This is a genomic window from Myroides sp. N17-2, from assembly GCF_002286775.1.
GTDB lineage: Bacteria > Bacteroidota > Bacteroidia > Flavobacteriales > Flavobacteriaceae > Flavobacterium.
The window spans coordinates 1-57671 of sequence record NZ_NSGJ01000022.1; the positions used below are offsets into that span (position 1 = coordinate 1).

At 34.9% G+C, this 57671-nt stretch carries 59 protein-coding genes and 1 tRNA gene; 25 read left to right on the forward strand and 35 right to left on the reverse strand.

What is annotated here, in order from left to right:
- Nucleotides 1-181: 181 nt before the first annotated feature.
- The 6 genes from pheT to CF599_RS10190 all read right to left on the reverse strand — a co-directional run bounded on the left by pheT (nucleotide 182) and on the right by CF599_RS10190 (nucleotide 7215).
- Nucleotides 182-2617: a phenylalanine--tRNA ligase subunit beta gene (gene pheT / locus CF599_RS10165; protein ID WP_121965925.1), complete on the reverse strand. Its 2436-nt coding sequence runs from the start codon at nucleotides 2615-2617 to the stop codon at nucleotides 182-184.
- A 101-nt stretch (nucleotides 2618-2718) separates the two neighbouring features.
- A complete protein-coding gene (locus tag CF599_RS10170; protein WP_121965926.1) occupies nucleotides 2719-3132 on the reverse strand; it encodes a thiol-disulfide oxidoreductase DCC family protein in 414 nt (137 codons plus the stop codon).
- A complete protein-coding gene (locus tag CF599_RS10175) occupies nucleotides 3132-5306 on the reverse strand; it encodes a DNA mismatch repair protein MutS (protein ID WP_121965927.1) in 2175 nt (724 codons plus the stop codon). Before CF599_RS10175 ends, CF599_RS10170 begins: the two co-directional genes overlap by 1 nt.
- Nucleotides 5307-5454: 148 nt before the next feature.
- Complete coding sequence (locus tag CF599_RS10180) at nucleotides 5455-5934, reverse strand: hypothetical protein (protein WP_121965928.1); 480 nt, start codon at nucleotides 5932-5934, stop codon at nucleotides 5455-5457.
- 214 nt (nucleotides 5935-6148) lie between these two features.
- Nucleotides 6149-6571 carry an ankyrin repeat domain-containing protein gene (locus CF599_RS10185; protein ID WP_121965929.1) on the reverse strand — a complete coding sequence of 141 codons (423 nt, stop codon included), beginning with the start codon at nucleotides 6569-6571 and terminating at the stop codon, nucleotides 6149-6151.
- Nucleotides 6568-7215: a hypothetical protein gene (locus CF599_RS10190; RefSeq protein ID WP_121965930.1), complete on the reverse strand. Its 648-nt coding sequence runs from the start codon at nucleotides 7213-7215 to the stop codon at nucleotides 6568-6570. The genes CF599_RS10185 and CF599_RS10190 overlap by 4 nt, the downstream gene beginning before the upstream one ends.
- A gap of 303 nt (nucleotides 7216-7518) precedes the next feature.
- On the opposite strand from CF599_RS10190, the gene CF599_RS10195 reads away from it, so the two are divergent.
- From CF599_RS10195 to CF599_RS10215, 5 genes are all read left to right on the forward strand, one after another.
- Nucleotides 7519-8133, forward strand: coding sequence for a DUF6088 family protein (locus tag CF599_RS10195; RefSeq protein WP_121965931.1), 615 nt, complete (start codon nucleotides 7519-7521; stop codon nucleotides 8131-8133).
- On the forward strand, nucleotides 8117-9121 hold the full coding sequence (locus CF599_RS10200; RefSeq protein ID WP_254050278.1) for a nucleotidyl transferase AbiEii/AbiGii toxin family protein: 1005 nt from the start codon (nucleotides 8117-8119) through the stop codon (nucleotides 9119-9121). The genes CF599_RS10195 and CF599_RS10200 overlap by 17 nt, the downstream gene beginning before the upstream one ends.
- Nucleotides 9122-9509: 388 nt before the next feature.
- Complete coding sequence (locus CF599_RS10205; RefSeq protein ID WP_121965932.1) at nucleotides 9510-10061, forward strand: Crp/Fnr family transcriptional regulator; 552 nt, start codon at nucleotides 9510-9512, stop codon at nucleotides 10059-10061.
- A gap of 69 nt (nucleotides 10062-10130) precedes the next feature.
- Nucleotides 10131-10529: a DUF3995 domain-containing protein gene (locus tag CF599_RS10210; RefSeq protein ID WP_121965933.1), complete on the forward strand. Its 399-nt coding sequence runs from the start codon at nucleotides 10131-10133 to the stop codon at nucleotides 10527-10529.
- Between the two features lie 126 nt (nucleotides 10530-10655).
- Entirely contained in the window at nucleotides 10656-11921 is a 1266-nt protein-coding gene (locus CF599_RS10215) for an acetyl-CoA hydrolase/transferase family protein (protein WP_121965934.1), read from the forward strand.
- 146 nt (nucleotides 11922-12067) lie between these two features.
- Here the strand turns inward: CF599_RS10215 and CF599_RS10220 are convergent, their stop codons facing one another.
- Nucleotides 12068-13516 (reverse strand): TonB-dependent receptor, encoded by a 1449-nt coding sequence (locus CF599_RS10220; RefSeq protein ID WP_121965935.1) that lies wholly within the window; start codon nucleotides 13514-13516, stop codon nucleotides 12068-12070.
- A gap of 82 nt (nucleotides 13517-13598) precedes the next feature.
- Here CF599_RS10220 and CF599_RS10225 point away from each other — a divergent pair, with 82 nt between their 5' ends.
- The 3 genes from CF599_RS10225 (at nucleotide 13599) to CF599_RS10235 (ending at nucleotide 15496) form a co-directional block, all read left to right on the forward strand.
- On the forward strand, nucleotides 13599-14363 hold the full coding sequence (locus CF599_RS10225; RefSeq protein ID WP_121965936.1) for an MBL fold metallo-hydrolase: 765 nt from the start codon (nucleotides 13599-13601) through the stop codon (nucleotides 14361-14363).
- Nucleotides 14364-14378: 15 nt separating this feature from the next.
- Nucleotides 14379-14876, forward strand: a complete 498-nt coding sequence (locus CF599_RS10230; protein ID WP_121965937.1) for a hydrolase — start codon at nucleotides 14379-14381, stop codon at nucleotides 14874-14876.
- A 77-nt stretch (nucleotides 14877-14953) separates the two neighbouring features.
- Nucleotides 14954-15496: a hypothetical protein gene (locus tag CF599_RS10235; protein ID WP_121965938.1), complete on the forward strand. Its 543-nt coding sequence runs from the start codon at nucleotides 14954-14956 to the stop codon at nucleotides 15494-15496.
- 71 nt (nucleotides 15497-15567) lie between these two features.
- On the opposite strand, the gene CF599_RS10240 is transcribed toward CF599_RS10235, so the two are convergent.
- The 10 genes from CF599_RS10240 to CF599_RS10285 all read right to left on the reverse strand — a co-directional run bounded on the left by CF599_RS10240 (nucleotide 15568) and on the right by CF599_RS10285 (nucleotide 26240).
- Complete coding sequence (locus CF599_RS10240) at nucleotides 15568-16221, reverse strand: alpha/beta hydrolase (RefSeq protein ID WP_121965939.1); 654 nt, start codon at nucleotides 16219-16221, stop codon at nucleotides 15568-15570.
- 3 nt (nucleotides 16222-16224) lie between these two features.
- Nucleotides 16225-16569: a hypothetical protein gene (locus CF599_RS10245; protein ID WP_121965940.1), complete on the reverse strand. Its 345-nt coding sequence runs from the start codon at nucleotides 16567-16569 to the stop codon at nucleotides 16225-16227.
- A gap of 18 nt (nucleotides 16570-16587) precedes the next feature.
- On the reverse strand, nucleotides 16588-17838 hold the full coding sequence (locus CF599_RS10250; protein WP_121965941.1) for a dihydroorotase family protein: 1251 nt from the start codon (nucleotides 17836-17838) through the stop codon (nucleotides 16588-16590).
- Nucleotides 17839-17951: 113 nt separating this feature from the next.
- Nucleotides 17952-18707, reverse strand: a complete 756-nt coding sequence (locus CF599_RS10255) for a carboxypeptidase-like regulatory domain-containing protein (RefSeq protein WP_121965942.1) — start codon at nucleotides 18705-18707, stop codon at nucleotides 17952-17954.
- A 70-nt stretch (nucleotides 18708-18777) separates the two neighbouring features.
- Nucleotides 18778-20700, reverse strand: a complete 1923-nt coding sequence (locus CF599_RS10260; RefSeq protein ID WP_121965943.1) for a DEAD/DEAH box helicase — start codon at nucleotides 20698-20700, stop codon at nucleotides 18778-18780.
- A 443-nt stretch (nucleotides 20701-21143) separates the two neighbouring features.
- Nucleotides 21144-21719, reverse strand: coding sequence for a non-canonical purine NTP diphosphatase (locus CF599_RS10265; RefSeq protein WP_121965944.1), 576 nt, complete (start codon nucleotides 21717-21719; stop codon nucleotides 21144-21146).
- A 12-nt stretch (nucleotides 21720-21731) separates the two neighbouring features.
- Nucleotides 21732-23834 (reverse strand): ATP-dependent DNA helicase RecG, encoded by a 2103-nt coding sequence (gene recG / locus CF599_RS10270; RefSeq protein ID WP_121965945.1) that lies wholly within the window; start codon nucleotides 23832-23834, stop codon nucleotides 21732-21734.
- 177 nt (nucleotides 23835-24011) lie between these two features.
- The gene (locus CF599_RS10275) at nucleotides 24012-24413 is read right to left on the reverse strand and encodes a DUF4377 domain-containing protein (protein ID WP_121965946.1); all 402 of its coding nucleotides are present in this window, start codon (nucleotides 24411-24413) and stop codon (nucleotides 24012-24014) included.
- Nucleotides 24414-25086: 673 nt separating this feature from the next.
- Nucleotides 25087-25734 carry a nucleotidyl transferase AbiEii/AbiGii toxin family protein gene (locus CF599_RS10280; protein WP_121965947.1) on the reverse strand — a complete coding sequence of 216 codons (648 nt, stop codon included), beginning with the start codon at nucleotides 25732-25734 and terminating at the stop codon, nucleotides 25087-25089.
- 2 nt (nucleotides 25735-25736) lie between these two features.
- Entirely contained in the window at nucleotides 25737-26240 is a 504-nt protein-coding gene (locus CF599_RS10285; RefSeq protein WP_121965948.1) for a helix-turn-helix domain-containing protein, read from the reverse strand.
- Nucleotides 26241-26402: 162 nt separating this feature from the next.
- Between CF599_RS10285 and CF599_RS10290 the strand changes: the two genes are divergently transcribed.
- From CF599_RS10290 to CF599_RS10305, 4 genes are all read left to right on the forward strand, one after another.
- Entirely contained in the window at nucleotides 26403-26981 is a 579-nt protein-coding gene (locus tag CF599_RS10290; protein ID WP_121965949.1) for a Crp/Fnr family transcriptional regulator, read from the forward strand.
- A 44-nt stretch (nucleotides 26982-27025) separates the two neighbouring features.
- Entirely contained in the window at nucleotides 27026-27475 is a 450-nt protein-coding gene (locus tag CF599_RS10295) for a cupin domain-containing protein (protein ID WP_121965950.1), read from the forward strand.
- A 2-nt stretch (nucleotides 27476-27477) separates the two neighbouring features.
- On the forward strand, nucleotides 27478-27870 hold the full coding sequence (locus tag CF599_RS10300; protein WP_121965951.1) for a tautomerase family protein: 393 nt from the start codon (nucleotides 27478-27480) through the stop codon (nucleotides 27868-27870).
- Between the two features lie 272 nt (nucleotides 27871-28142).
- Nucleotides 28143-28643, forward strand: coding sequence for a hypothetical protein (locus tag CF599_RS10305; protein WP_121965952.1), 501 nt, complete (start codon nucleotides 28143-28145; stop codon nucleotides 28641-28643).
- A gap of 97 nt (nucleotides 28644-28740) precedes the next feature.
- Here CF599_RS10305 and CF599_RS10310 read toward each other — a convergent pair.
- The 5 genes from CF599_RS10310 to CF599_RS10330 all read right to left on the reverse strand — a co-directional run bounded on the left by CF599_RS10310 (nucleotide 28741) and on the right by CF599_RS10330 (nucleotide 32531).
- Nucleotides 28741-28815, reverse strand: a tRNA-Val gene (locus tag CF599_RS10310).
- 55 nt (nucleotides 28816-28870) lie between these two features.
- Entirely contained in the window at nucleotides 28871-29251 is a 381-nt protein-coding gene (locus CF599_RS10315; protein WP_121965953.1) for a DUF4258 domain-containing protein, read from the reverse strand.
- A 97-nt stretch (nucleotides 29252-29348) separates the two neighbouring features.
- The gene (locus CF599_RS10320; RefSeq protein ID WP_121965954.1) at nucleotides 29349-30545 is read right to left on the reverse strand and encodes an alanine dehydrogenase; all 1197 of its coding nucleotides are present in this window, start codon (nucleotides 30543-30545) and stop codon (nucleotides 29349-29351) included.
- Between the two features lie 7 nt (nucleotides 30546-30552).
- Nucleotides 30553-30972, reverse strand: a complete 420-nt coding sequence (gene tsaE, locus CF599_RS10325; protein ID WP_121965955.1) for a tRNA (adenosine(37)-N6)-threonylcarbamoyltransferase complex ATPase subunit type 1 TsaE — start codon at nucleotides 30970-30972, stop codon at nucleotides 30553-30555.
- A gap of 2 nt (nucleotides 30973-30974) precedes the next feature.
- Nucleotides 30975-32531 carry a PglZ domain-containing protein gene (locus tag CF599_RS10330; RefSeq protein ID WP_121965956.1) on the reverse strand — a complete coding sequence of 519 codons (1557 nt, stop codon included), beginning with the start codon at nucleotides 32529-32531 and terminating at the stop codon, nucleotides 30975-30977.
- Between the two features lie 144 nt (nucleotides 32532-32675).
- Here CF599_RS10330 and CF599_RS10335 point away from each other — a divergent pair, with 144 nt between their 5' ends.
- From CF599_RS10335 to CF599_RS10350, 4 genes are all read left to right on the forward strand, one after another.
- Nucleotides 32676-33668, forward strand: coding sequence for a glycosyltransferase family 2 protein (locus tag CF599_RS10335; RefSeq protein ID WP_121965957.1), 993 nt, complete (start codon nucleotides 32676-32678; stop codon nucleotides 33666-33668).
- Between the two features lie 9 nt (nucleotides 33669-33677).
- Nucleotides 33678-34265, forward strand: coding sequence for a dephospho-CoA kinase (coaE, locus tag CF599_RS10340; RefSeq protein WP_121965958.1), 588 nt, complete (start codon nucleotides 33678-33680; stop codon nucleotides 34263-34265).
- A gap of 144 nt (nucleotides 34266-34409) precedes the next feature.
- A complete protein-coding gene (locus CF599_RS10345; RefSeq protein ID WP_121966000.1) occupies nucleotides 34410-35918 on the forward strand; it encodes a sensor histidine kinase KdpD in 1509 nt (502 codons plus the stop codon).
- Between the two features lie 5 nt (nucleotides 35919-35923).
- Nucleotides 35924-36646: a response regulator transcription factor gene (locus CF599_RS10350; RefSeq protein ID WP_121965959.1), complete on the forward strand. Its 723-nt coding sequence runs from the start codon at nucleotides 35924-35926 to the stop codon at nucleotides 36644-36646.
- A 60-nt stretch (nucleotides 36647-36706) separates the two neighbouring features.
- On the opposite strand, the gene CF599_RS10355 is transcribed toward CF599_RS10350, so the two are convergent.
- From CF599_RS10355 to CF599_RS10395, 9 genes are all read right to left on the reverse strand, one after another.
- Complete coding sequence (locus CF599_RS10355) at nucleotides 36707-37645, reverse strand: LysR family transcriptional regulator (protein ID WP_121965960.1); 939 nt, start codon at nucleotides 37643-37645, stop codon at nucleotides 36707-36709.
- Between the two features lie 48 nt (nucleotides 37646-37693).
- Nucleotides 37694-38296, reverse strand: coding sequence for a hypothetical protein (locus tag CF599_RS10360; RefSeq protein ID WP_121965961.1), 603 nt, complete (start codon nucleotides 38294-38296; stop codon nucleotides 37694-37696).
- Nucleotides 38297-38308: 12 nt separating this feature from the next.
- Entirely contained in the window at nucleotides 38309-38803 is a 495-nt protein-coding gene (locus tag CF599_RS10365) for an RNA polymerase sigma factor (RefSeq protein WP_121965962.1), read from the reverse strand.
- Nucleotides 38804-38888: 85 nt separating this feature from the next.
- Entirely contained in the window at nucleotides 38889-40016 is a 1128-nt protein-coding gene (locus CF599_RS10370) for a TlpA disulfide reductase family protein (protein WP_121965963.1), read from the reverse strand.
- Nucleotides 40017-40149: 133 nt separating this feature from the next.
- Nucleotides 40150-41271: a TlpA disulfide reductase family protein gene (locus CF599_RS10375; RefSeq protein WP_121965964.1), complete on the reverse strand. Its 1122-nt coding sequence runs from the start codon at nucleotides 41269-41271 to the stop codon at nucleotides 40150-40152.
- A gap of 134 nt (nucleotides 41272-41405) precedes the next feature.
- Complete coding sequence (locus CF599_RS10380; RefSeq protein WP_121965965.1) at nucleotides 41406-41789, reverse strand: DUF423 domain-containing protein; 384 nt, start codon at nucleotides 41787-41789, stop codon at nucleotides 41406-41408.
- Between the two features lie 4 nt (nucleotides 41790-41793).
- Nucleotides 41794-42738, reverse strand: coding sequence for a transglutaminase domain-containing protein (locus CF599_RS10385; RefSeq protein WP_121965966.1), 945 nt, complete (start codon nucleotides 42736-42738; stop codon nucleotides 41794-41796).
- A 23-nt stretch (nucleotides 42739-42761) separates the two neighbouring features.
- Nucleotides 42762-43607: a substrate-binding domain-containing protein gene (locus tag CF599_RS10390; RefSeq protein ID WP_121965967.1), complete on the reverse strand. Its 846-nt coding sequence runs from the start codon at nucleotides 43605-43607 to the stop codon at nucleotides 42762-42764.
- Between the two features lie 118 nt (nucleotides 43608-43725).
- Complete coding sequence (locus CF599_RS10395; protein ID WP_121965968.1) at nucleotides 43726-45231, reverse strand: succinate CoA transferase; 1506 nt, start codon at nucleotides 45229-45231, stop codon at nucleotides 43726-43728.
- A gap of 851 nt (nucleotides 45232-46082) precedes the next feature.
- Here CF599_RS10395 and CF599_RS10400 point away from each other — a divergent pair.
- Nucleotides 46083-47165, forward strand: a complete 1083-nt coding sequence (locus CF599_RS10400; RefSeq protein ID WP_121965969.1) for an alpha/beta fold hydrolase — start codon at nucleotides 46083-46085, stop codon at nucleotides 47163-47165.
- A gap of 70 nt (nucleotides 47166-47235) precedes the next feature.
- Here the strand turns inward: CF599_RS10400 and CF599_RS10405 are convergent, their stop codons facing one another.
- The 3 genes from CF599_RS10405 to CF599_RS10415 form a co-directional block, all read right to left on the reverse strand.
- A complete protein-coding gene (locus CF599_RS10405) occupies nucleotides 47236-48105 on the reverse strand; it encodes a nucleoside phosphorylase (protein ID WP_121965970.1) in 870 nt (289 codons plus the stop codon).
- A gap of 16 nt (nucleotides 48106-48121) precedes the next feature.
- Entirely contained in the window at nucleotides 48122-48469 is a 348-nt protein-coding gene (locus CF599_RS10410) for a translation initiation factor (protein ID WP_121965971.1), read from the reverse strand.
- Between the two features lie 230 nt (nucleotides 48470-48699).
- Nucleotides 48700-49647 carry an isopenicillin N synthase family oxygenase gene (locus tag CF599_RS10415; RefSeq protein ID WP_121965972.1) on the reverse strand — a complete coding sequence of 316 codons (948 nt, stop codon included), beginning with the start codon at nucleotides 49645-49647 and terminating at the stop codon, nucleotides 48700-48702.
- A gap of 244 nt (nucleotides 49648-49891) precedes the next feature.
- On the opposite strand from CF599_RS10415, the gene CF599_RS10420 reads away from it, so the two are divergent.
- The 3 genes from CF599_RS10420 (at nucleotide 49892) to CF599_RS10430 (ending at nucleotide 51709) form a co-directional block, all read left to right on the forward strand.
- The gene (locus tag CF599_RS10420; RefSeq protein ID WP_121965973.1) at nucleotides 49892-50128 is read left to right on the forward strand and encodes a hypothetical protein; all 237 of its coding nucleotides are present in this window, start codon (nucleotides 49892-49894) and stop codon (nucleotides 50126-50128) included.
- Nucleotides 50129-50164: 36 nt separating this feature from the next.
- Nucleotides 50165-50653, forward strand: coding sequence for a Cys-tRNA(Pro) deacylase (gene ybaK, locus CF599_RS10425; RefSeq protein WP_121965974.1), 489 nt, complete (start codon nucleotides 50165-50167; stop codon nucleotides 50651-50653).
- 270 nt (nucleotides 50654-50923) lie between these two features.
- Nucleotides 50924-51709 carry a hypothetical protein gene (locus CF599_RS10430; protein WP_121965975.1) on the forward strand — a complete coding sequence of 262 codons (786 nt, stop codon included), beginning with the start codon at nucleotides 50924-50926 and terminating at the stop codon, nucleotides 51707-51709.
- Nucleotides 51710-51742: 33 nt separating this feature from the next.
- On the opposite strand, the gene CF599_RS10435 is transcribed toward CF599_RS10430, so the two are convergent.
- Nucleotides 51743-52723 (reverse strand): PhoH family protein, encoded by a 981-nt coding sequence (locus tag CF599_RS10435; RefSeq protein ID WP_121966001.1) that lies wholly within the window; start codon nucleotides 52721-52723, stop codon nucleotides 51743-51745.
- Nucleotides 52724-52818: 95 nt separating this feature from the next.
- On the opposite strand from CF599_RS10435, the gene CF599_RS10440 reads away from it, so the two are divergent.
- The 5 genes from CF599_RS10440 (at nucleotide 52819) to dnaN (ending at nucleotide 57577) form a co-directional block, all read left to right on the forward strand.
- Nucleotides 52819-53658 (forward strand): S-adenosyl-l-methionine hydroxide adenosyltransferase family protein, encoded by an 840-nt coding sequence (locus tag CF599_RS10440; RefSeq protein ID WP_121965976.1) that lies wholly within the window; start codon nucleotides 52819-52821, stop codon nucleotides 53656-53658.
- A gap of 10 nt (nucleotides 53659-53668) precedes the next feature.
- Nucleotides 53669-53965, forward strand: coding sequence for a putative quinol monooxygenase (locus CF599_RS10445; protein WP_121965977.1), 297 nt, complete (start codon nucleotides 53669-53671; stop codon nucleotides 53963-53965).
- 10 nt (nucleotides 53966-53975) lie between these two features.
- Nucleotides 53976-54692: a gliding motility-associated ABC transporter permease subunit GldF gene (gene gldF / locus CF599_RS10450; protein ID WP_121965978.1), complete on the forward strand. Its 717-nt coding sequence runs from the start codon at nucleotides 53976-53978 to the stop codon at nucleotides 54690-54692.
- Nucleotides 54692-56377 carry a gliding motility-associated ABC transporter substrate-binding protein GldG gene (gldG, locus tag CF599_RS10455; RefSeq protein WP_121965979.1) on the forward strand — a complete coding sequence of 562 codons (1686 nt, stop codon included), beginning with the start codon at nucleotides 54692-54694 and terminating at the stop codon, nucleotides 56375-56377. The genes gldF and gldG overlap by 1 nt, the downstream gene beginning before the upstream one ends.
- 81 nt (nucleotides 56378-56458) lie before the next feature.
- On the forward strand, nucleotides 56459-57577 hold the full coding sequence (dnaN, locus tag CF599_RS10460; RefSeq protein WP_121965980.1) for a DNA polymerase III subunit beta: 1119 nt from the start codon (nucleotides 56459-56461) through the stop codon (nucleotides 57575-57577).
- Nucleotides 57578-57671 lie beyond the last annotated feature (94 nt).

Genomic DNA, 57671 nt, shown 5'->3' on the forward strand with positions numbered 1-57671 from the left:
ACAATTGTAAAGATGGTTAAAGCGAAACCAACTACCTTAAAGATGATTAACGGAAACTAAACAGATAACTCAAATCTTTTATAAGTTTTTGTTAATCAATACTGTAGTCTTGTATGTATTTAAAAACGCCCTACTAAAACCTAGCAAGGCGTTTTTAAATATATACTATAAACGATTAGTATTATCTTAATTGAGCGCTTAGAACATTCTCTAATTGATACTGTATTTTGCTCATAATTTTGTCAACTTGACTATCAGTAAGTGTCTTCGTATTATCTTCCATTAAGATAGAGATAGCATAAGATTTCTTACCGTCTTCGATTTTATCACCTTGGTAAACGTCAAATAGCGTAACGTCTTTAATGATCGCTTTGTCTACTTGTTTTACTAAGTTATAGATCTCTTCGAAAGTAACTGATTCATTGATTAATAAAGCATAATCACGTTTCACAGAAGGGAACTTGTTAATCTCAGCTATTTTGATTTTAGCAGAAACTGTTTTAAGAACATTATCCCAGTTAAACTCAGCATAACATACCTCTTGTTTGATGTCGAAGTGCTTAGTTACTGATTTCTTAAGAATACCGAACTCTACGATTAACTCTTTTCCTACATAGTAAGCGATACCTTCAGAGAATAAATCAGACTCTACAGGTTGGCTAGTGATTTTAGCAAAACCTAGACGAGTGATAATTCCGTTGATATATCCTTTAAAGTCAAAGAAGCTAATAGGTTTCTGTACAGAATTCCAACTTGCTTTAGTGATGTTACCAGTTGCTAATACAGCGAAGCGTTTATACTCTTCGTAGTTATTAAGCATTTTGTGGTAAGTCTTACCGAATTCAAAGAATTTTAAATCACCACGCTTTCTATTGATATTGTAAGCGATAGACTCTAAACCTCCAAATAATAATGACTGTCTCATCACTGATAGGTCAAAACTTAGTGGGTTTAAGATATCTACTTGGTAACTTGCTTTTATGTTCTCGCTTAGTTCACTGTAAGCAGGCGTAGTTAATGAGTTATTCATAATCTCATTAAATCCTTGTGCTACTAATTGATTAGCGATGATGTTTTGTACTTTGTGATCTTCTGTTCTAGAGCTATTAGCGATAGTAGCATTTAGTTTAGAAGAGAAAGTAATGTTATTAAATCCGTATACTCTTAGGATCTCTTCGATAACGTCGATCTCTCTAGTTACATCAGCACGGTAAGCAGGTACCGTAATACCGATACCGATATCAGACATACTGTGTACTTTAATGTCTAGTGAAACTAATATTTTCTTGATTGTCTCTTTTGAGATTTCTTCTCCTAATAATCTAGTGATATTATCGAAATTTAAGAATACAGAATGTTCTTCTACTTTCTTAGGGTATAAGTCGATGATATCAGAAGTGATCTCTCCACCAGCTACTTTTTGGATAAGTAGGGCAGCGTGTTTAAGCGCATATTCAGTGATAGCAGGGTCTACACCTCTCTCAAAACGGAAAGAAGAGTCTGTATTTAATCCATGTCTTTTAGCAGCTTTTCTAACTGTTACAGGGTTAAAGTAAGCACTTTCTAGGAATATAGTAGTTGTATTCTCAGATACAGCAGATTTAAGTCCACCGAATACCCCAGCGATACACATCGGTCCATTCTCATCACAGATCATTAAATCATCTTCATTAAGAATGCGCTCTACTCCGTCAAGAGTAACGAATTTAGTACCTGCATCTACAGTCTTAACGTGTACTTTACCACCTTTAATCTTCGCAGCATCAAAAGCGTGTAGAGGTTGTCCTAAATCGTGTAACACGTAGTTAGTAACGTCTACGATATTGTTCTTAGGAGCAATACCGATTGCTTTTAATCTATCTTGTAACCAGTCAGGAGAAGCTTTAACTTCTACTCCAGAGATAGTCACACCACAGTAGCGAGGCGCTTTTTTATAGTCATCAACGACAACATCAATCTTAAGTGTTCTTCTTTCAACTTTAAATTTGCTGACAGAAGGAGTGATTAATTCTTTGTGTTGAGTTTCTTCTTTTGAGTTTTGTAATAGACTAGCTCTAAGATCACGAGCTACACCCCAGTGACTCATTGCATCTGAGCGGTTAGGGGTAAGACCGATTTCAAAAACCTCGTCTGTTGTGATATTGAATAGAGTAGCGGCAGGCGTACCCGGTTCCCACTTGTCCTCTAAGACTAATATACCACTACCATCTGTACCTATACCAAGTTCTACTTCAGAACAAATCATACCAAAGCTTTCTTCTCCGCGAATCTTGCCTTTTTTGATTTGGAATGCATTTCCTTCTGCGTCGAACAATTCTGTACCAATAGTAGCAACCGGTACTTTTTGCCCCGCAGCAACGTTAGGCGCACCACATACGATCTGTACTGGCTCACCTGTTCCTAAATCAACTTTTGTTACGTTTAATTTGTCTGCATTTGGATGTTTTGTACAAGATAATACGTGTCCAACAACAACTCCTCTTAGACCACCTTTAAGACTCTCGTATTGAGTGATTCCTTCTACCTCAAGACCTAAGTCTGTTAAGATTTCTGAAGTTTCTTCTGATGTTATGTCTAATTTAATGAATTGTTTTAACCAATTGTATGAAATATGCATTCGAGAATATTTTTTTATAAGTACGCAAATATAAGCATTGCCTAAGTTTAATAGAAATTATTTATGATTAAAAAATCACAAATTAGCGTTAAGTGACCAAATCAAAGAAATTTCTGTTTAATATCCTCACTAGGAATCATACAGCTCTCCTTTTTTCCGTACCATTTGTATCTGTTTTTAGCGATGTAATCATATAAGGGATCAGTCAATCCTTTTGGTAAAAAAGAAAAAACACCTATTAATGAATACATTCCTCCAAGTGTAGATGCGATTTGAAAAGCCGCCTTTGACTTTATGTAATACGCTATCCCAGGTTCGTATAATACGATACTGTCTATCTTCGCTCTATCTATTCCGATATAGTTTAGAATCTCCTTGCCCTTGTCAGAGTCAAGAGAGACAAATCTAAACTGATCGTCTTTATCAGCAGTAATGATCTTATTAACGGCAGTATCACATAGGTTGCAAACTCCGTCAAATAAGACTATCTTTTTATCACGTGGTATGTCTAACATTATTTTTTGCGTTGCACCATTTCTAATTGATCTATACTCACTTTAGAAGTAAAGATACCATAGTTAACAGTGGCTTTGTTTTTTTCGATCACATCTATTGTTCCCACAGAACGACCATCTATCATTCTAACTCTATCACCTACTTTAAGCGGGAAGTTAGTCTTGTTCTGAGTATCTTGTAGTTGTTTCTTCGCTTTTTCTTCTTTTTTCTCTTTGCGGATAACCTCTACTTTTTGTTCTACCTCTTTGATCAATTCTTTTTGGACTACCTCTTTCTCTTTCTTTTCTTTAACCGTAATAGGCTTGCGTTTAGAGTTTTCGATTTCCACTACTTTAAGGACTTCTCCGAACAGGGTTTTCTTGCTCTTGTTATTAAAGTATTTCTCAGATAGATCATCTAGACGTTGACCTAAAGCTACTAGGCGTTGATTAGAGTCAAATAACTCTTGGTAACGCTCCAGTTTTTCTTGGATCTTAGCATTGATGCTCTCCATCTTCTTACCTTCATCTCTAGCCTTTGTTTCCTCTTCTTTAAGATTCTGAGATGTGCGTTCTAGCTTGTGTCTTTCTTTCTGTAGATTAGCGATAGTCTTATCAAAGCGAACTTTATCACCCTCTACCTTCTTCTTAGCTCTGTTGATTAAGCTAAATGGAATACCATTCTTCTGTGCTACCTCAAAAGTGAACGAACTACCTGCCTGACCTACGTTTAGTTTATACATTGGCTCTAGAGACTTCTCGTCAAAAAGCATATTTGCATTGATGGCATTAGGCAACTCATTCGCTAGTATCTTCAGATTAGTATAGTGCGTAGTAATGATTCCATAAGCCTCTCTGTCATACAGTTCCTCTAAGAATACCTCTGCTAATGCACCTCCTAGTTCAGGATCAGATCCTGTACCGAACTCATCTATTAAGAACAGTGTATTCGCATTACATTTCTTTAAGAAATAATTCATATTCTTAAGTCTGTAACTATATGTACTCAAGTGGTTTTCGATAGACTGATTATCACCGATATCTGTCAGTATTCTGTCAAATAAGAAAGTCTTGCTTCGTTCGTGTACCGGAATTAGCAGTCCTGATTGTAACATCAGTTGTAATAATCCAATAGTCTTTAGGGTAATACTCTTACCACCAGCGTTAGGACCAGAGATAACAATGATACGGCTGTCCTGCTCTAAGCTTATCGTCTGTGGATAAACGGGCTTATTCTTAGCGCGGTTATTCAACAATAGGATAGGGTGGAAGGCTTCTCTAAAGTACATCTCACGTTCCTTGCTAATCTCAGGAAGTAGTCCATTAATCTTATTAGCATACTTCGCTTTACCAGCTGTAACGTCTATATAAGTAAGGAAACTCTGATATTCTGATAGCAAGTCTCTAAATGGACGAATCACATCAGTCAGATGCTTTAAGATACGCACAATCTCTTCGCGCTCCTCATACTCTAGATTGTTTAATTCTCTCGAATATCTGAGCGTTGCTTCAGGTTCGATATAGACAATGCTTCCTGTCTTAGAAGTACCTAATACACTCCCTTTAACCTTGCGTCTGTGCATAGCGATAACGGCTAGTACACGTCTGTTCTCTACCACAGTCTCTCTAATATCATCTAGATATCCAGAGCTGTTATATTGACTAAGTGCACTTCCGAAACTCTGATTAATCTTCCCTCTAACTAGATTGATATTCTTGCGAATATTCATTAAATCTACGGAAGCATTATCCTTAATCTCTCCGTATTTATCCAGTACATTATCGATCTCTTTAAGAATCGACTTCTCTAGTGGCGTTTGTTCCGCCTCAAAGTATAAGTTAGGATAGTACTCCTCGAACTTCTTAAGAAATGCGATAAGTGTAATCGTAGTCTCTGCAAGGGTAGCAATCTTCTTAAAGCTACTCACTTCTAAGAAACTGTTCTCGATACCTAAGAACTTTAATTCGTAATCTATACTATCAAAATAGTGATTCGGGATGATGTTATTATTCGTGTAAGAAGAAACGTATTCAGAAGTCTGTCTCAATGCTCTCATAGTCCCCGCTTCAGTTTTGAAGGGGCATATCTCCATAGCAGCTTCTTTACCAGCCTCTGTCGTACAAAGTGCTGATATTGTTTCTAATACTGTGTTGAACTCTAAGTCTTGTAATGTTTTTGTATTTATTGATGTCATTTTAATAAAATGAGAATAAGTACAAAAATAACATTATTTGGCTGAATTACCTGTATTTAATTCAGTTGAGCTGTTTTTTTATGTGAATGGCGGGGGTGGTGTGAGAAATAGGTAGTATATTCTAACATACTTTGTTTTACGAGCAACATTAATCAGTATAAGGTGGCGTTAAAAAAGGATTGTCATCTATAAACTCATAGTTAATGAGGTCTTCTGTAGATAATTTTAATAGTGATACAAGATAACTAGGCAAACGATCTCCATATCTATCATCATATGCTAGTGTTGTATCTACTTTAATGTCATCAATCTCGATAGTTTTTAGATAACTATTATCGTATATGATGCTAACGGATTGCAATTCGCCTTGTTCATCAAACTCTTTAGAAATACCTAACTGATGATTATCCCTATATTCACATATCTGTTCTATGATGTCTGTTTCCTCATAGAATGTATATTCAGTTCCATTCTGTAGCCCATCTTTAACTGAAAAAATCCAATAAGGTTTATCTCCAATAGTGTCATAAACTATACCATTAAACTTCTCATCTTTATAATAAAAGGTACCCCAAGAACCATCATTACAATGATTGATTCTTTCTAAATCTGCAAAATGTACTTTCATATACTTGCTAGTTAAGTACGACATAAAATGATTATTATTTCTCTAACTCTTGACGAACGCGCATTAGAGCTTTTCCTAATAGATTAAGCCCTTTCCAGCGTTCAGGATAAAAATGGATGACTTGTTACATAAAAAAAAAATAATAGTCTTCTTCTCTTTTCATTTTATCTATTTGTTTTCTTAGTATTTCTTGATAGGAATCAAGTGCTTCTATTTATCTTGTAGTTTTCAACTTTTCAAATAAGCTCTGTGCAGGTAGATGATATCTTTTTGCAAAGTCATAAGCAGACTCACCATCTCTATCTTTCACATTTATATCTGCTCCATAAGCTAATAACAATTCAATAACTTCTGTCGAATCCTCTAGTGCATTAGTATTGTTTTTACAAACTTCTACTGCTACATCTATAGCTAAGTTCAATGGTAGTGTATATACTAGCTTAGAATCAGGGTTAGGGGTAGCATCGTGATCTAACAAATACCTAATCATTTCTATATTATTGTTTCCTATCGCAACTAAAAGAGGAGTCCTCATCCTGTCATCAATAGAATTAATATCTTCTCCCATACCTAATAACTCATTTATCTTATCATAATCTGAATTAAAAACGGCTTTAAACATTTCTCTATTACTCATTCTTCTATTTTCTTATTCAATCTATAATTATCAGATTCAAGTTTGAAAAGATGTTTCATCTTATACTCCATAATCTCATTGTTTTGATATGCTTGATCTAATTCATTATCTCTTTCTCTCCAAAAAGCTAAGGGCTTCTCGAAGTTTAGGTTTTCATTCTTACTTAAGGAATCAATGATGTAGTCATATAATGAAAAAACACTAGAGAAGATCACATCCACATCATTTAATCTCTTCTTAGTTTTAGAATAAGCTATAAAATGATTACCCTGCGTATCTCTTAATTGTCCTAAAAAGCCTATTAGTGAACTATCATCTGTCATAAATGAGTAAAAGCCTGCTAATATCTCATTCTTATGATTAGTAATCCATCCTCTACAGAAATCATCATAAGCAAACTTCTTTTGATTATAATAATTATTATAAGGCACTATGTAATAATTTATTAGATCCACTCCATTAGTGTAATTATACAATTCTCCTAACCAACCTGTCATATAGATATTTAGCTCATCAACCCAAAACAGTCGTTTTAAAAATCTATCATATGCTTTAGCTTTATTATCAACATTAACGTAAGTATGTACTAATTCGTTTTCTTCTGAGAAGTGTGTTACCTTGTCTATAAAGTCGCTTGTATTCATTGCTCTATATATGATGTCTTATTTGATTTATATCCTTAAAGGTATCAATTATTTAAATAATTAAAGCAATAATATTATTGTTTATCCCTTAGTCCATTCTATTCCAATGTAACTAAATATTATTTCTACCATACATTGATGGTGGTTCTGTTAATTCTAATTCAGGAAGTACTAAGAGTCAGTACCCTAATATTGTCTATGCTCTCTGAATTTCCAGAGAAGTCTCTTTATTTTATGTGATTTAAACTTTAGTTATGTCACAAATTTTGATTAAATTTGTGACATAACTAAAGTTTTTGATAAATGTTACCTATTAGTAATCAGATAGAAAGGAAGATTGTGAAGTCTAAGCGTGGAGATATTTTTTTCGCTGATGATTTTGTGAAATATGGTACGGCAGATAATATTCGTCAAGTACTTTCACGTTTGGAAAAAGAGAGATTAATAGAGCGAATAGCACAAGGTATTTATACAAAACCTAAGCAAGATTCTTTAATAGGAACGATTTATCCTACTACAGAAGAAATAGTAAAGGAGATAGCTAGAAGAGATAAAGTACGTATAGCACCAACAGGTGTATTAGCCTTATATTTATTAGGGTTAACAACTCAAATACCGCTAAAAATAGTTTATTTAACGGATGGGTCTCAAAGAGAAATTAAGATAGGTAAGAGGACAATTAAATTTAAAAGAACTGTGCCTAAAAATCTTATGGTAAAGGATGAATTATTGCATTTAGTAATACAAGCTTTTAAAGAGAAAGGACAAAAAGAAGTTACAGATTCTTTTTTAAATACAATAAAACTATCGATTAGTAAAATAGATGAAGATGTCATAAATGCTCAGTTGAAATATGCTCCTGTTTGGATTCAAAAGCAAATTACTAAACTTTATTATTTGAATGAATATGTGGATTAGTTTAGGAAAAGAACAAAGAGTTCAGGTGCTGAATCAGGTTGCAGCTGCTTATGGATTGCCTGCATTTGTGGTTGAGAAAGATTGGTGGGTTTGTATTCTTTTAAAGGCGATATTTCAATCTAAATATAGTGAATCTATTATTTTTAAAGGAGGTACTTCTTTAAGTAAAGCTTATCATCTGATAGAACGCTTTTCTGAAGATATAGATTTAATTATTGATCGACGGTTATTAGGCTTCGATGATCTATCCTCTAATACTCAAATTAAAAAACTAAGAAAGACTTCAGGAGGATTTATTATTAATGAATTTAGAGAAGAATTAATTAATCAGTTAACCCAATTAGGAGTTTCTTCCAATGTTTATGAAATTAAATATAACGGTAAAGTTGATGACACAAGTGATCCAAATACTTTAGAAGTTTATTATCAATCAGATGTTCCAGCTACGAATGAATATATTCAGCAACGAGTTTTACTAGAAATGGGAGCGAGGTCATTAACAGAACCAGCGGAGCCAAAGTCTATAATTTCTTTTATTGATGAGAAGTTTTCAGAATTAGCTTTTGCAGTGCCTGCCTTTAATGTACAAGTAGTAATTCCCACTCGGACATTTATTGAGAAAGTGTTGTTATTGCACGAAGAGTTTTCAAAGCCCATAGAGAAAATAAGAACAGAGAGGTTGACTAGACATTTTTATGATTTGAATAAAATTATGGACTCAGAGTTTGGTGTGCAAGCTATATCAGATGATGAGTTGTTTATTCGTATTGTTGAGCATCGTAAAAAAATAACTCCTTTAAGAGGAATCGATTATTCTAATCATATAAAAGGTGAATTGAACATCTTACCTCCACTAGAGGTGTTAGTAGAATGGGAGACGGATTATAAAACGATGCAAGAGTATATGATTATTGGTGAAAGTTTAGATTGGAATGATTTACTTAATGTCTTAAAGGATATTGAAAATAAATTTAATAGAATTATTTAGATAAAATCACCATTTTTTGTTCTTTAAATCAATTCCAAAGAAAAGCTTTATCCACTTTTGTGAATTATATATTTCAGTCAAAATGATTGTTATTTCAAACAAATAGGTGGTATTTGTCTGAAATAGCAATCATTTACTCCTAATAGAGAGAGTAGTAACATATGCTCCAAGAACTTGTATCTGTCAGAAAAATAATATTATAACTGATTTTATTTTACGCAGTATTTACCCCAAATATCTCGTGCTTCACTTCCCTTCCAGTCAGATTCCACTCTCGTTCCCAAAACAGGCCTTCGTTTGGAACAAACAGGCAATCTTGGGAAGAACTTGGGAACAAATGAATTGTTACTAAAGGAATGTTTTATCTTCGTCAAAATTAAAGGAAGTTATGCAAAGCAATGAATTCGTATCACGATTATTACAGGATTTGGAACCTAAGGTGTTGCATAGAGTAATGAAGAAAGGGGAGGAGATACTGAGCCTTGGTGAGGTATGTGATTATGTAGGGTTAGTGCGTACAGGTAGTTTGCGTATGTATTATATAGATGCAGAGGGTAGAGATGTGTCTTTCTCATTCTATCTTAGTGATGATGTGTTTACGAATTATGAGGGGCTTCTTACTAATACGCCTTCTCAGTTAATCATTGTGGCGGTGGAGGAGACGGAGGTGGAGTTGATTAGAAAGGTTGATTTGTTTGAGTATTACGAACGTTCTTTAGAAGGGCAACGATTAGGTAGATTAATGGCAGACCAAATCTTCTTAGAAGCGAAAAAACGTATTGATTTTCTCTTGTTTCTAACACCTGAACAACGCTACCTACAGTTGGCAAATACTTCTCCACAGGTATTTAATCATATTCCACAGAAGCATATTGCTAGTTATATCGGGGTGAAACCTCAGTCTCTATCTCGTATTCGCAAGAGGTTAATTGAGAAGTAATGTTAACTTAAGTGAATGTTTTTCTCTTTTTAGTAAGGTAATTTTACTTCATTAAAATACATTAGCATTATGAGTTTAGAGGTAATTATTAAGATAGTGAATGTTCTTATTTTTTCATTTCTATCAGGGATACATATTTATTGGGCATTCGGAGGGATGGGGTTAAAAGCAGGAACGCTACCAACTAAAGATGGAGAGCTTAAACTTCATCCTAGACCTATAGGTACACTTGTAGTGGCAAGTGGATTAGGAATATTTGCATTCTTTAGTGGCATTGCTGTTGTAGGGTATCATTGGGTATATTTAGTGATGGGAGGTTTGTTTGCCTTGCGAGCGATAGGAGACTTTAGATATGCAGGTTTGTTTAAAAAAGTGAAAGACAGTGTATTTGCTAAAAATGATACGGGAATCTTCATTCCTCTTTGTATTTATTTGGCACTTAGTAATGCATTTTTATATTTCTGCTAAAAATCGCGATAACGCAGTGTTTACTGATATAAATCAGTTGAATACTGTTGGAAAATTACGTAATTTGGAACTGTTATTAATAGAAAAGGCACCCTAGGTGTTTAGTCATTTCCAAATACTTTAAATATGAGATATGTATCAGCTGCAGAAGCTGCAAAAGTGGTAAAATCGGGAGACCGTATTTATGTACATGCAGCAGCTGCCACTCCTAATATATTAACTAAAGCGATTAGCGATAGAGCAGAAGAACTGCGCAACGTAGAGTTCTGTCACATCCATACTGAGGGAGCTGCTCCTTATGCAGACCCTGCTTTAGCGGGTAGTTTTCACGTTAACTCTTTCTTTATTGGTAAGAATGTTCGCCATACTATAGCGGCGGGTAACGGGTCGTATACACCTGTATTCTTAAGTGAAGTGCCTAATCTATTTAGAAAAGGAGCGGTTAAAGTAAATGTGGTTCTTATTCAAGTATCACCTCCTGATGAGCATGGATTCTGTTCTTTGGGAACTTCTGTAGAAGCGACTGTAGCTGCTATGGAGTGCGCTCAGATAACTATTGCACAGATTAATAACTTTATGCCTCGTACTTTTGGGGATAGTGTATTACATATTTCTAAAATAGATATGGCGGTAGAACATCACTGTCCTATTTATGCTCAGAAGCAAGTAGAGATATCAGCTACAGAAGCGAAGATAGGAGATTATGTAGCTAATCTAATAGAGGATGAGAGTACATTACAGATGGGAATAGGTTCTATACCAAATGCAGTGCTATCAAGACTTCAAAATCATAAAAACTTAGGATTGCACACGGAGATGTTCTCTGATGGGGTGATTGATTTGATAGAGAGTGGAGTGATTAACTGCTCTAAGAAAACTATAGCAAAGGGGAGAGCGTTAGCAACATTCTTAATCGGATCTGAGCGTCTGTATAAGTTCGTGGATAACAACCCGTTTATTGTAATGAAAGAGTCAAGTTATGTAAACGATACTTCTATTATCCGTCAGAATCCTAAGGTAGTTGCCATTAACTCAGCGTTAGAAGTAGACTTGACAGGGCAGATATGTGCAGATTCACTAGGAGTACACATGTATTCAGGTGTGGGTGGACAAATGGACTTCGTACGTGGGGCTTCATTAAGTAAAGGAGGTAAGGCGATTATCGCGTTATCATCTACTAGTAATAAAGGACATAACCGTATCGTTCCATTCTTAAAACAAGGAGCAGGAGTAGTGACTACACGTGCTCACGCGCAGTATATCGTCACAGAGTATGGGGTAGCAGACTTATATGGTAAAACGCTAAAACAACGTACTGAAGCATTGGTAGGTATTGCACATCCTGATTTTAGAGAAGAAATACTAAAAACATATCACGACAGTATTAAGTAGTTATTTATAGGAGAGTGTCTTTTGTGGGAGACTCTTTGTTTATCTAGTTTGATCAGATTAATAACTACTTAATTTGTGAGAATAAATAGGAATGAAAAAGCCATTGATCACTCAATGGCTTTTTTACTTTATATTGTAAAAGACTTTTACTTGTTTTTATATCCGAATAACTGTTTCTCTTTAATGATTTTAGAGATACCTGCAGGAAGTTGTTCTTCCCATCCTTCTTTATTTTGTTGAAGAAGTTTAAGTACATCTCTTGAGAATATAGATAAGTGTTCTTCTTTATAATCTTCGATATCGATGATTTGGTTGTTCTTTTTAAAGAATTTATAAAGTTCTTTAATGTGTAAATCTACTTTTAGATTTGTTGAGTCTACGATTTGTCCTTCTGTACCAAACATTGGGTATAGATAAATCTTCATCGTATTTCTAAATAATTTACCTAGACCTTCTAAGATACCACCTGTTAGATTAGTGTAGTATTTCTCTTCGAATATGTTAAGTAAGCTACTTACTCCCATTGCTAAGGCTATTTTCTGATCAGTGTACTTAGAGAAGTATTCTGTCAGTTTATAGTACTCTTGGTAGTTAGAGATCATCACTGTCTGTCCTAGAGAGCATAATAAATCTGCTCTTTCTAAGAAGTCTGCTTCGTCCAGTTCTCCCTCTGCTAATAAGTTAGATAGCGTAATCTCAAATACTACAGTAGTATTCTCCTTAGCTAAGTTATTATTGGTCATAAACTTCTCTAATGACTTCTGGTACATATCCATATTAACGATAGTAACAGGTCTGAAGCTACCTCTTAATGCAAGGATATTCTGCTTGTATAATTCGTTAGCAGCTAATTCACAACGTCCATTAGGATTGAACATTACTGCGTCTGTCATTCCGTTTTTAACCAACTGTAAACTCATTAATCTGTTGTCTACTTTATCAAAGATAGGCCCAGAGAAGTTGATACTGTCGATTTCTATTTGATCTTTATCTAAGTGATCATATAAGCTATATATCAGTTTTTTAGGATCGTTATGTTGGTAGAATGCACCATAGATAAGGTTAACCCCTAATATACCTAGTGTCTCCTGTTGCAACTTAGAATCCGTTTCTTTAAACTGTATATGTAGTACTATTTTATTATAAGGTTGACCTGATTCAGCTTGGAACATAATTCCTACCCATCCGTGTCCTTTATTCTTTTTGGCATAATCAATAGTAGCCACTGTATTAGCGTAACTAAAGAATGTCTTGTTAGGATTCTCAGCGCGGATTAGACGTTCTTCTATCTTTTTTGTCTCATAATCAAGCATCTTGATCAGACGACTTTCTGTTACATAACGCCCATCTTCTTCTACAGAATAAATCGCATCACTAAATACTTTGTCATAAGCAGACATCGCTTTAGCAACAGTTCTAGAAGAACCACCAGCTCTAAAAAAATGACGTACTGTTTCTTGACCAGCACCTATCTCAGCGAAGGTTCCGTAAATGTCGTTATTAAGATTGATTTTAAGGGCTTTATCTGATATTGCAGGTTGGTGTTCTATGAATCTGTCACCATCTAATTTTAAGTCTTCCGCAAAGTTTTTCATTAGTTACTATTTTAAACAAACGTAACAAATATCGTGCAACAAAAAAAGATAAACCGTACTTTTGTGGAAAAATTAAGTCATTTTGGAAGTTTATTTTTTAGGCACAGGTACTTCTCAGGGAATTCCTATTATAGGTATAGATCATCCAGTCGCTCATAGTGAAGATCAACGCGACAAGAGACTGAGAACATCGATCTTGGTTAAGTGGGACGACAGCACATTCATAGTTGATTGTGGTCCTGATTTTCGTCAGCAGATGTTAGCAGTAGGTTGTACTAAGTTGGATGCGGTATTATACACCCATGAGCATGCAGATCACATCGCAGGATTAGATGAGATACGTCCCTTGACATTTTTGCATGGTCCGATGCCATTATATGCTTCAGATCGAGTGATGGCAGCGTTGGAGAAGAGGTTTGATTACATCTTCACTAAGGAGGATAGATATCCTGGAGCGCCAAGTGTAGTGGAGCATATTGTCACTTCTGACACGAATATCGTCATTAATGATAAAACGATCGTTCCATTGGATATTATGCATGGGCCACTGCCTATATTTGGATATCGCTTTGGAGATTTGGTTTACATTACTGATGCCAAATATATTTCGGACAAAGAGATAGAAAAGATAAAAGGTTGTAAGGTTTTAATCGTAAATGCGCTGAGAATTAAAGAACATCCTACTCATTTTAGCTTAGATGAAGCACTTGCTTTTATCGAGCAAATAAAACCAGAGAAAACCTATCTAACGCATATAGCACAAGACTTAGGTTTTCATAAAGAGGTGCAGGAAATACTGCCAAAAGATGTATATTTGGCGTTTGACAATTTAAAAATCACTATTTAATTTATACTCATAATTATGAAACATAAAGCTTTCTTTTACTTATTCCTTTTTTCATCAGTACTATTGGTATTGTTTTATGCCAATAATAATAATATGTATAAGATGGAAGAGAAGAAGATAGATATAGCTCATAAGCGTATTGACATTGTTCGAGATTCATTAAAACAGGTTACTAAGGAGTTTAACGAGTCTAATTACTTCTCTATCGAATATAATAATGATGCTCAAGAATATTTTAACTATAAAAATATTGACAAATCATTAGCGTTAATTAAAGAAGAAGTATTAGCTTTAAATCACCAAGAGAATGGTAATCCTTTAGTTCCTTATGGAGTAATGAATGGAGACAAATGTGTGATTAATAAAGTAAAAATACTTAATCACAGATGGATAATTGCTGATTTTTATGCAGGTTCATTACATGGGGAAGTATTGATAAAATATTTTTATAAAGAGGGAACTCCTACTGATTTTAAAACAATAGATACCGTGTTGTATACAACAACGGAATAATATATAACCTTGCTTACACATTCCCTTGGGGAAACAATAGAATGCAGAAGTAGGGCGTAACTTTAAAATAGTTAAATATGAAAATATCAACAAGTTTGTTTGTTTTGTTGCTTTTGGTGTTTACTTCTTGTGATTTTATCTTGAAAGATAGAAAGGGGAGTACCGATAAAGAAATGGTGGTGACAGATGGAAGTAAAGAGATAGTAGCATTAGAAGATGATGATGAAAGTAATGGATGTGCTTACTCTGCAGGATATAGATGGAGTGAATTAGAAGATGACTGTATTCGTATCTTTGAGAAAGGATTTAGATTAAATCCAGTAGGTGTAGTGGGGGATGATGTAGAAGAGAACGAGATGGAAGATAATGATGTTAGTTGCTTCGTTATTTTCTCTAAAGATAAAAAGAAAGCAGAGATCTATTTGCCTAACCAAAAGAAAGGGGTAGTACTAGAACAATCTAAAGACAAAAGTGCTTATATCAACGATGGATGGGAATTATCTAAAGAAGGTATGGTGCTAAAGAAAAAAGGAGAAGTGGCATTCACTGCTGCTAAAACCATTGAACTAAAGGTAATCAACAGTGATCAACCGATAGAAGAAGAGGGTACTAATGAATAGAAATCAAACAGATAATAAAAAACGGCTAGTAGATATCTACTAGCCGTTTTTTTATGCTAAAAAGGTTAAGATTACTCTTCTAAAAGAAAATCTTTAAAGTCTTTAAAGTTTAAAGGATGTACTCCGTGTCCTACAGGGTATTCTTTATACGTATGAGTGATATTAAGACTGTTTAATACAACAGGTGTTCTTCTAGCCCAATCAATAGGAATAACCTGATCTACCGTCCCGTGAGAAGCAAAGAATTTAAGCTTACTTAAGTTGTTCTCTTTGTAATTCTCAGCAATGATGTTTTCATTAAAGTAACCGCTCAGTGCTACTACTTTATTTACCTTCTCGGGATAAGATAGCGCGATTGCGTAACTAAGGATCGCTCCTTGACTAAATCCTACTAAGTTAACGTTATTAGCATCTATAGGGTATTTAGCGATAAGTTCATCTATAAATCGAACAATCAAATCTCTAGATTCGATAGCTTGGTTATCATCAGAGAATTTGTTTGCATCAGCGTCAAAAGTGATAGCATACCATGCATATCCGTAAGGAGGTACAGTGAATGGAGCACGCGCTGAGATCACATAGTAATCTTCAGGTAACTCAGGAGCAAAAGAGAACAAGTCCTCCTCATTACTACCATATCCATGTAATAAAATGATAACAGGGTTACTGTCTTTTATAACTTTAGGTTCTTGAACCAAATATGAAATAGAAAGTGATGTATCCATAATTTATGCAGATAATTTGTCAAACCATTTTTGAAAATACACACCTACCTTAGGTAAGGGTTTAATTTCTTTGCTTACAGCTCCTATAAAGCTATAAGCCCAAATAATGATGAAGCAGAAGTAAAAAGGTCCTGAAACAGCCCATGAATTAAAGTTCCCAACTGTATAGGCTAAGGCATAAAAGAATAACCATATCCCAAAAGATTGTTTGATGTAAAAACCTGAGAATCTATTCTTAGGGTCTAGGTTCATAAATATAGCGACAAGGCAACCTATTATTGTTAGGTGTGCTATTACAGCCATTGTTCTACCTGTTTCTATTTCCTTTTCGTTAAAAGTCTTCAGCATTATGTTTGATTAATTAATTTATTTTAATGTTTTTCTGTCTCCGTTTATTACTCCGTATACTTCACCATTCATCGCGTGGTTTAAGAAAGCAGAGTTTTTAGATTTAGACAGGATATTTTCTTTGGTAAAGATATACTCTTTTTTAGGATTGAATAGTGTTAAGTTCACTTTGTTACCTACTGCTATAGGTTGTTCTTCTATCTTGAAGATTGTTCTAGCAGCTGTAAGTTTAGCGATTACTACTTCGATAGGAAGCACTGTGTTTAAAGCGGCAAATGCTGATTCTAAACCAATAGTTCCGTTAGAAGCACTGTTAAATTCTAGTTTCTTGTGCTCTATATCTAGAGGATTGTGTTCAGATGTGATACAGTCGATCGTTCCATCTAATACACCGTTGATTAACGCTTGTCTATTCGCTTCATCTCTAAGTGGAGGTAATACTTTAAATCGGGTATCAAAGTCGTTAAGCTTCTCGTCAGTCATCGTTAATAAATGAACGGCTGTGCTACACGTTACATTTAATCCTTTTAGTTTAGCTTCTTTGATTAACTCTACTGACTTAGCGGTAGAGATAGTAGGGAAGTGTATTTTACCTCCTGTATATTCTAGTAAGAATAAGTTACGAGCTATTTGTACTTCTTCTGCAAGAGTAGGGATGCCTTTTAAGCCTAGTTTTGTGCTTTCTACGCCTTCATTAGCGACACCTTTACCTTTGATGCTATTATCTTGAGAAAATGCGATTACAAGTCCATCAAAGTCTTGTACATACTGAAGTGCAATCTTAAGGACATTGGCATTTTGGATTGACTTTTTATAATCTCCAAAAGCGATAGCTCCTGCATTTTTCATATCGAATAACTCAGCTAAGTCGTTACCCTCAGATTTCATCGTTAAGGCCCCGATAGGGAATAACTCTGTTGTCTGACCGAATGCTTTTTGTTTAATAAAGCTCACGATACTTTGAGAGTCAACGATAGGGTGGGTGTTCGGTTCTACAGCTACTTGAGTAAATCCACTTTTAGCAGCCACTTCTAATCCGTGTGCGATGTTTTCTCTTTCTTCGAAACCTGGCTCACCTAGACAAACTGAACTGTCAAACCAACCTTGAGAGATGTGCAGGTTGTCATACTTTACTTGTTCAAATTCGTTATTGTCGATTTGATTAGCAATATTAGTAATTACCCCATTCTCTATTTGAATGTCAACAGTTTGGTTGTGAAATGGGCTAGCAGGATCAATTACTTTTGCAGTTTTTAAAATGATATTCATTTTCTGTGAAGTAGTTTATATTAGTGATGTGTTGTTATTGGTACAAAAATAGGTTTTATTTCTATTTTATCATATTTACAATTAGTGAAAATAGAGCAAAAAAAATACATCCATTAATTGGATGTATTTCGTTTTTTTGTTGCTAGTACTTTAGAGTTGTCATAGCAGTCGTTTAATGCTTGGTAAATCTGGAAGTCTGTAGCTGTATAGATAAATCTATCACTATAGTTACAGTTCTGTAAAGACTTAACGATGTCTTCTCTAGTTATCTCTAGAAGACCACAAACAATCTCTCTGTCATATCTAGTTTGCATTAAAGCGATCATATTTTGATCTTCTTTAATAGCTTCTAACTTCTTAAGTTTTTTGTCTTTTCCTTTGAATAGGTTATAGACCACATCTACAGGACTAAAGAAAGTACCCATAGCTGTACCATAGTAAGGAGTTTGATTTCTTCTGTAAAAGTCAAATTGCATTTTATCATTTAGTTCGATAAGCTTAGTATCTACCTCTAGATACCCAGTTAATTCAAACTTCTTGATGACGATCTCGTCTAATACAATTGTCTGTTCAGTGAAGTATATTTTAAGATTTTCGTTATTTAACCAGTCATTGGTTACCTTTAATTTGATAGGTATGTAGCCTGGATAAGATAGGTGTATCGAGTCATTAAGATTGGCTTCTATACTAAAAGAGCCATCTCGCTTGCTGATTGTACCTTTAACTTTAGTAGTATTGATAACGTTAACGTCATCTACGGGTAAAAATGATTTGTCATTTAAAATAGTTCCCTTTACTGTGTTGCTTTTTTGCGCTAGAGCAGTAAAAGACGAAAGTATTATAAATAATAAAACTGTAAAATTTCTCATAGTTTTTAAGATTGCCTAAAAATAAAAGATATTTTACAGTTTTATGTACTATTTGGTAAAAATTAACAATTTAGTCTCTTCTAGTTCTTCTAGATGAGTCACCATCGCTACTTCTTCTTGATCCACGTTCGTTACGAGGAGCTCTGTCAGATGATCTATCAGAAGAAGATCTATCAGATGAAGAAGATCTTCTCTCTCCACCTCTAAATCCTCCACCTTCAGATGATGATCTTCTGTCGTTACTACGACCTCCAGATCTATCAGATGATGAAGATCTTCTTTCTCCACCTCTAAATCCACCTTCAGATCTTCTTTCTCCACCTCTGAATCCTCCACCACTTCTACCACCTCCGCGGTTGTTGTGATCACGACGTCCACCACTACGGCCACCGTCATTATTAGAGATTTCAACATTCACACGACGTCCTTTGTACTCAAGACCGTTTAAGATCTCCATAACTTTGTCAGCGTGTTCAGCTTCAGTGTTGAAGAATGAGAACCCGTCCTTAACGTCAACTTTGAATAAGTCATCACGACCTAACTCTAAAGTATCACGTAAGAAATCTTTTAATGTCATCCAGTCTAAATCATCTTTAGCACCTAAGTTAACGAAGAAACGAACTGCACCATCAGTAGGTATTTCTTTCGAATTGTTTCTTCCGGCAGCTACGCTAGCCATTGTGTTAGAAGCTTTTTGGTAGTATTCTAAGAATCTGTTGAACTCTACAGAAACTACTTTTTTAATGATTTCTTCTTTGTCAAAGTCTTGTAATAATTCAGTGATAGCTGGTAAATAAGCTTCAATTTCATTATTAATTTCAACTTCTTTGATTTTGTTAGCTAAGTGGAATAATTGAATTTCACAGATCTCAATTCCAGATGGAACAGGCTTCTCTTCAAATTTGTTTTTGATGATACGCTCGATTTGTTGAATTTTTCTTAATTCACTCTTAGTAACGATAACCATAGATGTTCCAGATTTACCAGCACGTCCAGTACGTCCACTACGGTGAGTGTAAGTCTCGATTTCGTCAGGTAATTGGTAGTTTACTACGTGAGTAATATCATCTACGTCGATTCCACGTGCAGCAACGTCAGTTGCAACAAGCATTTGAATTTGTTTACCACGGAATGATTTCATTACAGCATCACGTTGAGCTTGTGATAAGTCACCGTGTAATGCAGCTGCGTTGTATCCATCCTCGATAAGTTTTTCAGCCACTGACTGAGTATCTCTTTTTGTTCTACAGAACACTACAGAGAAAATATCTGGATTTGCATCTGCTAAACGTTTAAGCGCTGGGTAGCGATCTCTAGCAGATACTAAATAGTATTCATGGCTTACATTTACGTTACCTTGGTTTTTGTGACCAACAGTAATCTCTTCTGGAGTTTTCATGAATTCTCTTGCGATACGCGCAACTTCTTGCGGCATTGTAGCAGAGAATAACCATGTGCTTTTTTCTTTTGGAGTATCAGATAAAATAGATGTGATATCCTCATAGAATCCCATGTTAAGCATTTCATCAGCCTCATCTAATATACAATATTGGATGTTTTTGATGTTAACCATACCGCGGTTAATCATGTCTTGCATTCTACCCGGTGTAGCTACAATGATTTGAGCTCCACGTTTTACGTCTTTAGCCTGTTCTGTTATGCTAGCACCCCCGTAAACAGCTACTGAGTGAAGTCCTTTTACATACTTCGAGTACTGTTTAATTTCGTTTGCGATTTGCAAACATAACTCTCTAGTCGGCGATAAGATAAGACCTTGTGTGTTCTTATTAGAAACGTCTATCTTTTGAATCAAAGGAAAACCAAAAGCTGCGGTTTTCCCAGTCCCCGTTTGGGCTAACGCAACAATGTCGGTATCTTTCTCTAATAGTAATGGAATAGCTTTCTGCTGGATCTCTGATGGATTTTCAAACCCCATATCCTTGATCGCAGATAAAAGAGATTCATTTAATCCTAATTGTTCGAAATTGTTCATATAAATATTAAAATAGCCGCAAATATACTACTATTCAGCTTACGATTGTAGTTATTGCATGTTTATTATTCAAAAATAATTTAAACCGTAATTTTAATCATTTTCCTTGAAGTATGTGTAATTGAGTTCTACCCTTGTAAATAGTAGTTTTGTAACTTGTATTGCTGATTATTAGGTAGTTCTTCTTCATTTTTAAGTAATGAAGTGACTTGTGAATACTATTTTTATTTAACACTATAAAAATATACCATATCCAACTAGTTCAGTCTTTTTAGAGAAAATATTCTCCTTTTTTTGTCATCTTGTGACTTTAAAACAGCGAAAAGCGTGCCGAAAAGGAAATGTCAGGTAAAATAATGTGTTTTTTTATAAAAAAAGAGCTGATTTGTAAAGTGAAGAGCAGTATTGAAGTTGATTACTGCTCTTATATATAGTTAGAGTTGTTATCCTTCTAATAAAAAGTCAACTAACTGACGTACTGCTTTTCCTCTATGGCTGATTGCATTCTTTGCGTCCATATCGATCTCTGCAAAAGACTTGTCCATACCGTCAGCAACAAAGATAGGGTCATAACCAAATCCTCCTGTACCTTGGCGTTCTTTTAAAATCTGTCCATCAATGATACCTGTGAAGAAGTGTGTCTCTGTATGTAGATTCAGACAAATCACAGTTTTGAAGTTTGCCTTTCTATTTTCTTCCTCTTTTAAAGTGTCTAGTAACTTGTCGATATTAGCATCATCACTTTTTTCTTCGCCTGCATATCTCGCAGAGTATACTCCAGGGGCTCCATCTAAAGCATCCACTTCTAAGCCTGAGTCATCAGCGAAACAGTCGTATCCATAGTGTCTCTTGATAAAGTCAGCTTTTAACTTTGCGTTTCCCTCTATTGTGTCAGCTGTCTCCGGAATGTCTATATTACATCCGATATCTTCTAGACTCAATATCTCTATGGTATCAGGTAGCTGATTTTTGATTTCTTTAATCTTGTTTTTATTATTTGATGCAAAGACTAATTTCATACGTGTTGTGTGTTAGCTTATATAGTTCCAAATAGTTGTTGAGCTATTCAGAAGGTTTAATTTGTTTTTGATTCTTTGGTTTTCAGGATCTTCTAGTGTAGGGTCTTCTTTTAATAGCTGTACAGCATTGTGCCTCGCATAGACCATAATATCTTGATCCTTGACGATATCTGCTATTTTTAGAGGAAGCGTACCACTCTGTTGTTTTCCCATAATGTCACCAGGACCGCGAAGCTTTAGATCGACTTCCGAAATCTCAAATCCATCATTAGTACGACACATGGTCTCCATTCTAATCTTAGAGTCATTACTTAGTTTGTCTCCTGTCATCAGGATACAGTAGCTCTGCTCTGCACCACGACCGACACGTCCTCTAAGCTGATGTAGCTGTGACAGCCCGAAGCGCTCTGCACTTTCGATAATCATCACAGAAGCATTCGGTACATTTACCCCAACCTCAATTACCGTAGTCGCGACCATAATATTAGTCTCGCCCTTGATGAATCGCTCCATCTCTCTGTCTTTCTCAGCGGGAGTCATCTGTCCGTGTACGATACTAACACTGTACTCAGGTAATGGGAAATCTCTAGAAATCCCCTCATAACCCTCCATTAGGTTTTTATAATCTAAGGTTTCGCTTTCGTCGATCAGAGGGTAGACGATATATACTTGTCTCCCTTTAGCTATTTCGGTCTTCAGGAAGTGCCATACGGCTAATCGCTTTCCTTCAAAATAGTGGTTGGTCTGTATCGGCTTACGCCCTGGAGGAAGCTCGTCGATCACAGAGATGTCCAAATCTCCGTATAAACTCATCGCAAGGGTACGCGGTATAGGCGTAGCAGTCATTACTAACACGTGCGGAGGTAGGGCATTCTTAAGCCAAAGCTTAGATCGCTGTTCTACTCCGAATCGGTGTTGCTCATCGATGATAGCCAATCCAAGGTTTTTAAAGATTACTTTATCTTCAAATAAGGCGTGTGTACCTATTAATATATGTAGTTCTCCCGACGCCAACTCTTCGTGCAGCACACGGCGGTCGGCAGTCTTGGTAGATCCTGTTAGTAGTTTGATATTTAAGCCTAGCGGTTTAGCTAGTTCTTGAATTCCAACAAAATGTTGGGTAGCTAAGATCTCAGTAGGAGCAACGATACAGGCTTGGAAGCCATTATCAAGAGCCAAAAGACACGTCATAAACGCAACAATCGTCTTACCTGATCCCACATCTCCCTGTAGTAGTCTGTTCATCTGAGCAGGAGCTCCCACATCGTTTCTGATCTCTTTTATTACTCTTTTTTGAGCACCCGTAAGCGGGAAGGGTAGGTGTTCCTTATAAAATGTATTGAAGTAATCACCAACATTTTCGAAAGGGTATCCTTTGATTTTATCTTTGCGAGCGATGTTCTTAATCAGCAATTGTAGCTGTACGTAGAACAATTCCTCAAACTTTAGTCTGAACTGTGCTTTGCCTAACATATCCGCACTCTTAGGAAAGTGGATATTGATTAGAGCTTCCTGCATAGAGATTAAGTTGAGTTTTCGCTTGAAGTCGTCTGATAAGGTATCTATAAATAAGGAGTGCGTCTCATTAATGAGTTGCATCATCATCTTGATAATCGCCTTATTTGATATCCTAGCACCAAATTTCTCAGTAGAAGGGTAGACCGCTTGCATAGATGTAGCGATGTTCTTCTGGTGATCTTCTAGTAAGTCTAGCTCGGGATGGGGCATCGAGAACGTATTGCTAAAACTATTTATCTTCCCGAAGGCAACATAAGGCGTGTTTAATTTTAGATTTTCTTGTATCCACTTATATCCCTGAAACCACACTAGCTCTACCTGTCCTGTGCCATCAGAGAAAGTAGCGACTAGGCGCTTGCCTCGTTTCTGTTCTACGGTCTTGATATGGATAATCTTCCCGATTATCTGCACCTCGCTGTTATTATTATAAAGTTCATTGATCTTATAATATTGCGTTCTGTCGATATATCGGTTAGGGTATAGGTGTAGTAGGTCTCTATAGGTGAATATACCTAGCTCACGCTTAAATATGTCAGCACGCTGTGGGCCAACTCCTTTAAGGTATTCGATAGGTGTATCAAGTAGATTCTTAGACATATTGTTTAAATAAATACGTGGCTAAGATACGAATTAGATGTCCTTTGGGCAATTAGGAAGTGTAAAATCAGGGTGATTTGCTATAGATTATAGCTTAAGTATGCTAAATCAGTATAGCTAGATTCAAAGTTGCTTCGCAATAAGGGTAAAAAAAGCGAGCCGAAGCTCGCTTAATTACTATTTTTTAGTTTTTGAAATCTCTTTTACTAAGATGTACTTGATAGACGATGCATCAGCAGGTACATTCTCAAGTTTCTCACGTTTGATCTCAACTACATATTCGTAACCTTCTTCGTAAGTAAATCCTTCGATACCAGTGTACATATTAGTCCACTCGTCAGAACCTTCTTCTTTAACTTGCATACATTTCATAGGTGCTACTCCTGTGCAGTCTACTAATTTAGAAGCGATAGTTAATGTTTGGTTTCCTAGAACTTCCTCAGGTGTTGCCTCAGTTGATTCTGTAGGAGTTGTTGTTTGTTCAGTTGTTTCTGCCACTGGAGTTTCAGTTTCTCCATCTTTCTTACAAGATGTAAATGCGAACCCTACTACTGCAGCTAATAATAAAATCTTTTTCATGATAATTGTGTTTTATTTAAACAAATATACGTAAAATATTGATTTAATGGTTGATAAATGTGAATTTAATTAGTATTTGGCGAATCCTGATTTTGGGTTTATGATTTCAAAGAGCGTAGGGGTAATGTTTTTTAGTTTAGTGTGTTAGGTTTTTTTAGATACTTGATCGTTGTTGTGCTAGTTGGTTTGTTAATAGGATTGATTAGTTTATACGATTGTAATTCACTGCAAATGTAGGGGGGATAAAAATGTTATTCTGAACAAAGGGAAATAAACGCCACTTTTTGCCTAAAAATGCCCAAAAAGACCTTTTTTTACCACTTTTAATTTATTTAATATGTTGATTATTAGTGTTTTGAGTGGTGTGAATTATGCTTTTGTTCGGAACGCCTGCGGAAGAGTTCAGTATTTCTTCGGAAAGAGCCCCCTTTTTCCGAAGAACTCCCGAAGCGTTCTACAACTCTTCCCGAACAAACCCTATCTTAAGGTGTTCTCAGGTCAGTGATAGCAAGGGATTAGAGAGGATCTATAAAAATTCAAATAAAACGGAAGGTTGTTATACTTGATATTAATTTTTAAAGTAGATAATCATCGTAAATGATGTTGTGCAAAGATAATAAATTTTGAGTTATCTTTATGAAGGTTAATAGGTTGTTTAAAAATAGTTGATAGATCAGAATTTATATGCTTTTACTGCATCAATAATATCTTCTTTAATAAATTCCCAATACTTTCCTCTTAGACAAATTGGATCAAAATCATCATCGGCAAGCTCGAAATTAGTTAGATTTTCCAAGATAATTTTTTCATTATGAGTATATGGATAACGCTGGAGATGTAGAGAAATCATAGTTGAAAGGTCATATAATGGAAGTAATTCATGTAAATCCCAAAAATCTTTTTTGCGACCTATACGTTGTACTACATCAATTTTCATTGCAATAATTTCTTCAATAGTTGCCATTATTATTTTATCTTTTATCAAAGGAGATTGTATAAAACTGTCAGTATAATATACATCTATTTTGACAACATTATCTTTATTCATACCTACACTGTATGATTTTCCTATAGCTGGATCAATATTTGAAAAATGCTGATGGTATGGAAATGTTTTTTCAATAAAGTTATCAATAGCTTTAAAATCAATAGATCCATAAGCTGCATCACTGAAAAGATCAATATCTACAGATAAGCGATGTCCCAATTGGAGACTTAATGCTGTACCACCAACCAAACGAAAAGATTCAAATACAGAAGATTCCATCAGAGTAGCTAGTGTACTTTTTAGTAGATGATTGACAGTGTTATAATACATCATAATTAGGACTCAGTTTGATGTAAATCGTTTATTGTATATGGCTTTCTTAGATTTGATTCTTGGAGAGCTTGCTCTATTTTATCAGTGCCATAAAAGCGAATAATTTCGTTTTTATCTTTTTCGTTTCCGCGTTCAAAAACACGTTGAATTACAGCTCTATATTGTCGGTTCCAATTTATATGTTGGATATCTGTGTCCCAAAATAATGCTTTACTCAGAATATTCAGATTAGGAGTATCTTGGCTTTCTTTTTCTTTGATTCTTTGAATATCATAATATGCCTGTAGTAGCACTAGCGTGCCTTCTTCTAACCCAAGCTCCCTCTCGATCTTCAATGCTAATGCAGTGCCAATACTTCTTTTTCCTTTGGTAATGGCATTAAGTGTTTGAGGGTGCTCTTCTAAAGATAAGGCAAAGGGGCGTTGCTTGATAGAACGTTTTTTTAATTCTCTATCAAGTACAATTCCAGGATGGATACCTTTATATTTTTCAAACTGCTTAATCATAATACAAATGTAAGCTTTTTTGTTTATATTTTTAGTGTTAAATCATTGTTGTTTAGTAAGTTGTTTTTTATGGATATAAAGTAGATATAGAAGTAAAGGTGATTTATAAAAATAAATTATTTATGGTTATCTTTATGAAACTTAAAAGTGAAGAGTTAGATTATGAGAACATTATACGATATCATTGTAGGGGAGTTAGGGATGACTGAGGATGATTATGATTATTTGGTAGAGCAGTGTGAGGTGTTGATGTTAGAGGATAAGTCAGTTGTTTTAGAGGAGGGGGGAGTATGTGAATTTATTGATTTTGTGGAGGAAGGAGTTTTGAGAATTTATCGTGAGAAAGATGGAGAGCAACTTATTAGTGATTTTCATACGGCGGGTTCGTTCTCTACTTCTTATCGAAGTTTTATCTCTAAAGAACCTAGTTTAGCGTCTATTCAAGTGTTGAAAAAATGTAAGGTGATGAGATTGTCTAAAGTAGCTTATGACAGATTATTAAACGAATTTCCGATATGGTACAAATTGGCTAAGTATATAGCTGATGAATTGTTTATCAAAAAGTGTGTAAAGGAAAATTCGCTCTTAATGGATTCAGCTTATGACCGCTATAAACTGCTACTAAAAACATATCCTATGATAGGTTTGTTTGTTGCACAATATCATATAGCGTCCTATTTAGGGATAAAACCAGAATCTCTTAGCCGTATTAAAAGTCTTAACATAGGTCAAGGAAATTAATGAATGCCTAAATTATATTTGTCTGTATAATTAGTAATATAACAATGAAGACAGATAATTTAGAGGATAAAAAGGGGACAGTATGTGCCCTGTCAGGTATCAAGACCAATAAAGGGGAATTAAATAGAGCGATAGTCTCTTCACATTATGTGGTGGGAGAGGTGAGTATTGCCACTGTAGATGATGCAAATGAAGAAGTACATACTTCGGAAGTGTTTTTTGAGGCAGGGAGTAGGACACATTGGCATAGTCATCCGGCTACGCAGATAGTGATAGGAAAAGAAGGTAAGGGGTACATTCAGAGTCGTGGGGATCTTCCTATCATGGTTTTACCTGGTGACGTTGTAGTTATTCCACCTAATGAGATTCACTGCCACATAGCAGGAGCTCATTCCGTTTTTACGCATATTGCGATACAGATAGAAGATGATTTGGGCAATGTAGAAAGAGCATTAACTCAAGCAGAGTATGATTTGATAATTAAAATTGACTAGATATGCCATTAGTTAGAATTAGTTTGAGAAAAGATCTTCCTGATTGTACTAAGAGTACAGTGTCTGAGATTATCCATCGTGCGTTGATTAAAGAATTTAGAATTCCTGAGAACGACTACTTTCATATCATAGAAGAGTTAGAACCTCGACAACTGATATATCCTAAAGAATATCTTGGGATTGTGCACAGTGATCAGCTTGTTTTCATTCAAATAATAGCAGGATTAGGACGTACTGTAACTCAAAAACGAGCTTTGTATGCCGAAGTTGCGAAAGGTATATCTGAGGAAACGATTATAAGAAGTGAGGATGTAATCATCACATTAATTGAGAATGATGGATATGCTAATTGGTCCTTTGGCAATGGAGAATCACAGAAACCTACGCATATTTAGAGACAATGTTAGTTTTGTAATATATATTTAAGAATGGGAAAAACATATACAAAGGGAGGAGAGGTTGTAGCTATTCCTTTATATAAGATAGGTTATGTACTTTATGGGAATTATGAGGGTAAAGACTCAGTTGTAAGGATAACTAATTTATATGAGGGTGTTTGTAAATATTAAAATGTGTGTTTGTGGTATTATTATATGGATGTTGTATAAATAGAATTATTAAGACTATTTATAAGAGAGAATAAGCTTAATTAATTTATGGAATAAACATGATAGATTTAGTTGAAATTTTAAATGATTATCACAAGGATCAATTGGAATACTTTGTTGAAAGTGGTATTATAAATGCTTTGTTGTTAATACGTGAATGGGATGTAATGAATGATGAGGATAAAGTAAAAAAGCGTATCGAATTATTGATATATTATAAGATGCATTTTAATTCTACTGAGAGAGAAATTAAGGAAAGAAAATATGAAGAATCAGTAATTAATTTATCTAAATTAATTATTAAATTTTTAAATAAGCTAGATAAATGTTCAAATGAAATTCATAGAATTGGAGTTATGCTTTATTGTGAGTTGCAAAGTTTAAATAATAATTATTCTTATAGAATAATTAATCATGTACCTTTTTCTATTTTAGAGGATTTAAAAGGAAAGTTAACTAATCTAGATGAATTTAATAATCATATGTTAGATGAATTGTTTTCTTGTTATAAAGAGATGTATAAGTTATTTCTCCAAAAACCTTATGATGTCAAGGAATGAATAAAATAGTTGTCTATAAAATTCTTTAAGTTCTTTAAAAGAGAATCACTACAAGACATAAAAAAAGCTTCACTTATAAGTGAAGCTTTAAAAATAGTGGGCGATGAGGGATTCGAACCCCCGACCCTCTCGGTGTAAACGAGATGCTCTGAACCAACTGAGCTAATCGCCCTAAACAGGAGTGCAAATATAAAACGGTTTTTTAATAATTGCAATACTTGCCTAGATTATTTTTGAACTTTTTCTATATCGTAGATTTGGATTCTCTCAGGGTAGTTGATTACCTTGATTAGAATGTTTTCGTTTTTAGCATTTCTACCTAGGATCACATATAGTTTTCCTTTTTCGAAGTCGATATTACTTTCAGAGAAATTAACGTCTCCGTATTTAAAAGATTTGTGGACATCATCATTAGTCACCCATCCTTCTTGGAATTTGGCTTCTACTGTCTTAGAGAAAGTAACTGGCTTGCTTCTCAAGTCTTTTAGTACTCTACAGTTAGGTAAATAACAGAACTCTGTCTTCTTCTCTCCAAAGAAGAAAAATAAGAATAATCCACCAATTAATAGTCCGAATAAATAATATGCTAAACGCTGTGAAAACTTCATTTTGTAAAATATTTACGCAAAAATAGCAATTCGAGATTGTAAAACTAAAGTTTTATCAAAACTTTAAATCTACGACAAGGCTATTGTCTTTGTGAAGTTAAAAAGTGAACAAGTGTATGTCTTTAAAGTCAAGGTCAAACCACTCGGCTACATTTCGATTCGTCACAAGTCCTTTATAGCTGTATATTCCTGATTTGATGACGCTTTCGCAGTTGACAGTTCCATCTAGATCTCCGCTATCTGTATATTCTAATAGGAGAGGAGTGATGATATTACTCAATGCCATAGATGCTGTGCGGCTATATCTAGAAGTAATATTAGGTACGCAGTAGTGTACGACCCCATTCTTTATAAAAGTAGGATGATCATGTGTGGTTAGTTCTGAAGTCTCAAAACATCCCCCAGTATCAATAGACACGTCAATAATAACAGCCCCTTTTTTCATATTCTCAACCATCGTGTCACTGACTACGATAGGTGCTCTGTTCTTTCCTCTAATCGCACCGATAGCAACATCACATCTCATTAGGGCTTTTAGTAGAATTTTCTCTTGTATAGTAGAAGTAGAGATGCGCTGAGGCAAGTTATTCTGTAGTCTGCGTAGTTTTTGGATAGAGTTGTCAAATACTCTGACGTTAGCTCCCATTCCCATAGCTGTACGTGCGGCATTCTCAGCGACTAGACCTGCTCCAAGGATAACTACTTCTGTAGGAGTAACCCCTGTAATATTACCAAATAATAAACCTTTACCATTATTAGTAGTAGTCATTAGTTCGGACGCGATTAAGATAGAGGCAGTACCTGCTATCTCGCTTAATGCGCTCACTGCAGGATAGGTACCGTGCTCATCGTGGATAAAGTCAAAGCCGATGGCAGATATCTTCTTTTTAGACAAGGTCTCGAAGTACTTTCTAGTCAGTGTTTTTAGTTGGACAGTAGACCATACTACGGTATAAGGAGCCATTAGTTTAATCTCCTCAAGAGTAGGTGGAGCTACCTTCACGATAACAGGACAGCTAAATATCTTCTTGGTATCCGTGGTTATTTCTGCACCTGCTTTACTGTAATCTAAGTCAGAATAACTAGCAGCTTCACCCGCTCCTTTTTCAATCAATATCCTGTGTCCATAAGTACTAAGTGTCTGTACCGCCTCAGGGGTAATACAGATTCTCTTCTCGATAAGAATATTCTCTTTAGGAACACCTATAAAAAGATCACTTCTCTTGCGTTCTACCATTAGACATTCCTCTTGAGGAATAAGGTCTTTCATTGAAAAAGGAGTTAGTGTCGCCATGCTGTTATTATTTATTGTTTAACGTAAGTTTTCTGTCGCCGTTCTCTAGGATTTTGATCTCTATAATAGCGTGCTCATCAGGGATGATATTAGGTGTCTTCTCAGGCCACTCTATAAAGCACCATTGATCTGAGTATAGGTATTCATCCATCCCCATGTCATAAGCTTCCTCCTCGTGATTTAATCTATATAAATCGAAGTGGTACACCTTATCTTTAGATAGGGTAGAGTGGTACTCGTTAACAATAGAAAAAGTAGGGCTACTAGTCATATCCTCTACACCTAGTTGTTTACTAATTTCTTTAATAAGTGTGGTTTTTCCTGCACCCATTTCGGCATTAAACAAGACAATACGGTGTTTTAACTTGCTTAATACTTCAGAAGCTACTTCATTTATCTGATTTAGAGAAAAAACTATTTCAGTCATTTTTATACTTTGGGGTTTAATATTATAAATGGTACGATCATTTCTTCTAACGAAATACCACCGTGCTGATAGGTATTTCTAAAATACGCAGCATAATAGTTGAAATTATTTTGGTAGGCTAAGAAGAAATCACTTTTTGCAAAAATATAAGAACTACTTACATTAATATTAGGTAGCTGTACTTTTTTTGGTTCTTTAACATAGTACACATCTTTTGGCTCAAAAGTCAAACTCTTACCTGTTTTATATCTTAGGTTTAAACTTGTGTTTTTATCTCCGATAACTTTAGACGGGTTCTTACAATTAATAGTACCGTGATCTGTCGTGATGATTAGCTTATATCCTAGTGCCTGTGCCTGCTGAATGATTTCAAACAAAGGCGAGTTTTTAAACCAACTCACTGTCAGAGAGCGGTAAGCCTTATCATTAGAAGCAAGTTCTTTAATAACCTCCATCTCAGTCTTCGCATGCGATAACATATCTACGAAGTTATAAACTAGTGTGATTAATTTGTTGTCTTTTAGAGATTTAAAATTGTCTGCTAGTTTTCTACCTTCTCTTAGGTTCGTTATTTTAAAGTATTCATTCTTGATATTTAGACGCAATCTCTGAAGTTGGTGTTGTAAGAACTCATTTTCAAACAAGTTTTTACCTCCTTCATCCGTGTCGTTCTTCCAATACTGAGGCAGCTGTTCTGACATCTCAAGAGGTGTCATTCCTGAGAAAATAGCGTTACGAGCGTACTGTGTAGCTGTAGGTAAGATAGAGAAGAAGCTGTTCTCTGCTTCTACTTTATAGTGATTAGTCACGATAGATTCAAAGGCTCTCCATTGGTCATATCTCAAGTTATCAATCACAACAAACAGTATCTTAGAATCCTCTTTCTTTAGTTCAGGAGCAACCCATTTTCTGAATATTTGGTGAGAGAATACAGGACTATCTTCAGGATTGTTAATCCAAGATTCGTAATTCTTCTCTACGAACTTCCCAAATAGGCTGTTGGCTTCTGTCTTTTGGGAATCAAGGATGTTAAATAGGTTTTGATCCTCTATGTTTTCAAGGTTCTGTTCCCAGTATAATAATTTTCTATAAATAGAGATCCAGTCCTCATAATCTCTCGCTTGCATAAGATCCATAGAGATGTTTCTAAACTCTTTTTGGTAACTAAGAGAAGATTTCTCAGAGATTAGACGCGAATCATCTAGGTTCTTCTTAAGTGACAGCAAGATTTGGTTAGGATTAACAGGCTTGATTAGATAATCTGATATTTTAGCACCGATAGCCTCCTCCATAATATATTCTTCTTCACTTTTAGTGATCATTATAATAGGAGTGTTGCTCTTAATGGCTTTAATTTCGTTTAGCGTCTCTAAACCAGAAAGACCAGGCATATTCTCATCAAGGAAAACAATGTCGTATTGGTTCTCTTTAAATTGTTCGATAGCATCCTGCCCATTGGTACAAGTGCTCACGATATAGTCTTTTTTTTCTAGAAATAAGATGTGTGGTTTTAATAAATCCACTTCATCATCTACCCAAAGTATATGAATTTTGTTCATTTTAGTTGTTTTAGTTGTACCCTTTATTGATAGAAATGTTCAAAAAGAGTTATTCGTTTAAAATAGTATTGATAAATATAGGAATGAATTTCCGTATTACAATAGTTAACGATATTTTTGTGATTGTATTATAAAAAATTATAAATGTATTTTTCGTTTATCATTCCTGTTTACAATCGCCCTGATGAGGTGGATGAATTGCTAGAGAGTTTATCAAAGCAAACGTATAAGCAGGATTTCGAAGTTGTAATAGTAGAAGATGGTTCTAAAGAAGATTCGCGTGCTATCGTGAGTAAATACGAAGACCGATTACAAGTGTCCTATTATTATAAGAGTAATTCTGGTCCTGGTGCATCGCGTAACTATGGTATGGAGCGCGCTAAGGGAGATTACTTTATTATCTTAGATTCTGACTGTATCATTCCTCCAGACTATCTGACTATCGTCGATCAGTATTTAACGAAAGAGTATGTGGACTGCTTCGGTGGGCCTGATGCGGCGTTAGCTAGCTTTAGCGATGTGCAGAAGGCGATAAACTATGCGATGACATCTGTGTTAACGACAGGAGGGATTAGGGGGGCTAGTGAACGCATCGGTAAGTTTCAACCGAGAAGTTTCAATATGGGGCTATCTAAGAAAGCATTCCTAGCAAGTGGAGGATATGGCAAGGTGCATCCTGGTGAAGATCCTGACTTAACAATCAGACTGTGGAATCTAGGATACGACACCCAATTATTTAGTAAAGCATATGTCTATCACAAAAGAAGGATAGACTGGAGTAAGTTTCGCACACAAGTGAATAAGTTTGGCAAGGCGCGTCCGATCTTGAATCAACGATATCCAGAAACTGCCAAGTTGACTTATTGGTTTCCAACAGTATTTATGGCAGGCTTATTGTGTAGTGTTTTATTGACATATTATACATTTGGTTTTATTTTATGTTATTTACTTTATTTTTTATTGGTTTTTATAGGATGTTTTATAAAAGAGCGTAATTTTAAGATAAGTTTATTAGCAGTTGTGGCAATTTTTATTCAATTTTACGGCTATGGTACGGGGTTCTTAAAATCGAACTATATTCTATTCGTAAAAAAACAAAAAGCAGAAGAGGGTATGCCCGAGATGTTTTTTAAATAATAAAGAGATATGGCACTAATCGTAGGATTAACTGGGGGTATCGGCAGTGGGAAGACTACTGTGGCTAAGATGTTTGAAGAGAGTGGGATACCTATTTATATCGCTGATGATAGAGCTAGGCAGATTATGGATCGCAAAGATGTTGTTAACGCTGTGCAATCTATCTTTAAAGAAGACGTTAAAATAGGAGAGGTATTAGATCGAAAGAAAATCAGAGAAATAGTCTTTGATAATAAGGATCTTTTAACGCAATTAAATAACATCGTTCATCCTGAAGTTAAGAAGGATTTTGAAGAGTGGAAGGTGGCAAATGACGCTTCGCCATTCGTTATTAAGGAAAGTGCAGTCCTTTTTGAGAACAAATTGCATACACAGTGTGATTTGGTTATCTTAGTGACAGCGCCAGAAGAAATACGTATAAAACGAGTGATGGAGCGGGATAAGGTGTCTTATGATAATGTAAAAAGTATTATAAGTAACCAAATGCAGGATTCTGACAAAATACCACTAAGTGATTATGTTATTATTAATATTAATAAACATTTGGTAAATAAAGAGGTGAAAATGATAATTAATGATATAATATTCAAAATTTAAACATTTATCATCGTTAATTTTATGTTAATCGCCGTGTAGAGTATTTTTTTTAATGTTAATTTTGAAAAAATAATGAGTAAGGTCAATTTTCGACTTTTAGTAGGAATAATGAGTTTTTCTCTTATAGGGATAATCGTTGTTCAGATGTACTGGATTGTAAGCTCTTATAGAAATAATGAAGAGCAGTTTAAATACCACGTACAGCAGGTATTAGGAAATATCGGTAGTGGACTTCAACAGAATGAAGCTACGGAGTTCTATCGTATGTATAATCAACTTAAGGATAGTATAGGTACGCCACCTAAACAGAGCGAGTTGAAACAGTACTATATAGTAGAGCGAAACCCTACTACTAATGAGCAAATCGTTTATTCGAATATTCTAGTCTTAGAAGACTATAATATAAAGAGTTCGTTCTTTGATAAGAAAGCAGATAGCTTGAAAGTCAAAAGTTTCGTGTCAAAACGAAAAACAGAGATTTATAAAGGAGATGATTTTGATAGAAATAATCTTAAACAAAACTATCCTGATGAAGTAATAGAACAGTCTGGTAATCTAGATGTCTTAGATAAAGCGCAGTTTGATATTTATTTTAAAGATATCGTAGCGTTAAGAAGTATAGATGAAAGGGTTTCTAAAACTAAGTTAAGGGAGTTGTTAGAACAAGAGCTTAAACTATATGGTGTAAATGCTAAGTTTGAGTTTGGGATCTACAACAAGGGGTTGTCAACAAAAATAAAGTCTGAGGATTTTATCTATGAAGAAGGGTCTACTTATGGTGTGCCTATCTTCACAGATAATGAGAATAGAAGTAAGTATCAGCTATACATTACTTTTCCAGAGAAGAGTAAGTATTTATTCTCTTCTTTGATCGGGATAACATTGTTATCAGTGTTATTTACGATTGTTATTATCGCTGCTTATTTGAATGCAATTAATCAGTTGATAAAACAGAAGCAAATCTCAGAGATCAAGACGGATTTTATTAATAATATGACGCATGAGTTTAAGACACCTATAGCTACTATTAATTTAGCTTTAGATGCTATTAAAAATCCAAAAGTTATAAATGACCCTGAGAAGGTAGAACGATATCTAAGGATGATTCGCGAGGAAAATAAGAGGATGCATGCGCAGGTCGAAAATGTGTTGCAAATCTCAAAGTTAGAAAGACGTGAGTTTAATGTAGATAAGTCTACGATGGATGTGCATGAGATTATTGAGAATGCAGTAGACCACGTAGGATTAATCGTTCAAGATCGAGGGGGAGAAATAAATTTACATCTAGATGCTCGCAGAAGTGATGTCTTAGGAAACGATTTTCATTTCACGAGTGTTATAGTAAATATCTTAGATAATGCTGTAAAGTATTCGATAGATGTTCCTATTATAGATGTGTACACTGAGAATGTGAAGGATTTTATATTAATTAAGATTCAGGATCACGGGGTGGGAATGAGTAAACAAGCTCAAAAAAGAATCTTTGACAAGTTTTACAGAGAACACACTGGTGATTTACACAATGTAAAGGGGCATGGCTTGGGGCTAGCTTACGTACAGCAGATCGTAGAAGTACACAATTCGCAAGTGTATGTAGAAAGCGAAAAGGGGAAGGGTAGTACCTTCATTATTAAAATGCCATTAATAAATTAAACAATATGGAAACAACAAACAACAAAAAGATTTTATTAGTAGAAGATGATCCAAATTTCGGAGCAATCTTAAAAGACTATTTAGCCATCAATGATTTCGAAGTTACTTTAGCTAAAAACGGAATGGAAGGATTCGAAAAATTCAAAAGGGATACTTTTGATTTATGTATCCTAGATGTTATGATGCCTTATAAAGATGGATTTACTCTAGCCAAGGAGATCCGCGATAAAAACAAAGAGGTGCCTATCATTTTCCTTACAGCCAAGTCAATGAAAGAGGATGTCCTAAAAGGATACAAAGTAGGAGCAGATGACTACTTAAATAAGCCATTCGATTCTGAAGTATTATTAATGAAAATCAAAGCGATTATTCACAGAAAATCGTCAGAGGTTAAAACTGATAACACGAAGTTCGAATTCCAAATTGGTAAATTCCATTTAAACTCTAAGTTAAGATTCTTAACTTTCGGTAATGATGAGCCAATAAAACTTTCTCCAAAAGAAAATGAATTGTTAAAAATGTTAGCGATTTATGAGAATGATTTAATGCCAAGAGAAGTTGCATTAACTAAGATTTGGAGAGATGATAACTATTTCACTTCACGTAGTATGGATGTTTACATCGCTAAATTAAGAAAGTATCTTAAATTAGATGAGAATGTAGAAATCTTAAACATTCACGGAGAAGGATTTAGACTTGTAGTGAAAGAAAAAGAAGAAAATAATTAAGATTATTAGCCAAGAAAAAGGGAAGCATTTGCTTCCCTTTTTTTATATCTATAATTTAGATTATCCTTTTTTAGGACTAATTATTTTGACATCTTGAAAAGCTATTGCTCCTCTTACGATACTTAAAATAACGTCATATAAGGCGTTTATTATCTGAAGTTTTAGTTCGTTATCTGTGTAGATTAAACTTATCTCACGAGCCGGTTTCGGATCTGCAAACTGCAGTAAGTTCTTCTTGTCATCCGCACTTAGAGAAAGTGTGTGTAGGTAAGGTAATAGCGTATATCCTAAGCCTTCTTTTGAAAGGTTAATCAACGTCTCAAAACTACCACTTTGCAACTTAAAGTTCTTGTTTTCACTCGCTAGCTTATTGTTGCAAATATTGATTATTCCATCTCTAAAACAATGTCCATCCTGAAGAAGTAATAACTTTCTCAAATCAAGATCATCTTGCTTTAATTCTGCTCCCATATCTTGTCTGAACATAGGTGGTATGTATCCTACGAAAGGCTCATAGAATAGAACTCTCTCTTTGATATCTGATTCATGAAGTGGAGTAGCTACTATAGCAGCGTCTAAATAACCATTGCGAAGTTTCTGTATAATCTCCTCTGTAGTGTATTCTTCTATGATTAGGTTAACCTTACTGTGTTTGTTTAAGAAAGTCTTTAAAAACATAGGTAACAGGGTAGGAGCGATGGTAGGGATCATCCCTAGCTTAAACTCTCCACCAATAAACCCTTTTTCTAAATCAATTAGATCCTTGATTCTGTCAGATTCGTTTACTATTTTCTTCGCTTGCTGGATAATGACCTGTCCTATTGTCGTTGGCTGAATAGGTTTGGTACTACGATCAAATATCTGTACATCTAGTTCATCTTCAAGCTTTTGAATTTGCATACTCAGCGTAGGCTGTGTCACGAAAGTCTTCTCTGCTGCAAGAGTGAAGTTCTTATGCTCTGCAACAGCTAATACATATATTAATTGTGTAATCGTCATTTGTATTCGATATTTTGTCTAAGTTAGGCAAAATAACGCATATACTTTTTATTCGTAATCTATTTTTTCAAGCTCCTTGTAGTTTTTCATTAGTTTCTTAATCAAGAATCCATAAACTACCTTGTAGTATAACCATAATAATCCTAAGAATACAACGCAAATAACGATGACTACTCCAATGCTAATTAGTGCAGTACCAAGTGTTAGTTTGTCATTTACCGTTAAAATATCAATTAGCATAATGATAAATGCAATGATAAAAACGGTAAGATTAGTATAGATATAATAGTTGACAGCCTTCTTCGTTCTTAATATTCTTGTCATCAACGTATGTGTAGAGGAAGCAACACTTATCTTTCTGTAGTTAAGATAGAAGATGATGATAAATATAATAGAAATACCAAATGACAACCAATCTAGGTTCTCAATCATAAATCTATATACAGGCCCTCCATTTTCTTTTGAGTCATCTGAAATAAAGAAGTAACTAAAACAGTTTAATACTAAGAATTCTATAATACTGATTATAAAGATCCACATCACAATAGAAGAGGACTTCTTGTGAATCATTTTATGGATTTCTTCTGTTGAAATCTTCGGAAACTGCTGGTCGTTATTCCAGTGTTTTTTTAATAAATCTAACTCCTTCATGATCTTATGCGTCTATGGATTTAATATTTTCTTTAGTTTGGTCTTAATTCTATTCATTTTTACTCTGGCGTTGACCTCGCTAATCCCTAATGTCTCAGCTATTTCTTCGTAGTCCTTGTCTTCTAAATACATAAATACTAATGCTTTTTCTATGTCATTTAGTTGTTGTAATGCCTTGTACATTAGTTTTAACTGTTCTTCTTCCTGGTAGTTATATTCTGTATATTCAAATTTACAAAATGAGCTATCATAAGGAATAGTATTCACCTCACGTGTTTTTTTGCGGTAAAGGGATATAGCAGTGTTTAGGCCGATTCGATAAGCCCAAGTGGAGAATTTAGAATCTCCTCTAAACTTGGGATAAGCATGCCAAAGCTGAATAGATATCTCTTGAAACAAGTCTTTATGCGCAGCCTCGTCTATCGCATATAAGCGACATACCTTATGGATAAGATTTTGATTCTTATCTAAAAGTGCTACGAATTCTTGTTCAAGATGTTTATTCATACCTATAGGTAGTCAAAAAGTATTATTTGTTACAACCATTGTGAAAATAATTATAACAAATAATACTTGAGTGGTAAATAAGCTGTTATTTACTTAATTGCTGTTTGATTAATTCTTGTAGATTATTATCTAGATGATTAATGTTTATCACAGTGCCTTCTTGGTCTAAGACGAATACTGTAGGGATATTTTTCACTCCGTACTTCTGTTGTATCTCATAGACATTAGCGATGTGTAGCCAGTCTAGTTTTTCCTTTTTGATAGATTCTGTCCATTCTTCATTTTCTTCATCTAAAGCAATACTAAAGATAGCAAGACCTTGATCTTTAAACTCTTCGTGTAATGCTTTAATTACAGGAAGCGTCTCATGACAAGATGGACACCATGGAGCCCAAAAGTGAACTAAAGTTACTTTACCTAAGTTTCTGTAAAGTGTAAGTAATCTACCATCTGGATCTTCACCCATCACATCGATCGCTTTGTCACCTACTTTGACTAAAGTATCCATGTCAGGAGCTACAGCTGATGTTTCGATTAACTTCTTAATAGCAAGTCCAATATTAGAATACTTAACATCATCTTTATATCGATTATAATATGTCTTAGCTTCTTTAATATCTATGTTTTTGTTGTCTAATCGTTGGTATAAGATAACAGCTGAAGTATAAGTATCGCTATAATCTCTTAACTGATTAGTGATGATATCATTGATTTGACTAATATATACTTTAAATTCAGAAGAAAGTCTCTCTAGTACCTCCTGATCATTATCTGTAATAGCTTTAGTCAGAACCTCTTGATTCGCATCTCTGTATTGATTAGCCTCTTTTTGTACCTTTTTTATACTGTTATGAAAGGCATTTAATTGATTGTTGTTTTTCGTACCAGTAGCAGATGTACCTAGTTCATTATCATAATCGTAAGTAAAACTAATCACTCCATCTTCTAGTACTACTAGCTCAGTGACATCTTTAGATAGTTCTAATAAAGCGTAAGTAGGGTAGAGTGTATTCCCTTTAAACTCGAAGTTATTATTCTTTAATTTAGTAGAGTCTATCGCAGTAAAACCACCTGTATTAGGGTCTAATACTTTAAGATAGATCATATCACCTTGTGGAATATTTTTTGTATTTCCTTTTAGAACGAAGCCCTTCTCTTTTACAGTGAAATTCATTAGTAACAGGGCAAGTATCAGTAAAGGCAGTGTTCTCATTATCGGTTAATTTATTGAAATTTTCAGAAAATAAATATAGTGAATTATGTTTGTTTAAAAGTATAGAATTTAGAATAAAAAAAAGGGTTATAGATGACTCTATAACCCTTTAGGATAAAATTAATTATCTATATTATTTCAATAACTCAGCTACTTTAGCTTCAAGTTTCTTACCTCTTAAGTTTTTAGCGATTACCACACCATTAGCATCTAGAAGATAAGTAGCAGGTATAGCGCGTACTTCATACATCTGAGCGATAGGCTCTTCCCAGAACTTTAAGTTAGAGATATGGTTCCAAGTCAAATTGTCTTTTGCAATTGCCTCTACCCATTTGTCTTTATCTTTATCTAGAGAAACACCGATGATGTTTAATCCTTTGTCATGATATTTAGCGTATAATGCTACTACATTAGGATTCTCAGCTCTACATGGTCCACACCATGAAGCCCAGAAGTCAATGATTGTTAACTTACCTAAACTTTCTTTTAGAGAAATCTCTTTTCCTTCAGGAGAATTAGCAGCGAAGTCTGGAGCTTTATCTCCGATCTTTACTTTAGCATCTGGGATAGCGTCTATAGCTGTTTTGAATGCTTTACCTACTGAAGTTTGTTTTAATGCTTCGTCGAACTTAGCGTATTTTTCTTGTAATTCTTCTTTGATGTATTGATTTGTATTTCCAGCTACATAAGTAAGTGTAGTGAAGCTACTAGGGTTTTTATCAAGGAATCCTTCTACATACTCATCATATTTCTCAGCTAAAGCCATATATCCACCGATGATAGCATCTTTCTTAGCTTGATCTTTATTCTCATTAGCTGTTTTGTATGCTTCTTGATTATCTCCTTGGTATTGGTAGATTGCTTTTTCTAATTCAGCTACTTTCTTAGTGAATGTAGTGTATTCATCGTTGTTTTTTGTTCCTGTTACAGCGCTATTTTCTGCTTTTGCAACATCATATTGAACGACGATATTTCCATTCTCTAAAACGAAAGGAAGTCTTCCCTCTTGTTTAGCGAAGCTAATAAAGTTTTGATCTAACTGAGGAGCTTCTCCTTTGAATGTAAATGCGTTCCCTTTAATCTCTGTAGAATCAATAGCAACAGGTGTTCCTGTAGCGATATCTATCTTCTCGATATATACTTTAGTTCCATCTGCAAGACCTTTAGTCTCACCTGTGATAGTGTAGCCTGTAGCTTCCTTGTTACATGATGCTAAGATAGCAACAGCTCCAAGTACTGTTAAGAATTTTTTCATTTATGGTTTTTATTTATGGTTTTATAATGTTTGTTGTCTAAGATGATGTAAACAAATATACTTAAAAAAGGATATAAAATTAAAATCCTGTGAAAAATGCTATAAGACTTTAAACTCTTAGGAAGTATTTAAGGCTATAGTTTAATGAATTGGATTAAAAGCATTATCCATCCTATAACCATACACAATCCACCAAGTGGTGTAATCGGTCCTAGTACTTTAATCTTTTTCTTAAATGTAGCACTTAGTACTAATCCATAGATACTAAATGAGAATAAGAACACACCTATAATGATGATATTAATAGCATTTTTGATATGTAGTTCTGCAGGCATTATTCCTAATACAAGAAGAACGATAGCGTGATACATTTGATATTTTACACCTACTTCGAAACTTTCTAATCGCTCAGTAGTCATGTGTTTTTTTAAGGCGTGAGCACCAAAGGCTCCAAATATGATGGCAAGCGAACCGTAGATAGTTCCTGCTATTAGCGCTGTAGTATTTACTATTTCCATGTTGTTAATTAAATGTGAGTTGTCCTAGTATTTCTTCTGACATAAACGGACCTCCAGGATATCGGGCAGTATAATCTAGATTTAACCATATCTGTCCACGTTCGTCTATGTGATAATGTATCTCTTTTCCTCTACTTTCTTCTACGAAGAGCACTTCTTTTATCAAGTAGATTACTTGCTCTAAGTCTCCTTTATTTGGGATAAGCATCTCCGGATACATATGTTCTTTCGTATGTATTAAGCGAGGTGTACCACCTATCGCTCTGATTAATCCCGCCATTAAGACAGAGTAGTCATCACAGTCACCCGAGAAGTGCTGTAGTGATTCTGAAGCAGTAGCAATATACTCTCGACCCTTAGGATCATTGACATAATTCCACTTTGTACGTACTTCTTTAAATATAGCTAACGATTGGATGATTTGTCTATACTGATGTGCATTAGGTACATTAGTAAAATACTTACGTGTAGTCGCTAATGCATAATTTCTCACGATAGGCTTATCATATTCTATAGCAGTGATAATCTTATTTTTATTGGGAAATGGCAGTAGCTTAGAGATAATAATATCTTGTGGTTTTGGGTCTTCTGCCATGGCGTATATCATCACTCGATAGTCGTCGATTACAGCCTCATAGCCATACCCACCGAATATAGTTCCCCCTACCAAGACTAATAAGTAGGTAGCTATAAGGATATTAAGCACAAGTTTCATCTTCTGTAATAGAAACTGTAGAATACCCACGATAGATAAGAATAGAATGATACGATCTAGCTGATATGGCCAGTTCGGATCATCTATATTCTGATGAATAATGATAAATATTGGGATGGTAATAAGTATGTTAAGTATAAGCACGATAATGTTATCCCAAGGTTTTGGGACTCTTAAATACTTAAGCCATTTTTTATCAGCAGGTTTTTTAGCTAATTCGGGAGTGCTATTCATCTCAGTTTATACTCAAAACTATATTATAAAACGATGTCATGGTAACTAATAGTATTCGAGATGATACTTAAATCTATTAATTGTTTTTGTACTTTAGTAAAGTGTCTTTCAGATAGTTGTCTTTGAGACCATTGCGTCATTCCTATCCATTCTCTGATGTCTTCTATCTCTATGTCAAACTTAGTAGCTAAAGTACGATCTATAGAAGGTATCATCTTGAATTCCTCCGTTGTTGTATTGATACACTCTAATAAGTTTGTTATTAATCCTTTATGCTTAGCTAAGAACTCATTATTCGCTACTATCACAAATGATGGCCATGGAGTAGGGCAGTCCCCTAATCTTCTAAAGACACCTTTATCTACGATAGGTTTAGTCATAAAATGCTCCCACATAAAGTAGTCTGCTTCTCCCTCAGTAAGTGATTTTACAGCATTATCAAGTGTATTGACGATCACAAATTCTAGTTTAGTGATGTCCCAATTCATCTTCTGGGCATGTACGATAGCCATCAGGTGAGAGCCTGAACCATATCTGCTAATCGCGATGCGCTTACCCTCTAGATCTTCTACTTTAGTGAATGGAGAATGATGTGCTACGTGGATTCCCCATTGTAGAGGAGAGGCTACATATTCTTGTATAATAGTGGAAGGGTTACCTTCAGAGATGTCTTTTATGATCCCTTCAGTTAGGATTACAGCTAAGTCAGTTTCCTTATCTCTTAGCATTTGACACATCTTACCAGTTCCTTCTGGAATATCAGTCCATTGCAAATTAATGCCAATTTCCTCAAATTCACCATTTTCGATGCACATCTGCCATGGAAAGTTAAAGTGCTCTGGTACCCCTATTATATTTACGTTTGCCATTTTAAATCTTGCTACATTTTTGTGCTAAGATAATAAAATGAGCCTTGAATTATACATTAAAATAAGAGTAAAGCAAAAAAAAACTCTACATCAAAAAGAGTAGAGTTTTTCAGTTATATTATGGTTTCATCGAACCTTTTTCTTGGAAGCGAATATGGAATTTGAAAGCTTCTTCTAAGAGGTGAGGAGTATGTCCTTGTCTCTCTTTAGCTCTTTCGTAATAGTCTCTTAATTCTGCTTTATATTCTGGGTGTACACAGTTCTCTATGATCACTTCAGCACGCTCTCTAGGAGATAATCCTCTTAGATCGGCAAGTCCTTGATCAGTCACTAAGATATCTACATCGTGCTCTGTATGATCTACGTGAGATACCATCGGAAGTACGTGAGAAATGTTGTTTTCTTTAGAAGCTGCCTGCGTTACGAATACACTTAAGTAAGCATTACGAGCGAAATCTCCTGATCCACCGATACCGTTCATCATTTTACTTCCACCGATATGCGTAGAGTTTACGTTACCATAGATGTCAAATTCGATAGCTGTATTGATAGCGATAATTCCTAATCTACGGATTACCTCAGGTGCGTTACTGATATTCTGTGGACGCAATACTAGTTTGTCTTTATATTGACCAAAGTTGTTGATAATCTTAGAATAACAATCTTCTGTCACTGTAATAGAAGAACCAGAAGCGAACGTCATTTTACCTGAATCAATAAGGTCAAATGTACTGTCCTGAAGTACTTCTGAGTACATCGTTAGATCGTGGAACGGTCCGTCGATAAACCCTGTAAGTACAGCATTAGCCACTTTACCAATACCTGCCTGTAGAGGAAGTAATGAGTGTGTTAGCTTTCCTTTTCTTACCTCTTCTTCGAAGAATTTAAGTAAGTGTCCAGAGATAGCAGATGTTTTCTCGTCTGGCTCAGGTAACTGCGCAGGCGTATCTTCTATACTAGAATACACTACCGCGATAACGTCATCAGGATTTAATCTAATAAATGTTTCACCTACTCTGTCTTTTACAGTATGAATAGGGATAATCTCTCTACGAGGTTGTTTTTTAGGCACACTATTATCGTGTACACCTTCTATTTCTAATGGAATAGCAGTGTTAACCTCTATTATTATTTTACGAGCTACACTAGCGAAGTATGCAGAGTTACCGATCGATGTGGTAGGTATGATAAATCCTTCTTCGTTAATATAAGTCGCCTCGATAATAGCGATATCTACTTGAGGAATGTGTTTTTCCTGAAGTTGTTCGATCGTCTCACTTAAGTGTTGATCGATATATTTGACTTGACCACTATTGATTGTTTTTCTCAATACTGAATCGGCTTGAAAAGGCAATCTGCGGATTAAAGCATTATTAGTAGCAAGGTCAGCATCGGTAGTCTGTCCTAGAGATGCTCCTGTAATTAAAGTGATAGCCACATTCTCTTTAGCAGCTCTTAAGGCAAATGCAGGTAATACAGACTTACTGTCTCCTGCTTTAGTGAATCCACTAGCCCCTACTACTGCTTGATCATGTATTAGGAGAGCAGCTTCTTCAGCTGAAACTATACGCTCTCTAAACGGTGCGTATTTTATCCTCTCTAATTTCGAGTCTTCTTTCGTCATTTCAAATAAAAATTTTAAGCTCCTTAAAATAACCATATTTATTTGGAACAATCAAATAAAATAAATGGATATAAGTAAATATACGAAAATGTGAGTCGTTATTGTTAAGATATTGTGGTTATATTTATAAAATTAAGATATAAAAACGGAAGTGTTACCTAGCGAAAAATTAACTGACTTTTCTTTGGCAGGTTTTAAATCGACAAACTACTTTTTTGCCTTTTTTTCTTATCAAATCCTCAAAAAAAGAAGAAAAACTACTAGATATTGCGTTTCAGCACCAAAAATAACTTTATACTTATTATGAGAATACGCAGAAGAGAAGATGATTTTTAGCGAACTTTTGAATAGTAGCGAAGTTCTTTAATGTAGAGAAATAAAATGATACTGTACACGATATTCTAACTTGTTTTGGATAAATGTGGTAGAATGATGGGTTTGTTCGGGAAGGGTTGTAGCACGATTCGGCCGTTCTTCGGAAAACGACCCCTCCGTCCGAACAAGTACTGAACTCTTCCGAACGCGTTCCGAATAAAAGGCTGTTTTTAGTGTTTTATATTATTGAAAATCAATTATTTATGTTTTTAGAAAATGGCGAAAAATGGTCTTTTTTGACAAAAAGTGGTTAAAAATGGCTTTTTTCGGCAATAAATGGACTTTATTTCCCTTGAACCGAAATGTTATTTTAAACGTCCTTATTTTTGCAGATAATTAGAATGAAGTCTTGATAGATATGTTGTATAAGAGTATGGATAGTTGTCAAATAATAAATATTTTAAACTAACTGTAACTAAATTGTCAATCTGTCGTCTTATTCTATAAATCAATCCAAAAAATCAAAAGCCAAACCAATGAAAACACTACTATTATGCTTAATGACGTCTTTCTTTGTAGGGATAAGTCCTAGTCAAGCACAGAAGAAAAAGAATGCTCAAATAGATGAGGAATTCTTTATTCCTGTGGAGAAGTCTAATCTATATGCTAATGCAATAGGAAATGCGGACAAACCGATCATTATCACGCTACATGGTGGTCCAGGAGCATTCTCTGTGGATCATGCGTTCCTTAAAGATGTCTTTGAGAAAGATTATTTGGTGGTGTATTTTGACCAACGAGGAGGAGGAAAGTCAGATGAGTGTACAGACAAGGCAATGTTGACAACAGATCAGTTCGTACAAGATTTAGACAATGTAGTCGATTTTATCAAAGCTAAATATCCAAATAAGAAAATCAATCTGTTAGGTACATCTTGGGGTGGGCTTTATGGATTTTTATATCTGATCAAACACCAAGAGAAGATTAACTCATATATCAGTAGTTCTGGGTTTGCGGATAGTCCACAGCGAAACTTTGCGTTGATTAACCATGAACGAAAATTGGCAACTGACCTACTTAAAACAACTACTGATCCTGCTAAAAAGAAGATATATCAAGATATTCTGACTCAACTTAACGAGATCGAGGGCAAAGGATTTAAAGACTTCTTTAAAGATATGAATCTAGTAAGATACGAGTTTCCTAAAGAGTTGGGCTTTGATGTGTACTGGGCTAATCCTGCGAATAAGGCGAAAAAGGACAAAGTACTAGCTGATCCTGATTTTTTCAAAAATGTGAAATACACACCGGAACTTGTCGAGAAGGCGATGGCAAGACTTGAATATATCAATGAGGTATTTATGAACACAGAATCATATAATAATCTGAATATTATAGAGGAGCTAGCAGTGATTAAAACACCTGTACTCGTTATCCAAGGAGAATTTGACTATGCGATAGGAGTGGATCAAGGTAGAACGATATTTAAAGGGCTTAAGAATGTTCCAGAGAAAGATAAGGAACTAGTTTATCTAAAGAACGCTTCACATAATACCCCATTTGAAGCACCTGAGATGTATTACGGATCAATGAAAGCTTTTTATAAGAAGCACAATTAAGAAAACACAATGTATAGATACAAAAAAAGCTACCTGATATAGGTAGCTTTTCTTGTTATAAGTAATCTTACTATTTAGCAAGTTTATCTAATGTGTAGATGATTAACTTATCTACAGCAGCATATGGATCTTCAGAGAAGGTACCATTAGCTCTGTTAGCGATAATCGTGTTAAGAGATACAGCGTGGTGACCTAATAATTTACATAGACCATAGATAGCAGAAGTCTCCATCTCGAAGTTAGTGATACGGTATTCACCGAAACTAAAGTTATCGATCTTGTGGTTTAATTCAGGATCTTGGATACCTAGACGAAGTACACGTCCTTGAGGCCCGTAGAATCCACCTGCAGTACCTGTGATACCTTTGAATGTTAGTTCACTTTCTAATTTAGCTTCTAGTTCAGAACTGTTTTTGATAAAGTAAGGACGTCCTTTTCTTAAATCCCAATTCGTATGCTTAATAAATGCATCTTCTAAAGGCACATCAGTTACTTCTTCGATTAGGTAAGAACGCATAACGTTGTCAAGTCCTAGTCCATATTGCGATAATACGAAACTGTTTACAGGAATATCAGCTTGTAATGAACCAGAAGTTCCGATTCTCACGATATTTACAGAAGTAAGTTCTTTCTTAATCTCTCTTGTTTCTAAGTCAATATTGAATAAAGCGTCGATTTCATTCACCGCGATATCAATATTGTCAGGTCCGATACCTGTAGAGATTACAGTCATACGCTTACCTTTATACGTTCCTGTAGTAGTTTTAAACTCTCTTTTTTGTGTTGAGAATTCAATAGACTCAAAGTGTTTAGTGATTCTATCAACACGGTTTTGATCCCCTACGAATATGATGTCTTTAGCAACATGTTCAGGTCTTAAGTTTAGATGGTAAATACTACCATCAGGGTTTAGAATTAATTCAGATGATTTAATCTTCATAATATTAAATTTTTAATTATCCGCCTACACGTTTTACCTTGTAGCCTTCTTTTATTAAATAATCCATTATTTTGTCGCGAAAGTTACCTTGTATGATAATCTCGCTGTCCTTTGTACTTCCTCCTACACCACATAGTGTTTTTAGTTTTTTAGCTAGGTCTTTTAAGTCATCTTCAGTTCCTACGAATCCCTTAATAATAGTAGCTACTTTACCGCCTCTATTCTTTTTGTCAAGATGAGCTTCTAATCGCTGTTGGTTCGGAGCTAATGTATCTAGAGATTCTTCTTGTTCGAACTCAAAATCTTTATTTGTAGAGAATACAAATCCTCCTAAGGCATCTAAACTATTTATCTTTTTACTCATATAAGTATTAAATGTGGTGCTTTTATAAAATAATAATACCCCTATAGATAAGATAGATAATAGTGATCTAGAGCCTATTTATTGTGGGTATATGTAAAGGTACGAAAAGTGTTAAAATTTATTCGTGTTTATTCGTAAAAAAAATGACTTTATAAAATCTATTTTTTTCAATAAATAAAAAAGAGGGAGTTATTTGCTCCCTCTTTTAATAGTATTGTGATTATGGATGATTATTTAATCAAACCTAATTCTACTAATCTTTGGTATAAGAAGTCTCCTGAAGTAATATCTTCATATAACTTAGGATTATTCTCGTCGATACAGTTTTCTAAACAGTTTAGCGGCATCGTGCTTACAGGATGCATAAAGAATGGAATAGAGTATCTAGATGTTCCCCATAATTCACGAGGAGGGTTTACCACTTGGTGTATAGTAGATTTTAATCTATTATTAGAGTGGCGAGATAGCATATCACCTACATTGATCACTAGTTCGTCATCAGCTGCGATAGCATCGATCCACTGTCCATCGTGGTTTTGTACCTGTAGACCTTTACCTTGAGCACCCATAAGTAGTGTAATCAAGTTAATGTCCCCGTGAGCAGCTGCTCTTACAGCGTTCTTAGGTTCATCTTTGATAGGTGGGTAGTGGATAGGGCGTAAGATACTGTTTCCGTTTTTAACGAATTTGTCAAAGTAGAACTCATCTAAATCTAAGAATAAAGCAAGAGCACGTAGTACGTATACCCCTGTTTTTTCTAACATTTGGTAAGTTTCTTTTCCTACAGCGTTAAATTGAGGTAATTCTTTTACTTCTACATTAGCAGGGTAAGATGCTTCTAGAGCAGGATCGTTATCAACGTATTGACCGAAGTGCCAAAACTCTTTTAAGTCACCTTCTGTTCTCCCTTTTGCATGTTCTTTACCAAAAGAAACATATCCTCTCTGACCACCAATACCTGGTACTTCATAAGAATCTTTAGTTTCTAAAGGAAGATTAAAGAAGTTGCGGACTTCAGTGTATAGATTCTCAACTAATTGATCATCTAAAAAGTGTCCTTTAAGTGCTACGAATCCAATTTCTTCGTAGGCTTGGCCGATTTCATTTACAAACTTTTGTTTACGTACCGGGTCATCCGATAGGAAATCACGTAAGTCAACACTAGGAATGTTTTGCATTTACTTAGTTGTTATATATGCTTACTTGAGTTATTTGACGCAAATGTAAATTTTTTTTCCACAAAATACGGTTGATAACTACAATTTATCTTTTTATTAGGTCTAATTTATTCGAGAAATGAGATTTAAGCATTGTGTATTTCGGAAGAATGATGAGAAAATAGGATTGTGATTTTTTTAAGAAATGTAAAAAAGTAATGATTTTTTTTATAAATTGCCGTAATAACTATTAAAAAAGAAAACTATGAAATTACCTATCGAATTAAAAAATAATGAGTTTGTAGTCTTAGTGGCAGTTGACGTTGACCCTAAATACAAGTTGTCTAATATGGATGAGTTCTATGCTACTTTGCCAAAGAGCTTTAAACCAATCTTTAAGAAATTAGTTGGATCTTCATTAAATATTTATTGCGTGTCAGATAAGCAAGATGACTTTATGTTTTGCTTAAGACAGACAGGTTATAAGACAACATTATTATAAATTTGCACTTAAATTATTAAGTACGATTAAATCAAAATGAGTAAAAAAGTAGCCAAAACGAATGCATTGCGTATACTAGATAGCAAAAAGACAAGTTATGAAATGCATGAGTATGACATCAGTGACGAATTAATAGATGGAAAGTCTGTGTGTGAAAAACTTGGTATAGGAGAGGAAGTCTCTCTAAAAACACTTGTAGCGCATGGTAAAGGTAGTGCTGTCTATGTATTCGTGGTCGCTATCAATAGTGAGTTAGATCTAAAAAAAGCGGCGCATGTATGCGGTGAGAAGAAGATAGAGATGCTAGCAGTTAAAGATTTGTTAGCCACAACAGGTTATATCCGTGGAGGCTGTTCACCAATCGGAATGAAGAAGGTGTACCCAACGTTTATAGATGAACAAGTAAGAGGGTTTGATATGATTTATGTTAGCGGTGGACGCAAAGGATTAAGTGTAGGGATTCGTCCATCTGATTTAGTAGATGTAATCGGAGGAAACTTTGTAGATATTGTTAAAAAGGATTGAAAACAAGTTGATTAAGTGTTTGGTTTTTGCCTTATTCTGAAAAAACTGATAGTACATTTTGCGTATGTTTATTAATGTTTTGTTATAATTATGACAATCCTTGTCGGATCAAAATGTTGATTAGTTAATGTTGTTGTATCTTTGCAGGGACAAATTAGATAAAAGTTTAATAAATGGGGTGTTTTGGAGTTAAATTAATACTAAAATAGGTTAGAGAATTCTTTTAGCAAGTAAGTTGGATTTATCTTTGTACACTGTAAATTTGAAAATATGATATTGGCATTAACTGTTTCATTGTTTCCTTCATGTGGAGTAGATCAAGTGAAAGAAAAGGGCTTTAGAGAAGCAAGTAATAAACAAATTGATTTATTGAGTAAAAATGATTTGGATGGTACTTTCTTTAAGGCTGTGGCTCAGGATTCACCACAAGTTGTTTCTGTAGGGAAAAAGGGAATTGTTTATTCTAGCACTAAACCGAATCAGAAGATTATCTTTCCTTTCGTAGAACCATTAGTAGATGGTGAGTGCAGAATTTATAAATCTCGTACTAAACATGAAGAAATAGAAGTCGTGATATATGAAGATGAAACAGCAAAAGACTTTGCTGATGGAAGATTTGATCATTCAGTAGCAGTAAGATTAATACGCAATCAAGATAGTGAAGTAGAGGAAGTAATTGATTTTGCTTGTTTTGGACATTATTTATATACAGATAAATTATCAGGTAACTGGATCTTTCAGTCTTATGAAGAAAAGAGAGTAGAAGAGCTAGGTATTAATCAGATTCCTATGATCTGTATTGATATTAATACAAGAAGTTTCTCTGGTAGTGGAGGTAATCACATGATCTATGGTGATGTTAGATGTGAAGGAGATAGTATCTTCTTTAAAGTAGTATTATCACCTGAGTATGTAACTGATCTGTACCAAAAAGAGAAAGAGTTATTATCAGTGTTAGACGGTTGTGATCGTTTTGAATTAAGAGATGACTATTTATATCTATACGAGAATGGAAAGCAGAAGCTAATGTTCTTAAGAGATACTTATAATATGTAACTTATTACTATAAACTAAAAAAAATGGAAGGTATTAACCTTCCATTTTTTTTAGTTCTTCTATTGACATTTTATCAGGTCGTTCTTCGCTGATTTTATAAGCTTCGACGATCTTTTTGACTAATCTGTGTCTTACAATATCCTTATCATCTAAGTATATCATCCCGATACCTTCTACATCCTTTAAGATATAAAGTGCCTCTTTTAATCCAGAAGATACCTTACGTGGTAAGTCTATCTGTCCAGGATCTCCTGTGATGATAAATTTAGCGTTTTTACCCATACGGGTTAAGAACATCTTCATTTGTGAGTGCGTTGTATTCTGAGCCTCATCTAGGATAACGAATGCGTTATCTAGTGTACGCCCACGCATAAAAGCAAGAGGAGCTATCTGTATGGTCCCTTTGAGAATATAATCATCTAGCGTCTGCGGAGGTAGCATATCTCTTAATGCATCATAAAGTGGCTGCATATAAGGATCTAACTTCTCTTTCATATCACCTGGTAAAAAACCTAAGTTCTCTCCAGCTTCTACAGCAGGTCTAGTTAAGATAATCTTCTTTACCTCTTTGTTTTTAAGTGCTCGAACAGCTAATGCTACTCCAGTGTAAGTCTTCCCTGTACCCGCAGGCCCTATGGCAAAGACCATATCATTCTTCTCTACATACTTCACGAGTTTCTGTTGATTCGGTGTGATCGCTTTGATCATTTTACCCGATACGCCATGTACTAGGATATCATCTGTAGGAAGTGAGGCAGGTGCGCTATCTAAGACTAGTCTCTCTATGATATTCTCGTCGATGCGATTATATCTAGTAAAGTACTTGAGAAGGCGGTCAAAGCTTTTCTCAAACTCGTCTAAAATCTCTGGATCACCATAAACTTTAAGTAAAGTTCCCCTCGCCACAATTTTAATCTTCGGATATAACTTCTTAAGTATATCTAAATGAGTGTCTTGTGGACCCCAAAAATCTTTAGGGCTAAAATCTGTTAATTCTATTATCCTTTCGTTCAATACCAATGGAGTTAATTAAAAAAAATAATCTAATTTTGTATATTCAAATCTACTATAAAAAAATCATTTTTCTTAAAATATATTGAAAAATAATAATGCAAAGAATAATTACACTAACAACAGATTTTGGATATAGAGACCATTATGTAGGGGCTTTAAAGGGAAAGATATATTCCAATATCAGTGGCTGTAATATAGTTGATATCACACACGAAATAAGTAAATATAACACTGAGGATGCTGGATTCGTTATCGGAGCAGCTTATAACCAATTTCCTCAAGGTACAATACATATCATAGCAGTCGATGCTTCTGTAACGGATTATACAAAAGCAATCTGCGTAGAATATGATGGTCATTATTTTATCACCGCTGATAACGGGATAGTAAGCATCATCTTAGGAGAAGAAAGTTTCGATAAGGCGGTTCACATCAAGCACGATGGAATGATGAAGTCAAATGACATATTTGTGTATTGTGCATATCAATTATTAGAAGGTCGCAGATTAGAAGAGATAGGGGATTCACTAGAGTCTATCTATAACCCAAGCCGCTTAGCAATGAGCGTTTCTCTATTGCCAAATAAAATTACAGGAAAAGTTATATACGAAGATTCTTATGGGAATCTAGTGACTAATATACACCGAAGTGACTATGATGTAGTCTCTAATGGAAATACTAAATATGCTATTCGATTTAAGGATTACCGTATCTCGCGTATCAGTAATCACTTCGCCGATTTTAAAACCAACGATATCGCTACCTTAAAGGAACGCGCTGGGGAACTAGTGGCTGTCTTTAATGATGTTGATTTGTTGACGATTGGCTTGTTTTACTCTAGGCCAGATTCTCCAGGAGGTACACCTCGTCAGCTGATGAATCTGAACTTAAATGATACAATCGTGGTCGAATTTGATCCTGAAGCACAATATTAAAGCAAAAACTATGTTTATAAGAATTGTAAAGCTAACCTTGCTTGAAGACAAGGTGGATGATTTTTTAGCGCACTTTGATACCATCAAAGATAAAGTACGTCATTATCCTGGATGTCAATTCTTAGAGGTCTATCGTGATAAACAGCATACTAATGTGTTTTTTACGTATAGTTACTGGGAAGATGAGAGTAATCTGGAGGACTATAAGAAATCAGAACTTTTCGGAGAGTTATGGCCTTATACCAAAACTTTGTTCAAAGAGAAAGCAGAAGCTTGGAGTGTGGATAAAGTGGTGACACTTAAATAGTAAATAGTTTATGAAGGCAATCAGTCTTAGAGAAATTAAAGCTTTTTTTAGTTCATTAACAGGCTATCTAGTTATAGTCTTGTTCTTAGTGATAAATGGCATTTTGTTGTGGTTTTTAGATGGAGAGTATAATGTGTTGCAAAGTGGCTTCGCAGACCTATCTCCTTTTTTCTATTTGGCACCGTGGGTGTTGATATTCCTAATCCCAGCAGTAAGTATGAAGAGCTTCTCTGAGGAGATTAAGAATGGCACGATAGAGCTATTGCTAACTAAGCCGTTATCTGTATGGCAGATCGTATTAGGGAAGTTCATCGGTGTATTTGCTTTAATCTTTATCGCTATTATCCCTACCATCGTATATGTGTTTATCCTTAAAGATTTAGTCTTAGAGGGGCAGCATATAGATTATAGTAGTATCATTGGTTCGTTTATAGGGCTACTATTTCTAGTGGCGTGTTATGTATCTATGGGGATATTCTCTTCTTCGTTGACAGAAAATCAGATTGTAGCTTTTATCACAGGAGTGGCGCTGTGCCTATTCTTTTCTTTAGGGATAGATGCATTAGCAGGACTATTCGGCGAATGGTTTGAGAAGATCGGTATTCTATATCACTTCAGAAGTATCTCTAAGGGAGTCATCGATACGAGAGATTTGATTTATTTTGCTTCAATGACTATCTTGTGTCTTGGGCTTACAGTATTCAAAATTAAAACACTGCGCAAATAATGAAGAAGTTTCAAAAAAACGATATTAAGTTACTGATACGTTTACTTGTAGCATTAGTAGTGCTTAATGTTATCGGTACTTTTGTATATAAACGATTTGACTTTACACAAGATCACAGATATACTCTTTCTGCTAGTACGGTGGGAATAGTAGATCAGGTGCAGGAGCCAGTGGTGGTAGATGTGTTCTTAAAAGGCAACTTCCCACTAGAATTTAGACGACTTCAAAATGAGACTAAACAGCTCTTAGAGGAGATACAATCTAGAAATTCGAATATCAAGTTTAGATTTGTCGATCCTAATGAAGAAGGACCTAATAAGAAAGAAGCAGTAGAGAAGTTATATAATTTTGATCTGAAACCTGTTACGATTACAGTAAGCGATAAGGGCGCTCAGAGTCAACAATTAGTATTTCCTTGGGCATTAGTGACGCAAGGGGAGAAAGTAGCGAGAGTACAGCTGTTGAAGAATATGATGGGGGCCAATACAGAAGAGAAAGTTGTCTCATCTGTACAGCACTTAGAATATGCATTTGCTGAGGCAATCAATAAAGTAACGCAAGAGAAATATAAGAAGATCGCTATCCTTAAAGGGAATGGGGAGTTAGAAGATGGCAATATCGCTGACTTCTTAATGACAGTGAGAGAGTCGTATCATATAGCGCCTTTTACACTTGATTCTGTAGCGAAGGCTCCACAGAAGACTTTAGAGCAACTAAAAGAATATGACCTAGCGATTATAGCTAAGCCAACTAAACCTTTCTCTGAAGAGCAAATAGGAGTGCTAGATCAGTATGTAATGAATGGTGGTAAGACACTATGGCTAATCGATCAGGTGCAGGCAGACTTCGACAGTCTTAGACAAGATGGAAGAATGCTAGCGTATCCAAAAGATCAGAGCTTAGGAGGATTATTATTTAAGTATGGAGTGCGTATTAATCCAGTGTTGGTTAAAGACGAGATAAGTACTAAGATAAAGCTAGCATCAGGAAGACAGGGGAGTGAGACAGTGTACACTGATTTCTTATGGAAGTTTGCTCCTTTTGTATATCCAGATTCAGATCATCCTATCGTTAAAAATATAGAAGGAGTGAAGTATGACTTCGCATCTCCGATAGATACCTTAAAGAATGGTATTAAAAAGACAATCTTAGCGAAGTCATCTAAATACTCAAGTTTAGTAGGTGTGCCGAATGAAATTAGCTTTGAAGTGATCAACGAACAAGTTACACCTGAGTTCTATGAGGGCAAGGGAAGTTATATCTTAGGAGTGTTATTAGAAGGTAATTTTTCTTCTGTATTTAAGAACCGTGTGATGCCATTCTCAGTAGAGAAGCCTCTTTCAGAGAGTAAAAGTACGCAGATGATCGTGATATCAGATGGAGATATTATCAGAAACCAGCTAGATGAGAAAGGAATGCCTTTAGAGCTAGGATATGATAAATGGACTAATATGCTTTATGGAAATAAAGAATTAGTACTAAATTCAGTCAATTATCTACTAGATGATACAGGACTTATTAATTTGAGAACCAAAGAGGTTAAGATCCCAATGCTAGACAAATTAAGAGTAGAGCAGCAGTATACATCTATCCAAATGAAAGTATTGGTTATCCCAATAGTGCTAGTTGTAATTTTCGGATGTGCATTTATTCTCATCAGAAAACGAAAATTCATTAAAAAGTAAAGTGATATTTCTTTTATTATTGGTAATAATCGGATATATTTGTAACTGTAAAAGTATTTTTACATATAAAACAATTATAGTATGAAGTTTATAGTATCGAGTTCTTACTTGTTAAAGCAATTACAAGTTCTAGGTAGTGTAATAAACAGTAGTAATACCCTACATATCTTAGATAACTTCTTATTTGAGTTAGATAATAATGTATTAAAGGTATCTGCATCTGATTTAGAAACCACAATGTCTGCTACTTTAGAAATTGAATCTACAAGTCAAGGAAGTATAGCTGTTCCAGCAAAGTTATTGTTGGAGACATTAAAGACATTCCCTGAGCAGCCATTGACTTTTTCAGTTAAGGAAAACAATACGATTGAAATTAGTTCAGACGTAGGTAAATACGTCTTAGCATATGCACAAGGAGATGAGTTCCCGAAAGCTGAGTCATTAGAAGACCCATCTAAAACGGAAGTTCCTGCAGGAGTATTAGCAACTGCTATCAGCAAAACAATCTTTGCTGCTGGAAATGATGATTTACGCCCAGTTATGTCTGGAGTATTCTTTCAGTTCTCTCCATCAGGATTAATCTTCGTAGCTACTGATGCACATAAGTTAGTAAAGTATTCTCGTACAGATATCGTTTCTTCTAACGAAGCAAGCTTTATTATGCCTAAGAAGCCACTTACTATCCTTAAAGGTATCTTAATGGCTTTAGGAGCAGATGTTAGTATCGAGTTTAACGAATCTAATGCGCAGTTCTCTTTTGAGAATTATACATTAACTTGTCGTTTGATCGATGGTAAGTATCCTAATTACGAAGCTGTTATTCCTAAGGAAAATCCTAATAAGCTTTTAATCAATAGAACACAATTCTTAAGTTCTGTTAGACGTGTGTCTATTTATGCAAATAAAACGACTCACCAAATCAGATTAAAAGTTGCAGGTACTGAGCTTAACATTTCTGCTGAGGATATTGATTATTCTAACAAAGCAGATGAGCGTCTAACGTGTGATTACCAAGGAGATGATATGCAAATTGGTTTTAACTCTAGATTCTTATTAGAGATGTTAAACAACTTACAGTCTGATGATATTCTTTTAGAAATGTCTTTACCTAACAGAGCAGGTATCTTAACTCCAGTAGATGGATTAGAAGATGGTGAAACTGTAACAATGTTGGTAATGCCTGTAATGCTTAATAGCTAGTAAATAAACGATTAGTTTATAAAATAATATATAGAGAGCTTCTCTTCATCTCGAAGAGGGGCTTTTTTTTGCTTTCTACTCTAACAGTGTGTTA

Bases quoted from the DNA above. Each gene is read 5' to 3' on its own strand.
- pheT (WP_121965925.1), bottom strand. From the start codon at position 2,617: ATGCATATTTCATACAATTGGTTAAAACAATTCATTAAATTAGACATA.
- CF599_RS10170 (WP_121965926.1), bottom strand. From the start codon at position 3,132: ATGTTAGACATACCACGTGATAAAAAGATAGTCTTATTTGACGGAGTT.
- CF599_RS10175 (WP_121965927.1), bottom strand. From the start codon at position 5,306: ATGACATCAATAAATACAAAAACATTACAAGACTTAGAGTTCAACACA.
- CF599_RS10180 (WP_121965928.1), bottom strand. From the start codon at position 5,934: ATGAAAGTACATTTTGCAGATTTAGAAAGAATCAATCATTGTAATGAT.
- CF599_RS10185 (WP_121965929.1), bottom strand. From the start codon at position 6,571: ATGAGTAATAGAGAAATGTTTAAAGCCGTTTTTAATTCAGATTATGAT.
- CF599_RS10190 (WP_121965930.1), bottom strand. From the start codon at position 7,215: ATGAATACAAGCGACTTTATAGACAAGGTAACACACTTCTCAGAAGAA.
- CF599_RS10195 (WP_121965931.1), top strand. From the start codon at position 7,519: ATGTTACCTATTAGTAATCAGATAGAAAGGAAGATTGTGAAGTCTAAG.
- CF599_RS10200 (WP_254050278.1), top strand. From the start codon at position 8,117: ATGAATATGTGGATTAGTTTAGGAAAAGAACAAAGAGTTCAGGTGCTG.
- CF599_RS10205 (WP_121965932.1), top strand. From the start codon at position 9,510: ATGCAAAGCAATGAATTCGTATCACGATTATTACAGGATTTGGAACCT.
- CF599_RS10210 (WP_121965933.1), top strand. From the start codon at position 10,131: ATGAGTTTAGAGGTAATTATTAAGATAGTGAATGTTCTTATTTTTTCA.
- CF599_RS10215 (WP_121965934.1), top strand. From the start codon at position 10,656: ATGAGATATGTATCAGCTGCAGAAGCTGCAAAAGTGGTAAAATCGGGA.
- CF599_RS10220 (WP_121965935.1), bottom strand. From the start codon at position 13,516: ATGAAAAACTTTGCGGAAGACTTAAAATTAGATGGTGACAGATTCATA.
- CF599_RS10230 (WP_121965937.1), top strand. From the start codon at position 14,379: ATGAAACATAAAGCTTTCTTTTACTTATTCCTTTTTTCATCAGTACTA.
- CF599_RS10235 (WP_121965938.1), top strand. From the start codon at position 14,954: ATGAAAATATCAACAAGTTTGTTTGTTTTGTTGCTTTTGGTGTTTACT.
- CF599_RS10240 (WP_121965939.1), bottom strand. From the start codon at position 16,221: ATGGATACATCACTTTCTATTTCATATTTGGTTCAAGAACCTAAAGTT.
- CF599_RS10245 (WP_121965940.1), bottom strand. From the start codon at position 16,569: ATGCTGAAGACTTTTAACGAAAAGGAAATAGAAACAGGTAGAACAATG.
- CF599_RS10250 (WP_121965941.1), bottom strand. From the start codon at position 17,838: ATGAATATCATTTTAAAAACTGCAAAAGTAATTGATCCTGCTAGCCCA.
- CF599_RS10255 (WP_121965942.1), bottom strand. From the start codon at position 18,707: ATGAGAAATTTTACAGTTTTATTATTTATAATACTTTCGTCTTTTACT.
- CF599_RS10260 (WP_121965943.1), bottom strand. From the start codon at position 20,700: ATGAACAATTTCGAACAATTAGGATTAAATGAATCTCTTTTATCTGCG.
- CF599_RS10265 (WP_121965944.1), bottom strand. From the start codon at position 21,719: ATGAAATTAGTCTTTGCATCAAATAATAAAAACAAGATTAAAGAAATC.
- recG (WP_121965945.1), bottom strand. From the start codon at position 23,834: ATGTCTAAGAATCTACTTGATACACCTATCGAATACCTTAAAGGAGTT.
- CF599_RS10275 (WP_121965946.1), bottom strand. From the start codon at position 24,413: ATGAAAAAGATTTTATTATTAGCTGCAGTAGTAGGGTTCGCATTTACA.
- CF599_RS10280 (WP_121965947.1), bottom strand. From the start codon at position 25,734: ATGATGTATTATAACACTGTCAATCATCTACTAAAAAGTACACTAGCT.
- CF599_RS10285 (WP_121965948.1), bottom strand. From the start codon at position 26,240: ATGATTAAGCAGTTTGAAAAATATAAAGGTATCCATCCTGGAATTGTA.
- CF599_RS10290 (WP_121965949.1), top strand. From the start codon at position 26,403: ATGAGAACATTATACGATATCATTGTAGGGGAGTTAGGGATGACTGAG.
- CF599_RS10295 (WP_121965950.1), top strand. From the start codon at position 27,026: ATGAAGACAGATAATTTAGAGGATAAAAAGGGGACAGTATGTGCCCTG.
- CF599_RS10300 (WP_121965951.1), top strand. From the start codon at position 27,478: ATGCCATTAGTTAGAATTAGTTTGAGAAAAGATCTTCCTGATTGTACT.
- CF599_RS10305 (WP_121965952.1), top strand. From the start codon at position 28,143: ATGATAGATTTAGTTGAAATTTTAAATGATTATCACAAGGATCAATTG.
- CF599_RS10315 (WP_121965953.1), bottom strand. From the start codon at position 29,251: ATGAAGTTTTCACAGCGTTTAGCATATTATTTATTCGGACTATTAATT.
- CF599_RS10320 (WP_121965954.1), bottom strand. From the start codon at position 30,545: ATGGCGACACTAACTCCTTTTTCAATGAAAGACCTTATTCCTCAAGAG.
- tsaE (WP_121965955.1), bottom strand. From the start codon at position 30,972: ATGACTGAAATAGTTTTTTCTCTAAATCAGATAAATGAAGTAGCTTCT.
- CF599_RS10330 (WP_121965956.1), bottom strand. From the start codon at position 32,531: ATGAACAAAATTCATATACTTTGGGTAGATGATGAAGTGGATTTATTA.
- CF599_RS10335 (WP_121965957.1), top strand. From the start codon at position 32,676: ATGTATTTTTCGTTTATCATTCCTGTTTACAATCGCCCTGATGAGGTG.
- coaE (WP_121965958.1), top strand. From the start codon at position 33,678: ATGGCACTAATCGTAGGATTAACTGGGGGTATCGGCAGTGGGAAGACT.
- CF599_RS10345 (WP_121966000.1), top strand. From the start codon at position 34,410: ATGTACTGGATTGTAAGCTCTTATAGAAATAATGAAGAGCAGTTTAAA.
- CF599_RS10350 (WP_121965959.1), top strand. From the start codon at position 35,924: ATGGAAACAACAAACAACAAAAAGATTTTATTAGTAGAAGATGATCCA.
- CF599_RS10355 (WP_121965960.1), bottom strand. From the start codon at position 37,645: ATGACGATTACACAATTAATATATGTATTAGCTGTTGCAGAGCATAAG.
- CF599_RS10360 (WP_121965961.1), bottom strand. From the start codon at position 38,296: ATGAAGGAGTTAGATTTATTAAAAAAACACTGGAATAACGACCAGCAG.
- CF599_RS10365 (WP_121965962.1), bottom strand. From the start codon at position 38,803: ATGAATAAACATCTTGAACAAGAATTCGTAGCACTTTTAGATAAGAAT.
- CF599_RS10370 (WP_121965963.1), bottom strand. From the start codon at position 40,016: ATGAGAACACTGCCTTTACTGATACTTGCCCTGTTACTAATGAATTTC.
- CF599_RS10375 (WP_121965964.1), bottom strand. From the start codon at position 41,271: ATGAAAAAATTCTTAACAGTACTTGGAGCTGTTGCTATCTTAGCATCA.
- CF599_RS10380 (WP_121965965.1), bottom strand. From the start codon at position 41,789: ATGGAAATAGTAAATACTACAGCGCTAATAGCAGGAACTATCTACGGT.
- CF599_RS10385 (WP_121965966.1), bottom strand. From the start codon at position 42,738: ATGAATAGCACTCCCGAATTAGCTAAAAAACCTGCTGATAAAAAATGG.
- CF599_RS10390 (WP_121965967.1), bottom strand. From the start codon at position 43,607: ATGGCAAACGTAAATATAATAGGGGTACCAGAGCACTTTAACTTTCCA.
- CF599_RS10395 (WP_121965968.1), bottom strand. From the start codon at position 45,231: ATGACGAAAGAAGACTCGAAATTAGAGAGGATAAAATACGCACCGTTT.
- CF599_RS10400 (WP_121965969.1), top strand. From the start codon at position 46,083: ATGAAAACACTACTATTATGCTTAATGACGTCTTTCTTTGTAGGGATA.
- CF599_RS10405 (WP_121965970.1), bottom strand. From the start codon at position 48,105: ATGAAGATTAAATCATCTGAATTAATTCTAAACCCTGATGGTAGTATT.
- CF599_RS10410 (WP_121965971.1), bottom strand. From the start codon at position 48,469: ATGAGTAAAAAGATAAATAGTTTAGATGCCTTAGGAGGATTTGTATTC.
- CF599_RS10415 (WP_121965972.1), bottom strand. From the start codon at position 49,647: ATGCAAAACATTCCTAGTGTTGACTTACGTGATTTCCTATCGGATGAC.
- CF599_RS10420 (WP_121965973.1), top strand. From the start codon at position 49,892: ATGAAATTACCTATCGAATTAAAAAATAATGAGTTTGTAGTCTTAGTG.
- ybaK (WP_121965974.1), top strand. From the start codon at position 50,165: ATGAGTAAAAAAGTAGCCAAAACGAATGCATTGCGTATACTAGATAGC.
- CF599_RS10430 (WP_121965975.1), top strand. From the start codon at position 50,924: ATGATATTGGCATTAACTGTTTCATTGTTTCCTTCATGTGGAGTAGAT.
- CF599_RS10440 (WP_121965976.1), top strand. From the start codon at position 52,819: ATGCAAAGAATAATTACACTAACAACAGATTTTGGATATAGAGACCAT.
- CF599_RS10445 (WP_121965977.1), top strand. From the start codon at position 53,669: ATGTTTATAAGAATTGTAAAGCTAACCTTGCTTGAAGACAAGGTGGAT.
- gldF (WP_121965978.1), top strand. From the start codon at position 53,976: ATGAAGGCAATCAGTCTTAGAGAAATTAAAGCTTTTTTTAGTTCATTA.
- gldG (WP_121965979.1), top strand. From the start codon at position 54,692: ATGAAGAAGTTTCAAAAAAACGATATTAAGTTACTGATACGTTTACTT.
- dnaN (WP_121965980.1), top strand. From the start codon at position 56,459: ATGAAGTTTATAGTATCGAGTTCTTACTTGTTAAAGCAATTACAAGTT.